General features: G+C 68.8%; 36 protein-coding genes and 6 pseudogenes. 33 read left to right on the forward strand and 9 right to left on the reverse strand.

Annotated elements, in window-relative coordinates:
* The 12 genes from VN520_RS34860 to VN520_RS34915 all read left to right on the forward strand — a co-directional run.
* On the forward strand, positions 1-2,836 hold a 2,836-nt coding region (locus tag VN520_RS34860), incomplete at its 5' end, for an amino acid adenylation domain-containing protein (protein WP_325750957.1).
* Positions 2,833-8,388 carry a non-ribosomal peptide synthetase gene (locus VN520_RS34865; protein ID WP_325750958.1) on the forward strand — a complete coding sequence of 1,852 codons (5,556 nt, stop codon included), beginning with the start codon at positions 2,833-2,835 and terminating at the stop codon, positions 8,386-8,388. The genes VN520_RS34860 and VN520_RS34865, both read left to right, overlap by 4 nt.
* Entirely contained in the window at positions 8,385-9,539 is a 1,155-nt protein-coding gene (locus VN520_RS34870; protein ID WP_325750959.1) for a saccharopine dehydrogenase NADP-binding domain-containing protein, read from the forward strand. Before VN520_RS34865 ends, VN520_RS34870 begins: the two co-directional genes overlap by 4 nt.
* Positions 9,536-11,599, forward strand: a complete 2,064-nt coding sequence (locus VN520_RS34875; RefSeq protein ID WP_325750960.1) for a Gfo/Idh/MocA family oxidoreductase — start codon at positions 9,536-9,538, stop codon at positions 11,597-11,599. Before VN520_RS34870 ends, VN520_RS34875 begins: the two co-directional genes overlap by 4 nt.
* 7 nt (positions 11,600-11,606) lie before the next feature.
* Positions 11,607-12,860: a cytochrome P450 gene (locus tag VN520_RS34880; RefSeq protein ID WP_325750961.1), complete on the forward strand. Its 1,254-nt coding sequence runs from the start codon at positions 11,607-11,609 to the stop codon at positions 12,858-12,860.
* A 20-nt stretch (positions 12,861-12,880) separates the two neighbouring features.
* Complete coding sequence (locus tag VN520_RS34885; RefSeq protein ID WP_325750990.1) at positions 12,881-13,726, forward strand: thioesterase II family protein; 846 nt, start codon at positions 12,881-12,883, stop codon at positions 13,724-13,726.
* A 52-nt stretch (positions 13,727-13,778) separates the two neighbouring features.
* Positions 13,779-14,507, forward strand: a complete 729-nt coding sequence (locus VN520_RS34890) for a class I SAM-dependent methyltransferase (RefSeq protein WP_325750962.1) — start codon at positions 13,779-13,781, stop codon at positions 14,505-14,507.
* The gene (locus tag VN520_RS34895; protein ID WP_325750963.1) at positions 14,504-16,375 is read left to right on the forward strand and encodes an ABC transporter ATP-binding protein; all 1,872 of its coding nucleotides are present in this window, start codon (positions 14,504-14,506) and stop codon (positions 16,373-16,375) included. Before VN520_RS34890 ends, VN520_RS34895 begins: the two co-directional genes overlap by 4 nt.
* Positions 16,372-18,129 (forward strand): ABC transporter ATP-binding protein, encoded by a 1,758-nt coding sequence (locus VN520_RS34900; protein ID WP_325750964.1) that lies wholly within the window; start codon positions 16,372-16,374, stop codon positions 18,127-18,129. The genes VN520_RS34895 and VN520_RS34900 overlap by 4 nt, the downstream gene beginning before the upstream one ends.
* Positions 18,130-18,193: 64 nt before the next feature.
* Complete coding sequence (locus VN520_RS34905) at positions 18,194-19,600, forward strand: salicylate synthase (RefSeq protein ID WP_325750965.1); 1,407 nt, start codon at positions 18,194-18,196, stop codon at positions 19,598-19,600.
* 153 nt (positions 19,601-19,753) lie between these two features.
* Complete coding sequence (locus tag VN520_RS34910) at positions 19,754-20,428, forward strand: class I SAM-dependent methyltransferase (RefSeq protein WP_325750966.1); 675 nt, start codon at positions 19,754-19,756, stop codon at positions 20,426-20,428.
* 165 nt (positions 20,429-20,593) lie between these two features.
* Positions 20,594-20,929 carry a metalloregulator ArsR/SmtB family transcription factor gene (locus tag VN520_RS34915; RefSeq protein ID WP_325750967.1) on the forward strand — a complete coding sequence of 112 codons (336 nt, stop codon included), beginning with the start codon at positions 20,594-20,596 and terminating at the stop codon, positions 20,927-20,929.
* A gap of 27 nt (positions 20,930-20,956) precedes the next feature.
* On the opposite strand, the gene VN520_RS34920 is transcribed toward VN520_RS34915, so the two are convergent.
* Entirely contained in the window at positions 20,957-21,682 is a 726-nt protein-coding gene (locus VN520_RS34920) for a cation diffusion facilitator family transporter (protein WP_325750968.1), read from the reverse strand.
* A gap of 2 nt (positions 21,683-21,684) precedes the next feature.
* A pseudogene (locus tag VN520_RS34925) lies at positions 21,685-21,843 on the reverse strand (helix-turn-helix domain-containing protein); the annotation flags it as partial.
* Positions 21,844-22,165: 322 nt separating this feature from the next.
* Between VN520_RS34925 and VN520_RS34930 the strand changes: the two are divergent.
* Entirely contained in the window at positions 22,166-22,477 is a 312-nt protein-coding gene (locus VN520_RS34930) for a hypothetical protein (RefSeq protein WP_325750991.1), read from the forward strand.
* Between the two features lie 117 nt (positions 22,478-22,594).
* Here VN520_RS34930 and rpsR read toward each other — a convergent pair whose 3' ends face one another.
* On the reverse strand, positions 22,595-22,789 hold the full coding sequence (gene rpsR, locus VN520_RS34935; RefSeq protein ID WP_325750969.1) for a 30S ribosomal protein S18: 195 nt from the start codon (positions 22,787-22,789) through the stop codon (positions 22,595-22,597).
* Between rpsR and VN520_RS34940 the strand changes: the two are divergent.
* The 7 genes and pseudogenes from VN520_RS34940 to VN520_RS34970 all read left to right on the forward strand — a co-directional run.
* A pseudogene (locus VN520_RS34940) lies at positions 22,757-23,644 on the forward strand (IS701 family transposase); the annotation flags it as partial. The gene rpsR and the pseudogene VN520_RS34940 sit on opposite strands and share 33 nt — an antisense overlap.
* 182 nt (positions 23,645-23,826) lie before the next feature.
* The gene (locus VN520_RS34945; RefSeq protein ID WP_414720044.1) at positions 23,827-24,264 is read left to right on the forward strand and encodes a hypothetical protein; all 438 of its coding nucleotides are present in this window, start codon (positions 23,827-23,829) and stop codon (positions 24,262-24,264) included.
* A gap of 364 nt (positions 24,265-24,628) precedes the next feature.
* Positions 24,629-24,877 carry a hypothetical protein gene (locus VN520_RS34950; protein ID WP_325750971.1) on the forward strand — a complete coding sequence of 83 codons (249 nt, stop codon included), beginning with the start codon at positions 24,629-24,631 and terminating at the stop codon, positions 24,875-24,877.
* Between the two features lie 812 nt (positions 24,878-25,689).
* Complete coding sequence (locus tag VN520_RS34955; protein ID WP_325750972.1) at positions 25,690-26,541, forward strand: AraC family transcriptional regulator; 852 nt, start codon at positions 25,690-25,692, stop codon at positions 26,539-26,541.
* 41 nt (positions 26,542-26,582) lie between these two features.
* Positions 26,583-26,822, forward strand: a pseudogene (locus tag VN520_RS34960) (oxidoreductase); the annotation flags it as partial.
* Positions 26,823-27,265, forward strand: a pseudogene (locus tag VN520_RS34965) (transposase); the annotation flags it as partial.
* A gap of 309 nt (positions 27,266-27,574) precedes the next feature.
* Positions 27,575-28,777, forward strand: a complete 1,203-nt coding sequence (locus VN520_RS34970) for a cytochrome P450 (RefSeq protein ID WP_325750992.1) — start codon at positions 27,575-27,577, stop codon at positions 28,775-28,777.
* A 72-nt stretch (positions 28,778-28,849) separates the two neighbouring features.
* On the opposite strand, the gene VN520_RS34975 is transcribed toward VN520_RS34970, so the two are convergent.
* The 6 genes from VN520_RS34975 to VN520_RS35000 form a co-directional block, all read right to left on the reverse strand.
* Positions 28,850-29,062, reverse strand: coding sequence for a hypothetical protein (locus VN520_RS34975; protein ID WP_325750973.1), 213 nt, complete (start codon positions 29,060-29,062; stop codon positions 28,850-28,852).
* Positions 29,063-29,066: 4 nt separating this feature from the next.
* On the reverse strand, positions 29,067-29,747 hold the full coding sequence (locus tag VN520_RS34980) for a ScbR family autoregulator-binding transcription factor (RefSeq protein ID WP_325750993.1): 681 nt from the start codon (positions 29,745-29,747) through the stop codon (positions 29,067-29,069).
* A gap of 191 nt (positions 29,748-29,938) precedes the next feature.
* Positions 29,939-33,328, reverse strand: coding sequence for a thioester reductase domain-containing protein (locus VN520_RS34985; protein WP_325750974.1), 3,390 nt, complete (start codon positions 33,326-33,328; stop codon positions 29,939-29,941).
* Positions 33,325-33,720, reverse strand: coding sequence for a phosphopantetheine-binding protein (locus tag VN520_RS34990; RefSeq protein WP_325750975.1), 396 nt, complete (start codon positions 33,718-33,720; stop codon positions 33,325-33,327). Before VN520_RS34990 ends, VN520_RS34985 begins: the two co-directional genes overlap by 4 nt.
* Before the next feature lie 268 nt (positions 33,721-33,988).
* On the reverse strand, positions 33,989-35,881 hold the full coding sequence (locus tag VN520_RS34995) for a non-ribosomal peptide synthetase (RefSeq protein WP_325750976.1): 1,893 nt from the start codon (positions 35,879-35,881) through the stop codon (positions 33,989-33,991).
* A complete protein-coding gene (locus VN520_RS35000; RefSeq protein ID WP_325750977.1) occupies positions 35,881-36,108 on the reverse strand; it encodes a phosphopantetheine-binding protein in 228 nt (75 codons plus the stop codon). Before VN520_RS35000 ends, VN520_RS34995 begins: the two co-directional genes overlap by 1 nt.
* A 386-nt stretch (positions 36,109-36,494) precedes the next feature.
* On the opposite strand from VN520_RS35000, the gene VN520_RS35005 reads away from it, so the two are divergent.
* From VN520_RS35005 to VN520_RS35065, 13 genes and pseudogenes are all read left to right on the forward strand, one after another.
* Positions 36,495-37,259 (forward strand): cytochrome P450, encoded by a 765-nt coding sequence (locus tag VN520_RS35005; protein WP_325750978.1) that lies wholly within the window; start codon positions 36,495-36,497, stop codon positions 37,257-37,259.
* 526 nt (positions 37,260-37,785) lie between these two features.
* A pseudogene (locus VN520_RS39775) lies at positions 37,786-38,172 on the forward strand (IS701 family transposase); the annotation flags it as partial.
* A 378-nt stretch (positions 38,173-38,550) separates the two neighbouring features.
* Entirely contained in the window at positions 38,551-39,669 is a 1,119-nt protein-coding gene (gene vioD / locus VN520_RS35015; RefSeq protein ID WP_325750980.1) for a capreomycidine synthase, read from the forward strand.
* 23 nt (positions 39,670-39,692) lie between these two features.
* Positions 39,693-40,724, forward strand: a complete 1,032-nt coding sequence (gntD, locus tag VN520_RS35020; RefSeq protein ID WP_325750981.1) for a guanitoxin biosynthesis L-enduracididine beta-hydroxylase GntD — start codon at positions 39,693-39,695, stop codon at positions 40,722-40,724.
* A gap of 89 nt (positions 40,725-40,813) precedes the next feature.
* Positions 40,814-43,993: an amino acid adenylation domain-containing protein gene (locus VN520_RS35025; protein WP_325750982.1), complete on the forward strand. Its 3,180-nt coding sequence runs from the start codon at positions 40,814-40,816 to the stop codon at positions 43,991-43,993.
* A 269-nt stretch (positions 43,994-44,262) separates the two neighbouring features.
* Positions 44,263-45,618, forward strand: a complete 1,356-nt coding sequence (locus VN520_RS35030; protein ID WP_325750983.1) for a condensation domain-containing protein — start codon at positions 44,263-44,265, stop codon at positions 45,616-45,618.
* Between the two features lie 46 nt (positions 45,619-45,664).
* Positions 45,665-45,874, forward strand: a complete 210-nt coding sequence (locus VN520_RS35035) for an MbtH family protein (RefSeq protein WP_325750984.1) — start codon at positions 45,665-45,667, stop codon at positions 45,872-45,874.
* A gap of 100 nt (positions 45,875-45,974) precedes the next feature.
* Positions 45,975-47,315 carry an MFS transporter gene (locus VN520_RS35040; RefSeq protein ID WP_325750985.1) on the forward strand — a complete coding sequence of 447 codons (1,341 nt, stop codon included), beginning with the start codon at positions 45,975-45,977 and terminating at the stop codon, positions 47,313-47,315.
* A gap of 65 nt (positions 47,316-47,380) precedes the next feature.
* A complete protein-coding gene (locus tag VN520_RS35045; protein ID WP_325750986.1) occupies positions 47,381-48,586 on the forward strand; it encodes an alanine--glyoxylate aminotransferase family protein in 1,206 nt (401 codons plus the stop codon).
* Positions 48,583-50,412 carry a non-ribosomal peptide synthetase gene (locus VN520_RS35050; protein ID WP_325750987.1) on the forward strand — a complete coding sequence of 610 codons (1,830 nt, stop codon included), beginning with the start codon at positions 48,583-48,585 and terminating at the stop codon, positions 50,410-50,412. Before VN520_RS35045 ends, VN520_RS35050 begins: the two co-directional genes overlap by 4 nt.
* A 113-nt stretch (positions 50,413-50,525) precedes the next feature.
* Complete coding sequence (locus tag VN520_RS35055) at positions 50,526-51,326, forward strand: NAD(P)-dependent oxidoreductase (protein ID WP_325750988.1); 801 nt, start codon at positions 50,526-50,528, stop codon at positions 51,324-51,326.
* Between the two features lie 77 nt (positions 51,327-51,403).
* Entirely contained in the window at positions 51,404-54,565 is a 3,162-nt protein-coding gene (locus VN520_RS35060) for an amino acid adenylation domain-containing protein (protein ID WP_325750989.1), read from the forward strand.
* A gap of 578 nt (positions 54,566-55,143) precedes the next feature.
* Positions 55,144-55,579 (forward strand): annotated as a pseudogene (locus tag VN520_RS35065) (hypothetical protein); the annotation flags it as partial.

The raw sequence follows: 55,579 nt of genomic DNA on the forward strand, positions 1-55,579 counted from the left end.
CACCCCACGCACGCGTATCGGCGTCGGACTGGACTACCTGGTCCTCGATGCCCTCTCCATCACCACGCTCTACGCCGAACTCAACGCGCTCTACGCCGACCCCGAGCACGATCTGCCGCCCGTCGACGTCTCCTTCCGCGATTACCTGACCGGGCTGCCCGCCGACCCGGGTGCGGCCGAGCGGGCCCGTGCCCACTGGCAGGCGCGGCTGTCCGAACTGCCGCCTCCGCCCCCGCTGCCCCTCGACCGGGACCCCGCGACCCTCGACACGCCCGTCTTCACCCGGCGCCGGCTGAGTCTGCCCGCCGAGGACTGGCAGACCGTCAAGCGGGACGCGGCCCGGCACGGACTCACCCCGTCCACCGTCCTGCTGGCCCTCTACGCGGAAGTCCTGGCCGTCTGGAGCGGCACCGACGCGCTGACCGTCACGCTCACCCTCTTCAACCGCCGCGACGTCCACCCCCACATCCACCGCGTACTGGGCGACTTCACCTCGCTCTCCCTGGCCGGGTACCGACGCGACGGCGCGACCTGGCTGGCGGCGGCCGCCGCACTGCAATGTCGCCAGGCGGAGGATTTGGACCACCTGAACGTCCCGATCGCCTGGCTGCTGCGCGAGTTCGGCCGTCGTACGGGCACCGTCGACGCCGCCGCGCCCGTGGTGTTCACCAGCGCCATCGGTGTCGGCGACGCGACGCTGGCCGGCACGGGCACGGGCCTCCCCGCCAAGGTCTGGGGCATCTCGCAGTCCCCGCAGGTGTGCCTGGACAACCAGGTCACCGAGGAGTCCGGGAGCCTGGTCGTCACCTGGGACGCCGTCGAGGAGCTGTTCCCCGAGGGTGTGCTGGACGCGATGTTCGACGCCTACGGAATGCTGCTGCGGTACGCCGTCGCCGGTGACTGGGACGCGCCGCTGCCCGACCTGGTGCCCGCCTCCCACCGTGAACGGCGTGACGCGGCCGCACGCGAGGCAGCCCTGGAGCCGGTGGCCCCGCGTCCGCTGCACGAGGCGTTCTTCGCCCACGCCGAGGCCACTCCTGACCGCACCGCCCTCGTCACGACGGCCGGGGAGGAGGTGACCTACGGAACCCTCGCCGACCAGGCACTGCGCACGGCCGCCGCACTCGGTGACGCGGGCGTGATCCCGGGCGAACTCGTCGCGGTCACCGTGCCCAAGGGACCGGAGCAGGTCGCCGCGGTCCTCGGCGTCCTCGCGGCCGGTGCCGCCTACGTACCGCTGAGCCTCGAACAACCCCCCGCGCGGTTGGACCGGGTGCACGCCACCGCCGGGTTCCGCGCCGTGGTGGGCGACTGGCCCACCCGGGGAAGGGCGGCTCCCCGCACCCTGTCCGTCACGGCCACGGGGGGCCACGAGCCGCTGCCCGCCCCCTGGAAGGTGCGTGCCGAAGCACTCGCCTACGTCATCTTCACCTCCGGTTCCACCGGCGAGCCCAAGGGTGTCCAGATCACCCACGCGGCCGCCTGGAACACGATCGCGGATATCAACACCCGGCACGGCGTCGGCGCGGACGACCGCGTGTTCGCCCTGTCGGCGCTGGACTTCGACCTCTCCGTGTACGACGTCTTCGGGCTGCTCGGCGCCGGCGGCTCCCTCCTGCTGCCCACCGAGGACCAGCGCCGGGAACCGGCCCGCTGGCCGAGCCTGCTCGACCGGTTCCAAGTGACCGTCTGGAACACCGTCCCGGCACTGCTCGACCTGCTCCTCGACGCCGACGAGCAGGAGACGCCCCAGGTGTCGGAGCGCGCCCGCCTCGCAAGGCTGCGGACGGCACTGGTATCCGGCGACTGGATCGGCCTCGACCTGCCCGGCCGACTGCGCGAACGCACCGCGGGGCGCTGCGCCTTCGTCGCCATGGGCGGCGCGACCGAGGCCGCCATCTGGTCCAACACATTCACCGTCGGGGAACCGGACCCCCGGTGGATCTCGATCCCCTACGGACGTCCGCTGACCGGGCAGCACTACCGCGTGGTCGACCGGCACGGGCGGGACTGCCCCGACTGGACGCCCGGCGAACTGTGGATCGGCGGCGAGGGACTGGCCGTCGGTTACCTTGCCGACCCGGCGCGCACCGCCGAGAAGTTCGTCGAACAGGACGGGCGGCGTTGGTACCGGACGGGTGACCTGGGCCGGTTCCGGGGAGACGGGCTGATCGAGTTCCTCGGCCGCCTCGACAGCCAGTTGAAGATCGCCGGCCATCGCATCGAGGCCGGCGAGATCGAGGCCGCGCTGGAGTCCCACCCGGCCGTCGCCCGGGCCGCCGTCGTGGCCGTGGGGGAGCGCACTGCCAAGCGCCTGGCCGCCTTCGCCGTACCGAATGAGCCGACGCCGCCCGCGGAGCCCTTCGGGACTGTGGAGGCGGAGGCGACCGTGCGGGACGCGGACCTCCCCGAGAGCCTCTTCGCCCTGCTGGCCGAGCGAGTGCCCGGCTACGCGATCCCCTCCCGCATCCAGTTGCTGCCCACCCTGCCGCTCACCGCGAACGGCAAGGTCGACCGGGGCGCCCTGGCCGCCATGGCGGGACCCGACACCGCGACGGCCGAGGCCGAACCGCCGCTCGATGACACCGAAACGGCCATCGCCGGCCTCTGGAGCGAATACCTGCCGCACTGGACACCGGCCCGCAACGCCAACTTCTTCACCGCGGGCGGCGACAGCCTCACCGCGCTGCGCTTGCTCACCGCGATCGAGCGCCGCCTCGGGGCCGCCGTGCCCGTCCGGCGCTTCTTCGCCGCACCGACCGTCGCCGCGCTCGCCGCGGACGTCACACGAACGCTCGCGGCCCACGCGACCGCCTATGAGACCGGAGAGCTGTGAACATCGCTGAACTGCTGGCCCGTTACGCCGACGACGGCGTGGTGCTGTGGGCCCAGGACGGACAACTGCGCTTCCGCGCCCCCCAGGGCCGGCTCACGGACACGCACCGGACAGAACTGCGCACCCACAAGGAAGCCATCCTGCACCACCTGGAGGCGGAGGAACCGGCGCTGCGCGCCGACCCGGAGCGCCGCCACGAGCCGTTCCCGCTGACGGACATCCAAGCCGCCTACCTCATCGGCCGCACCGACGCCTACGCCTACGGCGGTGTCGGCTGCCACGCCTACGTCGAACTGGAATACCCCGACCTGGACGTGGAGCACGTCACCGCCGTGTGGCGGGAACTGGTCCAGCGGCACGACATGCTCCGCGCCGTCATCCACCACGACGGCTACCAGCAGGTTCTGGCCGACGTGCCCGCCCTCGGCATCGAGGCCGACGACCTGACCGGCCTGCCGCCGGCCGACGCCGACGCGGAGGTGGAGCGCACCCGTGCGCGGCTGTCCGCCCGCGAGACGCCCACCGACCAGTGGCCGCTCTTCGAGGTGCACGTGAGCCGGGCCGCCGATCGGGCCGTGCTCCACCTCGCCTTCGACATGCTGGTCGTCGACCACGCCAGCCTGCGCATCCTGCTCGCCGAGTTCCAGCGAAGCCACGGCGGCCGGCCCCTCTCCGAGGCGCCGCGGATCACCTTCCGTGACTACGTCCTGGCCCGCCGTGCCCTCGCCGACACCGACGGCCACGCCCGCGACCGCGCCTACTGGACCGAACGGCTCGACACCCTGCCGCCCGCGCCCGAACTGCCCCTCGCAGAGACCTGGGAGGCGGGCGTCAGCGACCTGCGGGAGACGGCTCACCCCACGGCTCCGGCCGAGCCGGGGACCTTCCGCCGGCTGGAGGTCCTGCTGCCCGCCGCCGAACACAACCGCCTCACCGAGCGGGCCGCGCGGCGCGGGCTCACCCTGTCCACGGCGCTGCTCACCGCCTACGCCGAGACGGTCGGCCGCTGGTCGCGCACCCACCGGTTCACGCTCAACGTGCCGACGGTGGACCGGCCCGACCTGCACGAGGACATCGGCCGCCTCGTCGGCGACTTCACCTCGCTCGAACTGCTCGCCGTGGACCTGGGCGCCCCGGCCGCCTTCGCCGAACGGACCCGGTCGCTCGGGGAGCAGCTCCTGGAAGACCTCGCGCACCCCCTGTTCACGGGCTCGGAGGTACTCGCCGAGCTGTCCCGCCGGGCCGGATCCCCGGTGCTGATGCCGGTCGTCTTCACCAGCGCCCTGGGGACCGGCGCCACCTCCGAGGGCATACCCCCCGAGGTGACGTACGCCGTCACCCGGACGCCGCAGGTCTGGCTCGACTGCCAGGTCATGCACCGCGGCGACACGCTGAGCCTGTCCTGGGACATCCGCGAGGGCGCCCTCACCCACGGTGTGGCCGACGCGATGTTCGAGGCGTACACGGGCCTCGTACGGGCCCTCGCGGCCGAGGGCGAGGCCGGTGACGCCGCCTGGGACACCGCGGCCAGTATCACGCTGCCCGAGGAACAGGCCGTGCGGCGGAACGCCGTCAACGCGACCGAGGGACCGCTGCCGGACTCCCTGCTCCACGAACCGGTCCTCGCACAGGCCCAGGTCACGCCGGACGCGATCGCGGTCCGCACTCCCGAACTGACCCTCACCTACCGGCAACTCATCGCCCGCGCCACCGCCGTTGCCGAGGCGCTGACGGCGTCCGGACTGCGGGCCGGGGAGCCCGTGGCCATCTGGGCGGACAAGGGCTGGGAGCAGGTCGTCGCGGTCTTCGGCACGCTGATGGCGGGCGGCGCCTACCTCCCCGTGGACACGGCCCAACCGCCGGCCCGCCGGGACACGATCATCGCGGACGCGGGTGTCCGCACGGTCCTCACCCAGTCCTGGCTCGCCGAGATCGACGACCTCCCGGAAGGCGTCACGCCCGTCGCCGTCGACCTCCTGCCCCAGGACGCGCAGGCGACGCCGGATGCGAGCGGAACCCCGCGCGGCCCGGACGATCTGGCGTACGTCATCTACACCTCGGGCTCCACCGGTACGCCCAAGGGCGTGATGATCAGCCACCGAGCCGCCCTGAACACCGTCGAGGACGTCAACCGCCGCTTCGGCGTCACCGCACGCGACCGCGTCCTCGGCATCGCGGGACTCGGCTTCGACCTGTCCGTCTACGACCTGTTCGGGCCCCTCGCCGTGGGCGCATCCCTTGTCCTGCCCGCCGCCGACCGGCGCGGCGACCCGTCCCACTGGGCCGAACTCGTCCGTGACTTCGGAGTCACCGTGTGGAACTCGGTCCCCGGCCAGCTTCACATGCTGTGCGACTGGCTGCGCTCCGAGCCTCCCGCCGACGACGCCTCACTCCGACTCGCGCTGATATCCGGCGACTGGATACCCGTCGCCCTCCCGGACCAGGCGCGTGAGCTGCTCCCCGGTCTTGAGATCATCTCCCTCGGCGGTGCCACCGAAGGCTCCATCTGGTCCATCGCCCACGCCATCGACGCGGTGGACACGGCCCGGCCGAGCATCCCCTACGGCAAACCCCTGACCAACCAGACGTTCGCCGTGTTCGACCAGCATCTGCGACCCCGCCCCGAATGGGTGCCGGGCGAGCTGTACATCGGCGGCGCAGGCGTCGCCCTGGGCTACTTCGGCGACGAGAGCCGCACGGCGGAGCGGTTCCTCACCGACCCCGCCACCGGACAGCGGCTCTACCGCACCGGTGACCTCGGGCGGTACCTCCCCGACGGCACCATCGAATTCCTGGGCCGCGAGGACGCCCAGATCAAGATCCGTGGCTACCGGGTCGAACTCGCCGAAGTGGAGGCCGCCGTACAGGCCCACCCGGAGGTCGCGGCGGGTGCCGTCATCGTGGACGACTCGGCGGCGGGCGGCCGGCGCCTGGCCGCGTTCGTGGAGACGGCCCGCAAGGACGGCGTACCCGGCGCGGACGCCGACCGTGCCGGTGGGCCGACGCCCCGGACACAGGCGCGCGCCGCTGCCGCCGACGCCGTACGGGAAGCCTCCGCCGCCGTCGACGCCGCACGGCTCATCGAGTTCCTGGCCGCCCTCGACGAGGTGGCCCTTGTGGAGATGACTCGCGTCCTCGACACCTCCGGAGTGTTCGCCGACGGCGCGTCGCGCACCGCGGAGGAGGTGGGCACGGCGCTGCGTGCCACCCCCCGCCACCGGCACATCGTGCGGCGCTGGCTGCGCGCGCTGGCGGTACGCGACCGGCTCACCCACCGGGAGTCCGACGACACGTACACCGGACTCGTCCCCGTCTCCGCTTCCGACGCGGAGTACGGCTGGCAGCGGGCCGCGGAGCTGGAGCACGAGATCGGCTGGAGCACGGAGCTGCTCACCGTCATGCGCACCTGTGCCGAACGGCTGCCCGAGCTCGTCTCCGGGGAGACGGGCATCCGGGAGCTGCTCTTTCCCGGTGCGGCGACCGAGGCGGCCGACGCCGCCTACCGCGACAACCTCGCCATCCGGCACCTCAACCGCGCCGTGGTCGCCGCGCTGCGCGAGATCGCCGCGGGCCACACCGGCGAGGAGCGGCTGCGTGTCCTGGAGGTCGGCGGCGGCGTCGGCGGTACCACCGGCGAACTGGTGCCCGTCCTCGCCGAGTACGGCGTCGACTACCTGTTCACGGACGCGTCCGCGTTCTTCCTGAACGAGGCCCGCGAGCGCTTCACCGACCACACGTGGGTCCGCTACCAGCGCTTCGACGTCGACGAGGACCCGCGCGCCCAGCACCTGCCGCCCAACACCTTCGACGTGGTGATCTGTGCCAACACCCTGCACGCAGCCGCCGACGCGGACGCGGCCGTGGGCCGCCTGCGGGAACTGCTCGTGCCCGGTGGACAGCTGGTGTTCGTGGAGAACACCCGGGACGAGAACCTGCCGCTGCTGATCTCCATGGAGTTCCTGGAGGTCTCGGGCCGGACGTGGACCGACGTGCGCGAGCACACCGGCCAGTCCTTCCTCACCCACACCCAGTGGCGCCACCTCCTCGACGCGCACGCCGCGTCCGAGGTCGTTTCACTGCCCGACCCCCAGGACGCGCTGGCCGCGACCGGCCAGGAGGTCTTCCTCGCCACCTTGAAGGACGACCGGCACCACGTCCCGGTGGGCGAACTGGCCCGCACGGCGGCGACCCGGCTCCCGGAGTACATGCTCCCGTCGGTGTGGCAGGTCGTCGACACCCTGCCCCGCACGGCCAACGGCAAGACCGACCGCGCCCGCCTGCGGAGCTGGCTGCCCCGCGAGAGCACCCCGGTCGTCGTGAACGAGAAGCCCAAGGACGACCTGGAGCGCGGCCTCGCCGACCTCTGGTCCGAACTCCTCGCGGTCGGCAGCGTCACCCGCAACGACGACTTCTTCGACCTCGGCGGCGACTCACTCCTCGTGGCCCGCATGGTGAGCCGACTGCGTGAACGCGTGCCGCAGGCCGCCGACCTGGAGTGGGAGGTCGTGCTGCGCCACATGCTGCGTCGCCCGACGGTCGCCGGTCTCGCCGCGTTCCTGCGCTCCCTGGCCGGCCCCGAGGACGCGCCGGCCGCCGACGCGGTCCGTACGGACCCCGTGGTCCATCTGCACGGCGCCCGGTCCGACGACGAACCCACGACCGTGCTCGTGCACGCCGGCACCGCGACGATCATGCCCTATCGCGCACTGATCACCGAGATCCGCCGCCGCTCGCCGGGCCTCGCCGAAGTCGTGGGCGTGGAGGTACCGGACCTCAGCGGCTTCCTCGCCGCCCCGCCGCAGGGACTCATCGAGCAGATGGCTGCCGACTACGCCCGCGCCCTGACGGCCGACGGCCGCAGCCGCTTCCACGTCGTGGGCTACTGCCTGGGCGGCCTGATCGCCACCGAGGTGGCCCGCAACCTCGCCGAGTCCGGCGCGGAGGTGGAGAGCCTCACCGTCATCAGCAGCCACAGCCCGCGCTTCCGGCTCGACGACGAACTGCTCGCCGAATACTCCTTCGCCGTCATGATGGGCATCGACCCCGCCGACCTCGGCTTCCCGGACGACCAGTACCGGGTGGCCGCCGCGGCCGACGCGGTCCTGGCGGCCAGCCCCGGTGTCCTGCCCGACGGCGGACTCGCCGCGCTGCCCGGCGAGTTCGCGGACGTCGCGGGACGTTTCCGACAACTGGCCGACATCCCCCGTGCCACCCGCATCGCCCGGATGTGCGAGGCGGTGCCCGCGTCGGCCGGCACCTACGAACCCGACCACATGAACCGGCTCTTCCTCGCCTTCCGGCAGAGCGTCTTCGCCATCACCCGCTACGACGCCGAACCCTACGCGGGAGACATCACCTTCCTGCGCCACGACGGCGCCTACCCCTTCCCCGGCAGCAAGGACGCCGTCACCACCTACTGGGAGGAACTCACCCTGGGCGACCTGGACATCGTCGACATCGGCGGCGACCACTACAGCTGCCTGTCCGTCGAGCACGCGCCCGGCATCCTCAAGACCCTCGCCGAGCTGACCCAGGGGGCGATCACCCGATGACCAAGCCTGTGATCGGGGTCCTGGGCGCCTCCGGCGCGGTCGGCCGGGCCGCCGTACGCGAACTGCGCGCCCTCGGCCACACCGGGCTCCGCCTGGGCGGCCGAACCCCCTCCGCCCTGTACGCGGTCGCCGAGGAGGCCCCGGCCGGACACGACGAGACGGTCTGGGCCGACGCCACCGCACCGGACGGCCTGCGCGCCTTCACCGAGGGCTGCGACATCGTCCTCAACTGCGTCGGACCCACCTACCGGCTCCGCGCCACGGTGGCCTTCGCGGCACTCGACGCCGGCGCGCACTGCGTCGACGTCGCCGGGGACGACCCGGCCGCCGAGGACCTCCTCAAGGGCGGCGACCCGGTCCGCGACGCCCGCACCGTCGTCCTGTCCGCAGGCGCCCTGCCCGGCCTGTCCAGCCTTCTGCCCCGCTGGCTCGCGATGCGGGGCGGCCTGGACAGCGCCACCGCGCTGACCGCCCACTGTGGCGGCCTGGAGACCTGTTCGCCGACGGTCGCCCACGATCTGATGCTGTCCCTCAGCTCGGGAGGCGCGGACGGCGCGGCCTACGGCGAGGCCCTCGCCGCCGTCCGCGGCGGCCGGCGCGTGTCGCGTGCCCTGCGCACCGACGAGGACACCGTGCACGAGGCGTTTCCCGGCAGGGTCGCCGTACAGCCCTATCTCAGCGGCGAGAGCGAACGCTTCGCCACCGTGCTGGGCCTCGACCGGCTCGACTGGTACAACGTCCACCCCGGCCCCGCCGTACGCGCGCTGCTCAACCTCCTGCCGGGCCGTCTCGCGGCCGGGGAGGATCCGGACGGACTGGCCGAGCGGCTGATCCTCGCCGCCGACCTCGACCTGGCCGGACGCAGACCGTACTACGTCATGGACTTCGAGCTGTCGGGCACGACCGCGGGAACGCCCGCCACCGCGGGCGTGACCCTGCGCACGGCCAGCAGTTACCGGCTCACCGCCGCCGTGGGCGCGCTCGCGGTGGACGCGGTGCTGCGGGGCGGGGTGAGCGCGGGTGTGCACTTCGCGTGCGACGTGCTGGACCCGGACACCGTGGTGGGGCACCTGCGCTCCCACGGGGTGGCCGACCTCCGGCTCACCGGAACGGCTGCCGAGGCCGAGCAGGTCGAGGAGGGCGCCTTGTGAGCACCGCGAAACCCCTGCGTGTCCTGGTCTGCGGCACCAACTTCGGCCGCTTCTACGCCGAGGCGGTACGTCGGCGCCCCGGGTACACCCTGGCGGGCATCCTGAGCGCGGGGTCGGCGGCCTCCCGGGCCTACGCCGAGAGCCTGGGCGTCCCCTTCCACACCGACGCCGACGGCCTTCCCGCCGACATCGACGCGGCCTGCGTGGCGGTGAGTTCGTCCATCTCGGGCGGCCAGGGCACCGATCTGGCGCGGGCACTGATGGACCGGGGCATCCACGTCCTCCAGGAGCACCCGGTTCATCTCACCGAGTTGACCGGCAACCTCAAGCACGCACGCAGCCGCGGCGTGCAGTACCGGCTCAACACCCATTACCCGCACGTGGCCCCGGTCCGCTCCTTCGTCGAGGCGGCCCGGCGACTCGTCGCACGCCAGCGGCCCCTGTTCCTGGACGCCGCCACCCCGGTCCACCTGATGCACCCCTTGGTGGACATCCTCGGACAGGCCATGGGCACTCTGCGTCCCTGGCGTTTCGGGGACCCGGCGCCGCTGCCCGCCGAGATCGGGCCGCAGCCCTTGCGCTCTCTGCACGGAGTGTTCGCCGGCGCGCCCCTCACCCTGCGGGTGCACCACCAACTCGACCCGTCCGACCGGGACAACCACGCCCTGCACTGGCACCGGATCTCCCTCGGCACCGAGGGCGGAGTGCTCACCCTGGCCGACACCCACGGCCCCGTCCTGTGGAGCCCCCGACTGCACATCGGGCGGGACGCCGACCGCCGCTTCGTCCTGGACGGACCGGGCACCGGCCGTCTGGGACTCGGGAGCACGGCGGTGGTCGGCAACACGGGTTCCTTCCGCACGGTCTTCTCCGACCTGTGGCCGGAAGCGATCGGCAGCGCGCTCGACGGGCTGCGCGAAGCGATCGAGGGAGGCGGCGACGCCCTGCGCGCAGGCCAATACGACCTGGCCGTGTGCCGTATCTGGAGCGACCTCGCGGCCCGGCTGGGACCCCCCGAGATCGTCCGGCCGGCCACCCCCCGGCCACTCGCGGTGAGTGACATCTTCCCCGCGCCGGAACGGTTCCCGCACGACACCGGTACGCCCCGCCCCGAACCCACCCCGCCGCCCGGTGACGCGAGCTCCGGCCCTGCGGAACCGGTGCCGGCCCGCCCGGCGGACACCGCCGCGTACTCCCCGTCCGCCGAGTTCTTCGACCTGGTGGCCGCCGAGCACACCGCGACCGCGAGCGCCCCGGCCGTCGCCGCCCTCCTCGCCGACGCCGACCTCAGCACCGGGCCGGTGGTGGACATCGGCGCCGGCACCGGTCTGGTGACCGAGGCCGTCGCCCGGGCCCGGCCGGACGCGGAGATCATTGCCTGCGAACCATCCGTCGGCATGCGGGCCGTGCTCACCAGCCGGGTCTTCAGCGATGAGGACCTGCGGCCCCGGGTGACCGTCACCGCGGACGCCGCGCCGGGCCTCGACCTTCCCGACCGGATCAGCGTCGTACTGCTCTGCGGAGTCCTGGGCCATCTCGACGCCGAAGGGCGGGCCAGGCTGTGGCGGCGGGTGACCCGGCGGCTGGCGCCCGGCGGACTCGTGATCGTCGAACTCATGCAGTTCGAGGAGCCGACGGCCCTTCCCGAAACCCGGCTCGCCACCGCCACGGCCGGACGCCACCGCTACGAGTGGTCGTTCGGCGGCGCACCCGACGAGGCGGAGGACGGCGTGATGCGCCTGCACTCCACGTGGCGGGTCTACCGGGACGGCGCCCCGCAGGCGGAACGTGAGGTGCACGACTCCTATCGCTGGGAGCCCTTCGGACTGAAGGACGTGCTCGCCGAGTCCGGCATGACCGCACGCACCCTCCCCACCCGCCCCGGAGCACCCCCACTGGCCGTCCTCACCCGGGGCCCGGACACACCCGGCCCGGCCGCCGCACCACCCCTGCCGCACGCCCGGACCGCACCCGACGCCCAGGGCACCCCTGGCAGCCCGGCCCTTGCGGACGGCCCGCGCACCGACATCCCCCTCGTCTCCTCCTCCACCGACGGCTAGGACCTCCATGAGAACCCCCGAGACGCCCACCCCCGACCGGACCCGCACGGATGCCGGGCCGAACCCCGAGGCCCCGCCCCGCGACTTTCCCATGCAGCGCGGCTGCCCGTTCGCCGCACCCACGGAGTACGAAGCGCTGCGCACCCACGACCCGGTCGCCCGCGTCACCCTGCCGACGAACAAGGAAGCGTGGGTGGTCACCCGCTACGACGACGTACGCGAACTGCTCTCGGACCCCCGGGTCAGCGCCGATATCCGCCGGCCCAACTTCCCCGCCCTCGGCGCGGGCGAACAGGAGGCCGGGGCGAGGTTCCGCCCGTTCATCCGCACCGATGCTCCCGAGCACACCAAGTACCGGCGCATGCTCCTGCCGGTGTTCACCGTGCGTCGGGTCCGCGCGATGCGGCCCGCCGTGCAGGCCCGCGTCGACGAGATCCTGGACGCCATGCTCGCCGGCGGCGGTCCCGTGGACTTCGTCTCCGCGTACGCCAACGCCGTCTCCACCTCGGTGATCTGCGAGCTGCTCGGCATCCCCCGCGAGAACCTGGAGTTCTTCCGGGACGTCACCCGCATCTCCGGCTCCCGTAACAGCACCGCCGAACAGGTCTCCGAAGCGCTCGGCGGCCTCTTCGGCCTGCTCGCCGAACTGGTCGGCAAGCGGCGCGAAGAACCCCGCGACGACCTGATCTCCAAGCTCGTCACCGAGCATCTCGTCCCCGGCCACGTGACCATGGACCAGCTCCTGTCCACGCTCGGCATCACCATCAACGCCGGCCGCGAGACCACCACCAGCATGATCGCCCTGAGCACACTGCTCCTCCTGGACCGGCCGGAGCTGACGGACGAACTCCGCCGCGACGCCTCCCTGATGCCCGCCGCCGTCGACGAACTCCTGCGCGTCCTGTCCGTCGCCGACTCCATCCCCCTGCGCGTGGCCGCCGAGGACATCGACCTGTCCGGCCGGACGATCCCCGCCGACGACGGCGTCATCGCCCTTCTGGCCGGCGCCAACCACGACCCCGAGCAGTTCGACGACCCGGAGCGGGTCGACTTCCACCGCACCGACAACCACCACGTCGCCTTCGGCTACGGCGTCCACCAGTGCGTCGGACAGCACCTCGCCCGGCTGGAACTGGAGGTCGCCCTGGAGACCCTGATCCGTCGCGTCCCCACCCTCCGCCTCGCGGGGGACCGGGACGACGTCGCCGTCAAGCACGACTCGGCCACCTTCGGCCTCGAAGAACTGAGGGTCACCTGGTGACCGCGTCCCCGGCACCCCACATGTCCGGCCGGCACTCGGCGCGGCATCCCGTGCAGCCCTCCGTCCGCGCCGCGCGCGCCGACAGCCCGTGGATCCGGCGGTGGAGCGGTGCCGCCGCACCCCGGTACACCCTGATCTGCCTGCCGCACGCGGGTGGCAGCGCGGGCTTCTACCGGCCCTGGGCGGCGCTCGCGCCCCCCGAGGTCGAACTCCTCGCCATCCAGTACCCCGGCCGCGAGGACCGCTTCGAAGACCCGGAGGCGGCCGACATGGCTGACCTGGTGGGAGCCGTGGCGGACGCCGTCACGCCGCTGCTCGACCGGCCGTACGCACTCTTCGGGCACAGCATGGGCTCCGCCGTGGCCTGGGAACTCGCCCACGAGCTGCAAAGGCGCCGCATCCCGGGCCCGCGCCGCCTGTTCGCGTCCGGCCGGGCCGCCCCCAACGCCGCGGTCACCGGGCAGCTGCACCGCCAGGACGACGACACCCTGGGCGCCGAGCTGGCCCGACTGGGCGGCACCAGCCGAGAGGTCCTGGACGACCCCGGACTGCGCTCCCTGGTCCTGACGGCCGTGCGCCACGACTACCGGATCATCGAGACGTACCACCCGCCGGAGCGGCCGCCGCTGTCCTGTCCTCTGCATGTCCTGACCGGGAGCACAGACCCGGAACTCGGCGCGGAACGCACCCGTGAACGGGCGGGCGGCTGGGCGGACCTCACCACCGCGCGCACCGAGGTACGCGTCTTCCCCGGCGACCACTTCTACCTCACCCCGCGTCGCCGCGAGGTCGTCTCCACCGTCCTGCGCAGGCTGGACCCCTCCCTGACCACCGGAGGCGCGCACACCTGGCCGAGCACCCCGTGAGCCGCCGTCCCGCCGTGTCCGCCCGCCCGGCCACCCACGACCGGAGACCATCATGATCGACTACTACTCGACCTCGGCCGAGTTCTACGAACTGGTCGCCACCCGGCACACCGCCAGCAGCGGCCCCCCTCTCGCCGGCGTCCTTTCCGGTCTGGACGTGTCCCACGGACCCGTCCTGGAGATCGGCGCGGGCACCGGCCGCGTCACCGAGGTGATCGCCGCCTCCCTGCCGGACGCGGAGATCCTGGCGGCCGAGCCGTCGGCGACCATGCGCGCCATGCTCACCTCCCGGGTCGCCCGCGACCCGGACCTGCGCCGGCGCGTGACCGTCGTCGACGGATCGGCCCAGGACCTCGAGCTGCCCGAACGCCTCTCCGCCGTCGTCATCTTCGGCGTAGCCGGCCACCTCACCGCCCCCGAACGCGTGACGCTGTGGAAGCGGCTCGCGGAGCGCCTGCCCGACGGGGCGCCCATCGTCGTCGAACTGATGGGGGTCTCCTCGCCCCGCGTCATCCCACCCGTGATGTCCCTCAAGGAGACCATCGGACGCCAGACCTACGAGTGGTGGATCGGCGGTGAACCCACCGAGGGCGACGGCATGCGGTTCACCACCACCTGGAAGGTCCTGCGTGACGGCCGCCCCGTGCGCGAGGTCGCCGACAGCTATGAATGGCACACCTTCGACGTCGCCCGGCTGGCCCGCGAGGCCGGCATGACCAGCCGCCGCATCACCGAGGCGGGCGGCCGGCCCATTCCCGAAATCGGAGTACTCGTCAAGTGAAGTCACAACCGCCCGCGCCCGGCCCGGCCCCGGCAGCCGAGGACGTCGCCGCCGGCACGGGCAGCTCCGCCACCCCACCGTCCCCGCTGCGCAGGCTCGCCGAGCCCGTCCGCGGCCGACTGGCCCTCGCTGTCGGTCTCCAGGCCGTCGCAGCCCTCGCCGGAGTGGTCCCGTTCATCGCCGTCTCCCGCATCGCCGAACGCCTCACCGAGGGTTCCCCGGCCGACGGCGACGCCCTCTGGCCGCTGGTGGCGCTGGCCTGCTCGGCCGGCTTCGTCGCCCTGGTGTGCGGCACGGCGGCCGGCGCCCTCGCCCACCTCGCCGACAACGACCTCCAGCTCACCCTCCGTCGCCGGCTCGCCCGGCACATCGGGCGGCTGCCGCTCGGCCGGCTCACCGACCGTGGCACCGGCGAGGTCAAGCAGGCTGTGCAGGACGACGTGAGCGCACTGCACACCCTGTTCGCCCACACCCTCCTCGACGTCGTCTCCGTCCTCACCGCCCCGCTGCTCGCCCTCGCCTACCTGTTCACCGTCGACTGGCGCCTGGCCCTGATCAGCGTGGTCCCCCTGCTGCTCGGCGTGTTCCTGTTCAGCCGGGCCATGGCGGGCGCGGCGGCGCAGATGGCCGAGTTCGGCGCCGCGGTGGGCCGGATTTCCACCGCCGCCGTGGAGTTCGCGTCCGGTATCGCCGTCTTCAAGAGCTTCGGGCGAGGCCGCAAGGCCCACGAGCGCTTCGTCCGTGCCACCGAGGGCTTTGCCGACTTCTTCTCCGACTGGGTCCGGTCCACCCTCGCCACCTCCACCGCCGCGATCCTGGTGGTCACCCCGGCCGTGGTCCTGCTGCTCCTGGCCGTACCCGGCGCGGTGTTCGTCACCCAGGACTGGATGACCGGGGCCGAACTCGTCCCCTTCCTCCTGCTCGGCCCAGCGGTCGCCGCCCCCATGGGCGTGGTCGGCCCCCGCATCCAGCAGATCCGGGCCGGCCAGGCAGCCGCCGTACGCGTCACCGGACTCCTGGACGCCTCCACCCTCCCCGAGCCCACGGCCCCCGCCCTCCCCGACGGCCACCACGTCAGTCTGCGCGGTGTGTCCTTCTCCTACGACGGGAACACCGACGTCCTCAACGGCGTCGACCTCGACCTCGCCCCCGGCACCGTCACCGCGCTCGTCGGTCCCTCCGGCTCCGGCAAGTCCACCCTGGCCTCGCTGCTGCCCCGCTTCCACGACGTCACGGCCGGCACGGTGACCCTCGGCGGCGCCGACCTCCGTGACATCCCCGCCACCGAGCTGTACCGCCGGGTCGGCTTCGTTCTCCAGGACGTACGGCTGCTGCGGGCGAGCGTCGCCGACAACATCCGGCTCGGCCGCCCCGAAGCCACCGACGAGGAAGTCGAACGGTGCGCCCGCGCCGCCCGCATCCACGACCGGATCACGGCCCTGCCCGACGGCTACGCCACCGAACTCGGCACGACAGCCACCCTCTCCGGCGGCGAGGCACAACGCCTCTCCATCGCCAGGGCACTGCTCGCCGACGCCCCCGTCCTCGTCCTCGACGAGGCGACCGCGTACGCCGACCCGCACTCCGAGGCACTGATCCAGGACGGCCTGTCGGCCCTCGCGGCCGGGCGCACCCTGCTCGTCATCGCCCACCGGCTGTCGACGATCCGCTCCGCCGACCGGATCGTGGTCCTGGAGGACGGACGCGTCACCGAACAGGGCCGCCACGACGACCTGCTGGCCGCCGGTGGCCGCTACGCCGCACTGTGGGACGCCCAGCGAAGCGCGGGCCCGGACGGCGTCGACGGCATACCTGACCAGCGGCCCACCCGCACGGGGTCCGACATCCGAGAGGGAAGCGCCCGATGATCCGTCAGCTCTACCGCGTACTGGGACCGGAGGGCTCCCGGCCTCTGAACCGGCTGCTGCTCCTCCAATCGGGCGCGGCCGTACTCCAGGGCGTCGCCTTCGCCCTTCTGGTGCCCGTCCTCAAGGCTCTGCTCGGGTCCGACCCAGCCGACGTCTGGCCGTGGCTGGCGGCGTTCGCCGGCTGCGTGGCCGCCTACGCGGCACTCCAGGGCGCCGCTCTCAGCGGCGGGTTCACCGTCGGCTCCCAGCTCTCCCGGGTGCTGCACCGGCGGCTGGCCGACCAGGCGCTGCGCCTGCCGCTGGGCTGGTTCACCGCCGGCCGGACCGCCGAGTTCAGCCGTCTCGCCGGACAGAACGTCATCCAGGTGATGAGCACGCCGGCCCACCTGCTCCGCCCCTTCATCAGCTCCGTGCTCACCCCGGTGACCTTGGTGGCCGCCACCTTCTTCTTCGACGTCCGCACCGCCCTGGTGCTCCTGGTCTGCGCGCCCGTGCTGTTCGCCGTCCAGCAGGCCAGCGCTTCGGTGATGCGCCGGCTCGACCTCGGCCGCGACGCCGCGATCGGCGAATCCGCCGACCGGGTGCTGGAGTACACCCGCAACCAGCCGGTACTGCGCGCGTTCGGCCGGACCGCCGAGGGGTACGGAGCGCTGGAAGACGCCCTGGAGGCCGAGGCGCGCGCCGACCGGCGGCTCATCGCGCGCGGCCTGCCCGGCCTGGTCTCCTTCACCTTCGCCACCCGGCTCGTGTTCGCCCTGCTCCTCGCACTCGGGGTCTCCTGGCAGCTCGACGGATCGCTCACCGTGCCCACCCTGCTGGCACTCCTGGTCCTGTTGGTCCGGCTCATCGACAGCGTGTCGTCTGCCGCCGAGGCGGGTGCGGGGATGCGCATCGCCCGCAACACCCTGGAACGCCTCGGCGCCATCCTCGACGAACCCCCGTTCCCTCAGCCCGCCGAGCCGAGGACACCCCGCGACGCAAGCGTGGAGTTCACCGGCGTCAGCTTCCGCTACGACGACGGAACGGCCGACGAAACTTCGGCACGGCCGGTCCTGAACGACGTGACCTTCCACCTGCCCAAGCGCAGCATGACCGCCCTGGTGGGGCCCTCCGGCGCCGGCAAGACCACGGTCGCCGCGCTGATCGCCCGCTTCCGGGACACCACGGAGGGCACCGTTCGCATCGGCGGCGTCGACGTCCGAGAGATCGCCGCCGACGACCTGGCCGCCCACATCTCCCTCGTCTTCCAGGACGTCTACCTCTTCGACGGCACCATCGAGGAGAACGTCAGGATCGCGGCCCCGGACGCCGCCCCCGGCGCACTGGCCGAGGCCGCGGCCCTGTCAGGGCTCGACCGGGTGATCGCGGAGCTGCCCGACGGCTGGGACACCAAGGTGGGAGAGGGAGGCGCGCGGCTGTCCGGCGGACAGCGCCAGCGCGTGTCCATCGCCCGCGCACTGCTGAAGGACGCTCCGATCCTCGTCCTCGACGAGGCCACCGCCGCACTCGACCAGGAGAACGAGGCACTGTTCGCCGAGGCCGTGCGCACACTGGCCGACCGCAAGACGCTGCTGGTCATCGCACACCGGCTCAGCACCGTCGTGCACGCGGACCAGATCCTGGTCCTGGAGGACGGCGAGATCACCGAACGGGGCACGCACGACGACCTGGTCACGGCGGGCGGAACCTACGCGTCCTTCTGGCAGCGCCGGACACGGGCCCACGGCTGGCGGCTGGAGGCAACACGGTCATGACCCCGCACCCGGCACCAGCGACCCACCGGACACAGCCGCAGCATCATAGGGAAGGCACGACACGATGAGCACCGGCCTGAGGAACACCTGGGACGCATGGGCGGATTCTGTCCCGCCCCTCGCGCGCTCACGCACCCTGGAGCCCTGCCACGACCCCGCGGCCACCGCCACCCGCCTTGCCCGAGCCGCTCTCGCCGACCAGTACATGGTCTACGAGGCAGCGGGCGGCGTCTGGCACTTCGCGGCGGGATCCGCCGTGAACCTCACCGCGCACGCGACCGGCATCGTGGCGCGGGCCGCGGGGCGGACTTGGACCGCCCACACCGACGGCAGGCCACTTGCGGTGTTCGCCGACGCGCTGAACGCCCTGTCCGCATCGCACGGCGCGTCGGCCGGCGGACGTCACTTCTACGGCTGGGCCGCCTTCGAACTAGCCCACCTCCTCCACGCCGACCCCGCGGCCACCGGCGACAGTCCTCTGCTGCACGCACTGATCCCGTCCGTCGAGGTGACCCTCGCCGGCGACCGGACCGTGGTCCGCGCGGAGGACGAGGCGTGGCTCCGCAAGGTCGCCGACCTGCTGGCGGAGCCAACGACCCCGCAACTCCCACCCGACGGCACCACTCCCGAGGCGACCGAGCGCATCATCTCGTCCGGCACCGCCGCCTACGGCAGCGCGGTGTCCCGCACGGTCGAGGACATCCGCGCCGGGCTCCTGGAGAAAGCCGTCGTCTCCCGGAGGGTTCCCCTGCCCGCCGGACCACCCGTGGACTTCCCCGCGACCTACCTCGCGGGCCGCCGGGCCAACACACCCGCCCGCTCCTACCTGCTGGACCTCGGCAGCTACCGGGCAGCCGGGTTCAGCCCGGAGACCGTCCTGGAGGTCGAAGAGAACGGCCGCGTCAGCACCCAGCCCCTCGCCGGCACCCGCGCACACGGGACGGACCCGGCGGAGAACGACCGCCTGCGCACGCAACTGCTCACCGACCCCAAGGAGATACACGAGCACGCCGTGTCCGTACGCCTGGCCTGGGACGAGATGGCCTCGGTGTGCCGGCCCGATTCCGTCGCGGTCGAGGAGTTCATGGCGATCCGGTCGCGCGGGTCGGTGCAGCACCTCGCCTCCCGGGTGACGGGTCGACTGCGGCCCGACGCCGGACCGTGGGACGCCTTCGCCTCCCTCTTCCCGGCGATCACCGCCACCGGCGTCCCCAAGCGCTCCGCCCTCCAGGCCCTGGCCCGCCACGAGGAGGGACCCCGCGGCCTGTACGGCGGCGCGGTCTTCCGGGGGAGCACCGACGGCGCCCTCGACGCGGCTCTCGTCCTGCGCACCCTCATCGGCGAGGGTGGCGAGACGTGGCTGCGCGCGGGCGCGGGAGTCACCGCCCAGTCCAGCCCTGAACGCGAGATCGAGGAGACGTGCGAGAAGCTCCGCAGCGTCGCCCCGCACCTGAGGTACGCCTCGGACTGACCGCCCCGCGTGGTTCCGGCCTCCTGCCGGGCGGCCGGGAATGGACCCACCTTGCCGAAACGGCAAAGGATCTGAAGGTGCGACGGGCCTTCAGGAGACAGTGGCGATACCCGCCTCACCCTTCAGGAGGCGGATCGATCGACGGGAGTGGTCATGGCACAGCAACCTCAAGGACCCACGGCGGACGAACTCGCCGCCCGCACGCCCGGCGAGTTCTGGGAAAGCCTCTACCGTGAACGAGCCGACGAGGGTGCCATCTGGGCGACCGGGGTGAACCCGGTGCTGGCGGAGGTCGCGGGCGGGCTCCCGCCGGGGACCGCGCTCGATCTCGCGTGCGGGACCGGCGGAGACAGCCTGTGGCTCGCCACCCGCGGATGGCGGGTGACGGCGGTCGACATCTCGCGGACCGCCGTGGACCGGCTCGCCGACGTCGCCCGTGCGCGGGAACTCGACGAGCTCGTCTCGACCGAGTGCCATGATCTGGCGCGGACCTTTCCGGTGGGGGCGTTCGACCTGGTCTCGGCGCAGTACTTCCACACACCGTACGACCTTCCCCGCGGCGCCGTCCTGCGCACCGCGGCGGAGTCGCTGCGACCGGGCGGACGGCTCCTCGTCGTCGACCATGCCTCCGTCGCCCCCTGGTCCTGGAACCAGGACCAGGCCACACGTTTCCCCACCCCGGACGAGGTCCACGCCGGGATCGGCCTGCCCACCGCCGGATGGACCGTCGAACGGGCCGACGCGCAAGACCGCCGGGCGACCGGTCCGGGCGGGCAGACCGCCACCGTCACGGACCACATCCTGCTCATCCGCCGCGCGACCGGCTGAGCCCCGGAACCGGCCACGGCCGTACGGGACGCCGCCGCAGGCTTCCCGACAGCCGCCCGGGAGGCGGCTGCCGCGTCGCTGTCTCCCACATCGTGCAGCCGCGACGCCTGGAAGCGAGCAACCGCTGGAGAGTCTGTGCGACAAGACCGTGTGTACGCTCAAGAGATGCTGACCATCGCCGCCGACATCGAGGTGCTGGCCAGGTTCGGCCGCGCGCTCGCCGATCCGATCCGCTGCCGTGTCCTGCTGCTCCTGCGGGAAGCGCCCTCGTATCCCGCCGATCTGGCGGAAGCCCTGGGTGTGTCCCGGACCCGGCTGTCGAACCATCTCGCGTGCCTGCGGGACTGCGGCCTCGTCGTGACCGTGCCGGACGGGCGCCGTACACGGTACGAGATCGCCGACGAGCGCCTCGGCCACGCCCTCGACAATCTGCGCACCGCCGTGGTCGCGGTCGAGACCGACCGCACCTGTGGGAACACCGAAGCCGAGGGCCGCCGCTGACGGCTGCGCGGCCGTAGGGCGGACCGTCTACCTGCAGCAGCCGCACCCGGGCGGGCAGTCGCCACACCCAGTCTCCGTCCCGACGCCTGCGGAGGGCACCACAGCGGCGGTGGGCACGCAGCAGCCCTTGCCCCGCCAGGCGTCCCGGCCTTCCTTGACGGCGACACCGGCGATGGCGAGGGCGGCGATGGGATCGGCCCAGGACCATCCGAGGGTGGCGTTGAGCACCAGGCCGCCCAGAAGCACGGCGGACAGGTAGGTGCACAGGAGGGTCTGTCTGGAGTCAGCGACGGCCGAGGCGGAGCCGAGTTCGCGGCCGGCCCTGCGCTGGGCCGCGGACAGGAACGGCATGACCGCGAGTGACAGGGCGGCGATGACGATGCCGGGAACGGAGCGTTCGGCTTCCCCGGTACCGGTCAGGGTGCGGACCGCGTCGAAGGCGACGTAGGCGGCGAGCATGAAGAAGGAGGCTGCGATGACCCGCAGGGTGTGTCGCTCGCGGGCTTCACGCACTGCGTGGTCGGAGGCGGAGAACTGCCAGGCGACGGCCGCTGCGGAGGACACTTCGACAACCGAGTCGAGGCCGAAGCCGATCAGGGCGGTCGAGGCGGCGATGGTCCCGGCGGTGATCGCGACGACCGCCTCGATGACGTTGTAGATGATGGTGGTGGCGACCAGCAACCGTATGCGACGGGTGAGCGCTTCCTGTCGCCCGGACGAGGGGCCGACGAACATGGATACGTTGGCGGTCATGGTCAGCAGCACCCCTTCTCGCAGGCGTCCGCGCACGTCCGGTCGTACCGTGTACGGCGCCCGTCCAGCACGGTCACGACGAGGCCGCAGTCCCGCAGGACCGCGAGATGGTTCGACAGCCGAGCCCGGAAGACACTGAGAGCATCGTCGAGGACGGCCGGTGGCCGGACCTGGCCGGCCCTCGATGTCGAAGGCAACGGTCAGCACGTCATGAGAGTACATGACATCCTGAATTCAGGTAACTGTGGATCAAGTTGACGGTTGCGGTGACCGTCGCTCGGGTGTCGGTGCGCGGGCGACCGTGCATACTGAAATCGAAGCAGTGCATTTTTCGATATCGCAGCGAAAATCATTCTCGATAGCGCGCCGTGTCATTATCCGATTCGTCGATGTGTGTTCTCCGTGGTGGCCTTTATTGTCAGGGTGAAGCCGCGAAGAGCACTGGAGGACGCCGCGAATGGGCAGTGGACCGAATTCAAGGAGATGAGTGCAGTGGCGACACCCTTGCAACATCAGCCGCATCCCGGGCACAGCCATACGCACGGCGAGAGCTGCGGCCACGTGGCAGTGCCTCACGGCGATCACATCGACTACGTGCACGACGGGCATCTGCACCGTGAGCACGACAGTCACGCGGATGAGTGCGAGATCGGCGGGCACCGTCAGCACGCAGAGCATGCTCACGTGCATGGCGAGGGCTGTGGGCACGTGGCGGTGCCCCACGATGATCACATCGACTACGTGCACGACGGCCACCGTCATGCGGCTCACGAAGGACACTGGGACGACCACTGACTGCTTGGTGCAGACTCCCGTTCCCAGAAATTAGAAATGCATCCCGGCGTCCGGGGTGCATTTCGGGTACTTCCGCAGCCCAGGGAAAGGGCCCGGCGGGGGATGGCTGCTCGTTTCTCACCGGCTTGAGTATGGCAGCAGCGCCATCTCACGAGCGTTCTTGATCGCCCTGGCGATCTGCCGTTGCTGCTGGGCCGTGACGCGGGTGACGCGGCGGCTGCGGATCTTGCTGCGGTCGGAGATGAACTTCCGCAGCAGATCGGTGCCCTTGTAGTCGATGTGATCGCCCGTCGGCTCTACCTGCCCGAGCACTCCTGGTCCGGTGATCCCGAACGCCGCACCACGGCCGGGATGCCCGAGACGGTGCGGTTCACCACCAAGCCCCGTCTGGCCTCGGAGATGATCGCCGCGGCGCTGAACGCCGGCATCAACGTCTCCTGGGTGACCGGCGACGAAGCCTACGGCCAGGACCCCCGGCTCCGCGCCGCCCTGGAAACACGCGGTACCGGCTACGTGATGGCCGTCGCCTGCTTGATGCGGGTGCGGATCAACCACGGCCGCACACCCATCCGCGCGGACACCGTCGCCGGCCGCCTGCCCGCTACGGCCTGGCAGCCCTACAGGGCCGGAAACGGTGCGAAAGGCCCGCGGTACTACGACTGGGCCTGGATCCACATCGGCACAGACAGCCACCGGCACCTGCTCATCCGACGCAACCGGACCACCGGCGAACTCGCCTTCTACCTGTGCTGGTCACCAACCGACGTGCCCCTGTCCGAACTGGTCCGCGTCGCCGGTATCCGCTGGAGCGTCGAGGAGTGCTTCCAGGCAGCCAAGGGCCAGGTCGGACTCGACCATTACCAGGTCCGCAACTGGACCGCCTGGCACCGGCACATCACCCTCGCCATGCTTGCCCTGGCCTCCTTGACCGCCCTCGCCGCCGACGCGGCCCCCGAACGGCCCCATGACGCACACCACCCCGTCCCCAGCCACGATCCGATCACGCTGACCGTCCCGGAGATCCGACACCTACTCGCCGCGGTCCTCGGCCCACCAGCCGCGACCGTGACCAGACTGCTGCACCGGTCCAACCGGCGTCGGCGCCACCAGGCAACAGCCCGGCACAGCCACTACCGACGACGAGCCGCCGACGAACCCGCTGGATAGATCACGAAACCGCACTGGAGTACTAGAACTCTCTTTGATCGGGGCTGCTCGGCCCGCGGGCTCTGTCCCTCTTGCGAGCTACGCGGAAGTGTCCACCGCGTGGTGACGATTCGAGGGCGGCGGATCCATAGCGTTGCGCACAGCCGCGGCGCTCCGGCTGCGGATTCGGCGGAGGAGTTCTGGTGAGACTGGTATGGCAGCTTGTGGCCGTCACAGCCATCGCCCTCATCGGCGGTCAGGGGATCGCCGCGGTGCATGAGGGCAACCCCTGGCTCACGCTCGTCCTCGGCGTCCTGACGGCTGTGCTCGCAGTGTTCGTTTACGGGTGGGTGGTACGCCGGACCGAGCGCCGCCCGGCCACGGAGGTGGCCGGGAGGGGGGCCGGGGCCGCGCTCGGCGTGGGGACGCTGATCGGCTTGGCGGTGTTCGGGCTTGTCATCCGGCAACTGGCCACCAACGGGTACTACGAGGTCAACGGCTGGGGCTCGACGACCGGAGCGGTAGGGCTCGTCGGTTTCATGGCCGCCGCCGTGGCGAAGGCGACCAAGACTTCTGCGTTCACGTTGTGGCGTCCTCAGGCGGTAGGGGAGCGGCAGTTCTGGCGTTCGGTACCGACGTGAGGCGGATCCCCCCCGCTTGTCTGCGCCCACGGCCACGGCTCATGCCCTTCGTCTCGTGGTCTTCCGCACCCTTCAGCACCATGGAGATCTAGATGCGTTCGCGCCTTGTCGCCCGTTCCGCCCGCCTGGCCCTCGCCGCGGACGCCGCGCTGGCCCTCACCGGCGCCGTGACGGCCGCCGCCACGGCCGTCAGCCGCAGCACCACCGCACCGGCCTGCGTAACCGACGACCTGACCTTCACGGTCACCGAGGAGACGCAGGCGGGCGGCTGCCTCTTCCTCACCGCCAAGGCCAAGCCCGGTGTCTCCTGCACCCTGGGGGGCGTCTTCCCCTCCGCGTCCTTCGGCTCCTCCCCGACAGTGCCGTGTCGCCCGCCGAGCACGCTGTCAGCGAGAGCATCATCCTCGAAGGCTCCACCACCGCTTACGCCGGCATCAACCCCAAGATCACCAACGACGACTTCGGCTGGGAATCCGACCAGCTCCACCTCTCCGTCGCCGGCGACGAAGTCAACTCCATCACCCTCGACCTCCCCAACACCGTCCTGGTCGACCAGCCGATCGCCACCAACTGGCACGCCGACCCCGCCGACGCAGTCCCCTTCTCCATCTGACGCACTTCTCCGGCCGATCAGCTGACCTTCTTCACCAGCTGACCTGCTTCTCCGGTCGGCCTCCGCCCGGGGGCGCCTGCGCACAGAGAAGCCGTTGGGGACTCCCGCCCCACGGACCCTCACCGGTGGTCTGTCGGGAGTCGGCGTATGGATGCCTACCGCTCGATGCGTCAGCCCGTACACCGGCCTCCCTTCACCTCACACGCGCACCAACTCCCGGTCCTCGTCGGAGCCCTTCGGCCCGCCCTTGCCGTCCTGGGACGGAGGGCGATCATCGTTCGGTGTGGGGTTTTCCGATCTTGAGTCGGTCGATGGGGTCCGAGACGGCCGTTCCGGCGGATGCGCTGGAGTATGTCGCGGGGAATGACGGTGCCGCGTTCGTATGTGCCGGCGAGGAACTCTTCGAGGTTCGGTTCGGTGTCGATGTCGTCGGCGGAGGTGATGGCGGGTGAGGAACGTCCGCACCGGCTGGCGACGCGGGGTGAGAACCGGCGAGCAGAGAGCCTCCCGTACGAGGCGGCGGTGAACGCCGAAATAGATCGTGAAGGACAGACGTGAACAAGTGGTTGGATGAGTTCAAGAGACGTCGGCAAACACCGCCGTCCTGTTAAGCGCACGGCGGATCGCCCTGCCGTGAAGCCCCTCCCTCTGCTGCCGTTCCGCGAGTGCCATCCAGAGTGGGCACTAGCTCCAATGACATGTCGCCGACCGTTGCATGACACAGAGGGTAATTTTTTCCGGCCCGGTTCAAGCCATGACGAACCTGGCGCCTGTTGTTCCTCGTTTCCCCGACTCACGCAAGGTAAAACTACGTGACCATTACGTGGCTGGACCAACCCTCTCAGAAATTCGTTGTGGAAGAACATGTCGCTGGACACGACAGCGGCACCTGGACATACCAATTGTCGGACCAGTGGTTCGGCATCGTCACGCCAATACGAGGTGTGTGTCAAATTGAACGTCGAGACGATCACGGTTGGCGGCGAACCACGCTCACGCCTGGAGAGGTCTGCCGGGTCGCGCCCAACAACCTGATCCGGCTCAGCAGGACATCGCCCAGACGTCTCCCATTCGAAGTCGTTTATATCCAGCTTTCCGTAGAATTCCTTCAGCGAGCACTGGAAACACACAGCACCGCTCCTGTCCGTGATGTTTCGGAATTACAGACACTGCGCGCCTTCGATCCACATGTTGCATCCATGGCGCAAACTCTACTTCACGCCCGAAAGACAGGTGCAGGAGAGCGCTATGCCCTGAGCGCAGCCCACTACCTGGCCGAATACCTGCTCCATCCATTCAGTTCCGCATCGCCGGGAACGGGAGGTTTCAGCCCGGAACAAATGCTCACACTGCGGGCCTACATGGAGATGCGCTTGTCCGAGAACATCACACTCGACCAGTTGGCCAGAGAAGCACGTCTCAGCCGGTACCACTTCCTGCGCCGATTCTCTGTCACCACGGGAAAGACGCCCATGCGGTACTTGACCGGGTTACGCATCGACGCTGCCCGCCATTTGCTCACAGCGGGCAGCGACCCCATATCCCAGGTCGGCAGGCTCTGTGGTTTTCCGAATCCGGAGAACTTCGCGCGGGTGTTCAGGAAGCACATGGGCTGCTCACCCTCGGAGTACCGGCAGCGAGGGCAGTGTCCGCCCTCTCCTTGAACGCCGACATGTGACGACGGGCCATGACCCCAGCGAACACGGTGGTGGAGACAACTGGTCACCAGCAGTCACCGATCGTGTGGGACGACATCGACTTCGCCTTCCGCCCCTACGATCCGTGGCTCGCCTACGCACAGTCCGAGACCGCCAACGTCCTGTTCGCGGTGGAGGCGACCCGCCGCTGGGCCGACGACAACATCACCGCCAACGCCCTGATGCGGGGCGCCATTTACACGAACCTGCAGCGGCACACCGCAGGCCGAGGTAGCAGACGCGTCCCCGTGCTGGTCAGCGTCTGTGCCTGGCGCGCGTTGCCGCCATGCTTCGGGATATCGAAGTCGACGGCCCATCGCAGGTTCGGGATCTGGTAGCGGGCCGGCGTGTGGGGCCGACTGCACGGGGAGATCGTGCACCGGCTCTACGACGCCAGCCTGCTCGACCTGTCGCGCGCTGTTCTCGACTCCGCCCACGTGCGCGCTGAAAAGGGGGCGAACACACAGGTCCGAGCCCCGTGGACCGGGGCAAGCCGGGCTCCAAGATGAACGTCCTGTCGGACGCGAAGGGACTGCCCCTGGTCGTCGGTGTCTCCGCGGCCAACGTCCACGACAGTCTCGCGCTGAAGCCCATGGTCGCCGGTCACCAAACGAGGCACGACCCACACCGCGGCCGGTACTCCACCATGCCCCAGCGGCAGTGCTTCCGCCCCTATGCCCGGCCGACGCTGACGCTCGTCCAGATGCGGCAACAACACCTGGAACTTCGCAGCCAGGGCGGCCTCGATCCCCTCCCGTACCAGAACAAATAGTCCTACAGCCGGAAGGTACGACTTGTTGCCCGGCGAGCCCTTGACGACCGCACCCCACCGAAGAAGCGAGGCTAAATTCGAAGAAGACCCAGAACAGGCTGTTGTCGATTATTGCCCGATGCTCGATCAATATTGCTGCGTCATCTGCCGTCGTCGATTCGGCTGTTAAGGTCACGGAGTGCGATGCCGGGCAACTCCGTGACAGCGAAGGTGATTTCCTTGGTGGAAATGCGAGCAGGGTTCGACTATGACAGCCATGACCCGGCGATAGCGGTGGATCCGTTTTCGACCTATGCGAAACTCCGCGAATCCTGCCCGGTGCAGTGGAGCCGGGCCTGGGACGGCTATTGGGTCGCGACCGGCCACCGTGAGGTCTCCTCGGCGGCCCGCGATGCCCGGACTTTCCAAACCGCGCAGGACAGGGCGGACGGTACGGTGCAGGGGGTGACCATTCCCTCACTCGGGCAGAGCAACCGGATGATACCGCTGGAACTCGACTCGCCGGAGTGCCTGAAGTACCGCAAGCTGCTCTCCGTGTTCTATTCCCCGAAGCGGGTCGCCGCGCGCGCCGGCGAGGTCCGGCAGTTGGCGGCGGCTTGTATCGACGAGGTGATCGAGCGCGGCGAGTGTGACATCGTTCTGGCGATGACCGAGAAGCTGCCCAGTATTCTGACCATGCGGGACATCGGGCTGCCGGAGGAGCGGTGGTTCGACATTGACTCCTTGCTCTACCGGGCGCTCTTCGCCGCTCCGCACGATCCGTCGACAGCCCGCGAATGCGCGCAACTGATCTGCCTGGAGCTGGTGGAAGCACTCGACGCGCAACGGGACGGCGACAAGCGGGGGCTGCTCGGGCACCTGGCGACCTGTGAGGTCGACGGAGCACCGGTACCGGACGATGACATCGTCTCGATGATGTATTTGCTGTTGCTCGGCATCCATCCGACGTCAAGCCTGACCGCGATCGCGCTCCGTACCCTCGCCCAGCAACCCGAGCTGCGGTCCCGGCTGATGTCCGACCGCTCGATGATCCGCACCGCCGTGGACGAGTTCCTGCGGTGGGTCTCGCCCGTTCAAAGCACGGGCCGGATTGCCGCCGAGGACGTCGAACTCGGCGGGCAGCACATCACCCGGGGCGAGCAGGTGTTGCTCGGGTGGGCCGCGGCGAACCGCGACGATTCCGTCTTCCCGCACTCGGACCGGATCGACCTGAACCGCGACACCGGCCGCCACCTCGCTTTCGGTGCCGGCCAGCACTATTGCGTGGGCGCGGCCATGGTACGAGAGATGTTCACGGCGATGCTGGAGGAGGTGTTCGACCGGATACCGGACTACACCGTCGCCGATGACGCGGAGATCGAATGGTTTCCGGATCTGACCCCCGTATACGGGATCAAGGCTCTGCCGATACGGTTCGCGCCCGGCCGATAAGCCGGGCGGTGTTCATGACCGAGGAGTCGTCCAGGAAGCCGACGATGGGGATCTCCGTCGCGAAGGCACTGTTCAGCCCTTCAGGATCTGCAGCAGCTGGGCGCCACCCCGGCTGGCGAGCAGCACCCCGGCCATCCCTACCAGGTGCTGCAGCAACTGACTGCGGCGCTGTTTCCTTGCTGTCCAGGCAACCTCGCCGTACTCCGAAAACACCATGCCGGTAACCCAGTTGGAGGACGACGGCATATACGACGACTCAGCCGCGTCCTCCGGTCCGCTCACCATGACGTCACTGGGGGATAGGGGGGCCGACGGCTATAGGGCGACCGTGACAGTGGAGGTCAGCTCCGACTGAGCGTTCAGGGCGCGGAGTCGTGCAGACGTTTCGCGGGTGGTAGGGGGAGGCGTCCAGCTTGGCGAGGACGCAGATGGTGGCGGCGTTCGGCAGGATCAACCGGTAGAGCCGCGCTGTCTCCTCGGACAGGCCCGGGCTCTCCGGCCGCGCCTCGGTCACCAGCCGCACTCCGGTCCAGGCACCCACGACCAGCCGTGCGATCTCCGCGGGGACCGCGTGCGGCAGCAGCTCGCCGCGCTTCTCGGCCTCCACGAGCAGGTCCTCGAACAGGCAGATCCAGTCCGGCCAGCGCGTGCCGCACATGCTGCGTGTCTTGGGGTGGACGGACAGCCGGACGGCCGCACGCAGCATCGGTTCCTGGGGCATCCGGTGTGCGAGCAGGAGCCCGAGGTCGACCCATTCCTGGAGCTTGTGCGTCTGCGGAACGAGCCCCTCGCGGGTCACGGCCTGGTCGAGCACGCCGCGCGCCATCGCTTCCTTGGTCGGGAAGTGGAAGTACAGGGCGCCTCGGGTCAGCCCGGTCCGTTCGACGAGTGCGGCGATGGTGGCGGCTTCGTACCCGACCTCGATGAACAGGCGCGCCATGGCTTCCGGGATGGCCTCACGCGTACGGATCGCACGCTCCTGACGCGCCGCTCGGCCGCCCCCGGTCTCTCTCGGCCCTGTCTGAACATCGAACCGTCGACCATGGGCCCACCGAAGGTTCGGTACGGCACCAAGCCCTTCCGGCCGTTCCGGGGGCTGTACTGCGGGACGCGGAGCCGGGGCCGGGGGGATGGCCCCGGCTCCGCGTCCCGGGCGGCACGTCAATGGTTGACGTGGCCGCCGTCCATGGGGCGCCCCGCTGTCATCAGGTACTTCAGGTCCCGGGCGTACTTGGTGACGAGGTCGCGCGTGAGGCTCGGGATGTCCCCGTGCCCGGCGATGGCGCCGGCCCGGACGGCGGCGCGGAACCGGTCGGAGGGGATGACGGATCCGGGTACCGGGTCCTCGGGCTCCTTGAAGCCGTGCCGGATGGGAAGCGCCGCGTACTGCCGTTGTGCCTCGGGCAGGGCGCGCATCGCCGCCTCGAACCGCAGGTACCACTCGGCGTAGTCGTCCACCCGCTCGATGGCGTGGCCGTCCTGCGCGAGCCAGTCGACGATGGCGTCGAGGGAGACGCCGTCGTCGTTGGGGTTCACAAGGCTGAACGTCCGGTAGCCGGACGGGACTTCAGAGGTGCCGCAGCCCCCCAGCGCCACCACGGCGGCGGCGGTGAAGTCGACCGGCAGGCCGTCGTAGTGGGCGCGTTCGCCGTCCGCACGGTAGAAGCTGCGCGGCGCGACCCCGGTGGCGAGCACGCTGAACAGGAGGCGGCTGAACACATCGGTGACGTTGAACTGCCCGCCGTACCGGGTGTGCGCGAGGACCATGCTGGACCGGAAGGTCGTGACCGGCAGTCCGCACAGGTCGTGCGCCTCCCGCAGCAGCACTTCACCGGCCCATTTACTGGTCGCGTACCCGTTGGCGTAGCCATCGTCGACGTTCAGGACCGGTATGGCGACGCGGACGTCGGTGTCCTCGTCGAGGGCCGGACGGCAGGAGTCGGCGACCCCGACGCTGGAGATGTAGGTGATCGGCTTCGTCCGGCGGGTGAGGGCCAGCCGGACGAGTTCGGCGGTGCCGACGACGTTGGCGTCGAAGAGGTGCGGGTACGGCAGGAGGTGGTTCACCACCGCACCGGCGTGGACGATCAGGTCGACCTCGTCGGCCAGCCGGTCCCAGGCCGCCTCGTCCAGGCCGAGCCGCGGTTCCGCCATGTCACCCGCCACGACTTCGAGATGGACCGCGGCCAGTTCCTCGTACGTCCGCACCAGCTCCGGGTCGCCGCTGTCGAAGGCCGCGTCCAGCCGCTGCCGGGCCGCGGGGGCGTCCTTGCCGCGCACCAGGGCGATCAGCCGGCCGCCGGCGGGCGCCAGGGTGCGCAGCCATTCCAGGGCGAGGAAGCGGCCGAGGTAGCCGTTCGCGCCGGTCAGCAGCACGGTGCGCGGCTCCCGCTCGGCGCGGGGCAGCGCGGGGGCGTCGGCGAGGAGGTCTGCGTCGAGGAACTTGTCAAGGGTGAGGTCCTGCGCGTGGACCTCGGTCACGCCCTCGCCGTGCACCGAGGCGAAGGCGGGCCGCCGCACGGCCGTGACCCGGCCAGAAAGGCGCCCGGCGCCCTCGCCTCCTTCCTTGAACTCCACGATGCGGATCGTCATCTCCTTGAGCGTGACCGGTTCCAGGAACAGCTGGATCGGTACGTCGATGTCCAGCTCGTCGCGGAGTCGTCCGGCCAGATGCACGGACGTCAGCGAGTCGCCGCCCGCCTCGAGGTACGTCTTCTCCAGACCGGCGGGTCCGTCGAGATCCAGCGCCTCGAACACCAACTCGGCGACCCTGTCCTCCAGTTCGCTCCCCAGTGTCGGCGCCGTACCTTCGGCCGGCGCCTGAGCGCCCGGGCCGCGCAGCGTCAGGGCACCGTAGCTCTCGCCGGCGAACGGGTACGACGGGAGCCGTACCCGGCGCACCTCGCCGTCGAGCGTCGGCCAGGTCACCTCCTCGCCGCGCAGCCACGCCTCCCCCGACGGTTCCCGCACCGGATCCGGGTGGCCCTCGGCCAGTGCCATGAGCTTGTCCGACGCGTCCTGCACGCCGGCGGCGACCACGTAGGCACGCACGGGCATCCCGACCCGGCCGGTGCGCAGGGTGTGCGCGACATCGGCGAGGGCGGGGGCGTCGGCCTCGTGCAGACGTGCCGCCAACCGCGACGCCACGAGAGCGAGTTGATGCTCGGTGCGGGCCGAAACCGGCAGGACCGTCGGGCGGGCGTCGGCCTTCGCGCGCGGCTCGCGTGCCGGTGCCTCCTGCACCACCACGTGCACGTTCGTGCCGCCCATGCCGACCGACGTCACGCCGGCCAGCCGGGGCAGGCCCGGCCTGCGCGGCCAGTGTCGGGTCTCGGTCACCAGCCGCAGCGGCGAGTCCTGCAGGGCGGCGACCGGGCTCGTGACGTTCACCGTCGGGGCCAGGGTGGCGTGCTCCAGCATCAGGACCGTCTTGATCAGCGCCGCCACACCGGCCGCCGTGTCGGCGTGCCCGATGTTCGACTTCACCGAACCGAGCGCGATGCCTGCGCCGCCGTCGAGGCCGGCTCGGGCGGTGAACGCCGCGCTCGCCGCCGCCAGCTCGATCCGGTCTCCCAGCTCGGTCCCGGTCCCGTGCGCCTCCACGTACTGCGCCACCGACGGCTCCAGCCCCGCCGCTTTCCACGCCTCGGCGATCGCGGCCGTCTGCCGGTCCACGCCCGGAGCGGTGAAGCCGACCTTGTCGGCCCCGTCGTTGGTGACGGCCGTGCCCCGGATCACCGCGCGCACCGGGTCACCGTCGGCGAGCGCGTCCTCCAGCCGCCGCAGCACCAGCACGCCCACCCCGCTGCCCGGCACCGTGCCGGCCGCCTTCTCGTCGAAGGGGCGGCAGAGGCCGTCGGGGGAGGAGGTCCCGCCCTGGTAGTAGACATAACCCTCCTTGCGCACGGTGCCGATGGCGACGCCGCCCGCGAGTGCGGTGTCGCACTCGCCGAGCAACAGGGCCTGGACGGCAAGATGGACCGCCGTCAGCGAGGTCGAACAGGCCGTCTGGACCATCATGCTCGGCCCGTCCAGGCCGAGCCGGTAGGAGATCCAGGGCGCCAGGAACTCGCGGTCGGTGAGGATACGCATCTGGATCGCGCCGATCGACGCGGCGAGCGCCGGGTCCGTCTCGGCGGCCAGCGCGTGGTCCGTCGAGCTGCCGCCCATGTAGACGCCGGTGCGGGGCGGTGCGTTCAGCGGGGCGTACCCGGCGTCCTCCAGCGCCGACCAGGCGGTCTCCAGGAGCACCCGGTGCTGCGGGTCCAAGGCGGCCGCCTCGGTGCGGTTGAAGCCGAAGAGCTCGGCCTCGAAGCGGTCCGCGTCAGCGAGATGCCCCTGCACCGGGACGAACGCGGGATTGCGCAGCTCGGCCGGGTCCGCCCCGTCGGCGAGCAGTTCCTTCTCGGTGAACTCGGACAGCGAGCAGACGCCGTCGCGCAGGTTGGCCCAGTAGGCGTCGAGGTCGGGGGCGCCGGGGAAGCGTCCGCTCATCCCCACGACGGCCACCGCTTGCTCAAGGTCGTGCTGTGCGGCTTCCTCGGTCGTCATCGCGTCGTGCCCTTCCTGGAACGGAGTTTGTGCGGGGCGGCCCGGCGGTCGCCGCCGCGCCGGGCCGCCTCCTGCTCGGCCGTCTGGTCGAGACGGGCAGCCACGGCGGCCGCCGTCGGGTGCCGGAACAGGTTGGTCAGGGTGATGAGGTCCTGGTGCTCCGGGTGTTTCTGGAGCGCCGCGAGGACGGCCGGCAGCCGTAGCGAATTGCCGCCCGAGTCGAAGAAGTTGTCGTGGACGCCGACCCGGTCCAGGGTCAGCTGCTGCTGCCGCACCCGGGCCACGCGCCGCTCGGCCGCGCTGTCCGGGGCGGTGTACGACCGGCTCGGCTCGGGGCGCGAGGAGGGGGGATCGGGCAGCGCCGTATCGTCCACCTTCCCATTCGTCGTCATGGGCATGCGGTCGAGGACAACGATGGCCGACGGTATCAAGTGCGCGGGCACGGTCAAATTCCTATTCTCTCTATTGACCTGCATGAGACGAGTCCTTCCGGCTGGTTTCCTTGACGTTGAGAATTTTCCGGATCAGAGCGTATGGATCCCGGGAAGATTGCCCCCACTCCTTGAACACGGAGGCCGATTTGCCTGGACATGGGAGGCAGATCCCGATGGCCGGCACCGCCAGGCACGAGGTCGTGCCGGAACCAGGTCAACTCCATCGTCACCGCCGTTCCCCTGCCTCCAAGCGCTGGCGCCGTGCTTGCAGCACGCGAGAGCGCCTGGCCGATGCCGCTTGCCCGGCCACAGCCGAATCATCGTCCGAGGGCACGCCGTCACGGATCAGCGTTGCCTGCGCCGCCACCGTGGTGTGCGAGAACAGAGCAACAACCGAGAGCCGCACCCCCGTATGCCGCTCAAGGGCGTTCTGAAGCTCAAAGAGCTTGACCGAGTGGCCGCCCAGATCGAAGAAATTCACTTCGATCGGAACGCCTTTCCGCTTCAGTACCTCGGCCCACGCGGCGGACACTCGTCCAGTCGTGTCGTTCGTGGAGACGGCGGCTACATCCTCTGTCCGGGAGTCCAGACAGGTTTCTGCCAGAGTGCTGAGGCGTTTTCGGTCGATTTTGCCGTTGACAGTCACAGGAAACCGATCGAGCACGTGAATCCAGTTCGGAACCATGGCTTGCGGCAGCCTGCGGGCCACGTGCTCGCGGATTAGGTCTGGAGAAAGGTCAGGAGGCGACAGGACGAACCCGACAAGCTGGGTCCGCTCCGCGTTCGTCACCGCGACGGCGTCGCTGACCCCTGGTGCAGTACGCAGATGAGCCTCGACTGCGCCGAGCTCTATCCGATGGCCACGGATCTTGACTTGTTGATCGCGGCGGCCGAGGAATTCCAACTCACCATCGTCGTTCCACAGGGCGAGGTCCCCCGTGCGGTACATCTTGGCGCCCTCGACGTCGGTGAAAGGGTCGCCGATGAAAGCCTGGGCAGTCGCTTCAGGGCGGCCGAAGTATCCTCGCGCTACCCCTGTGCCGCCGATGAACAACTCGCCGCTTACACCGCGTGGGACCGGCTCCAGCTCCTCATTCAGCAGGTATAGGCGGACACCAGGCACCGGCCCGCCGATGGATATCGGTCCAGGGGCCTCGTAACGGCGGAAGCTAGCCCATACAGTGGCCTCGGTCGGGCCGTACTCATTGACCAGGGCGACTGTGCGGCCGAGCAAGGCGAAATGGCGTTCCATCAATGCCTCAGCCAGCGACTCGCCGGCCACGATCACCGTATCCAGCGCATCCAGCCGCCTGCCCTGCCGTTCCGCCGCGTCCAGCAGTGCGCTGTAGAGGAGCGGTACACAGAGCAGCCGGGTCACCTGCCAGCGTTCCACCAGGTGGGCCAGCCGCTCAGGATCGCGGATTTCATCGGATGCAGCTACGACTAAGCATCCCCCCGCGGTCAAGGTCCCCCACACCCCGGCAACCGAGGAATCGAAGGCCAAGGGGGACACAAGCAAAAAGACTGGAGCGCCGGGATACACCCTGCGGCGTGCCCAAGTGGAAGCGGACAGCTGACTGTGCTCGACCAGGACGCCTTTGGGCTCGCCGGTGCTGCCCGAGGTGTAGAGGAGGTAAGCGGCGTCATTGGGTGTCACCGCGACTGCTGCCGCAGTGGTCTCTTCTTCTTCTCGGGCGTCCTCCGCTCGAATGACCGGGCATGTGAGCGTGGGCAGTCGGGCAGACGTGCCGTCCGCGACGATCACGGCAGACACGCCCGCGTCAGCGAACACATCAGCGATCCGCTGATCAGGGTGGGCCGGGTCTGCCGGGACGTACGCGGCACCGGCGTACAGGATTCCGAGCACGGCGGCAATCATCGCGTTCGAAGGTTCAACGAGCACACCGATTCGCTCGCCTCTGCCCGCACCTGCCGCACAGACAGACGCTGCGATGTGCCTGGCCCAAGCGTCGAGCTCGCCGTAGGTCAGCTCGGTGCCCCTGCTCCGAACGGCGACCCTCAGCGGATCACTGCCGGCTATCCGGGCCACGACCGCGTGGACCGGGCTGAGCTCCTCGTGTGGAGCGTTCGACACAAAGTTTTGTTCTGGCAAGGTCATCAAAATTCCCACACTAATTCTCGGCTGATGCTGCTCGGTTCATGGCGTGCCAACAGGCCAAGGACGACCTCGGCTTGCTGCCCCAGCGTGCGGTCGGCCAGCATCGCCCGGGCGGGGGTCTGAACGCTGAGACGCTGGTCGAGCTGGCGGGTAAGAAATGTGATCAGCAGTGAATCTCCCCCCCGGCTCGAAGAATTCGGAGTCGTCACGGAGATCGGCGTGTCCAAGCAGTTCAGTCCACAACCCGGCTAGCGATGCCAGCGGATCAGGGACTACCGGTATCAACTCGCGAAAACAGACTGCATTCCTACGGACAGGAGCGGTGGGCGAACATGAGTAGTACACGCTCATCGGTCGGTCACTGAACTCCGCTCAGACAGGAGAGGATTCACTCTGGCATCCGTTCACCCCAGCGTCAATGCCGCAAGAAGGGCCGGCGAGGCGGCGCGCAATATATGTCCAGAAGAGCGCAATAGCTGTCAACCGTGCTTTGCTGGCGGCGCTTGACGTCAGCTCGCGGGCATTGCTAGCCTATTTCGATATTCTGTCACCGGAGCGGTGTTTGATTCCCGTATGTTGTTCATAATCCGGCGAGCCACAAAGGAAGGATTCGGTGCGCGAGCAAGAAGATCAAAAATCTCAACCATATCGCGAAGATATGGACGGACTGGAGAGCTGGCAGGGGCTGTTGCATGAGTTCTTTACCCAGTCCAACTCCCAGAACGCACGGATACAGGCACTGAGGGAGTCCTTCGACCGCACTGCCACCGCTCGTCGGAACAGCACGGCCGACGACTTCTTCAGCCAGATGATCAGTCCCCGACTCCGGTCAGCCGACTACACCGAGGACGAAGTCTTCGCCAACCTCCTGCTGCTCATCGACGCGGGGCAGGCGACTACCACACACCTGATCGGGAACGCGGCCCTCGCACTGTTGAACAACGACGAGCAGACTCGGCGGCTGCGCAGAGATCCTGAGCTGATTACGCCCGCCACACACGAACTGATGAGATACGACAGTTCGGTCCAGTTCACCACTCGGAAGGCGCTCGCTGACATCGACCTCGGTGAGCACCTGATCCGAGCTGGCCAGTCGGTGACCCTGGTTCTTGGTTCAGGGAATCGTGACCCCCGCCGCTACACCGACCCTGACATATTGGATGTCTCCCGACCGGCTGCTGACCACCTGTCGTTCGGGCACGGCATCCACTACTGCCTGGGCGCCTCACTAGCTCTCACCGAGATCGACGTCGCGCTGCGGGCGCTGCTGTGTCGGACCACCAACTGGAAGTGCGAGGTGGCGCAGCCCGAGTGGCTCGAAAGCATAAACTTCCGCTTCCTTGCATCCCTTCCGGTCGCTTTTGAGGCAATCGCCTGAATGTGGCATTCGTCTCGGCCGGAGGGGAGCTCCTTGGGACATGATGTCGGCGCATTACCGCTGCCGGAGCAGCAGCTCACGTTGGTCCGGAGTTGTGAGCCGGGCGACAGCGGGCCGACCCGTAACGCCGTCGGACGGTTGACCTGCGGGCTGCCTCTGAGAAGAGAGCATTCTCTCCGCGCCCTCTCCGCCGTTCTTGCCGCGCACCCGGTGTTGCGCAGTTCGTTCGAGTTGCCGGCCGAGCCGGCCCCTGAGCAGGTGTTCCACCGTGAGGTGGTGTGCAGCCCGGCATCGTCGACCTTCGCATGATCGCGGACGCCGACGCCCGGGGCGCGTTCTTGAGGATGCCGTGCAGCAACTGGCGGACCACCCGTTCGACCTCGGTCGGGCACCGTTGCTGCGCACAGCGGCTTTCCAACTGGACGACGGCGGTCGTTCGTCAAATCCGGCGATGGTGTGGTTTGGCGGCAGGTCAGGCTGGTCGTAGGTCGGTGGTAGGAGTCAACTGGCTTGGTGGTGGCTGACGTTGACCGCTCGCCGTCCGTGTCCGCCTGCGCGGGGCCGTTGGAGGAGTGCGCGGCCCGGTTCGGTGACCTCTTCTTCAGCCTGGCCCAGCGGCGGGGATTTCGTGAGTACCTGACCGGGCTGCCGGCGCCGCGGGAGCGGGACCGGGCGATCACCTGCTTGGAAGGGGCGGAGCCGGTCGCCGGCGCGGGGATGCCCGGGAGTGCAGTTCTTCTTGTCCGAGTCGCCCTGGGAGGCCGAGCAGGTCAACGACCGGCGGCTTGAACTGCCGCGCAAGCAGCCTACAACTGCACGCACAGCCGTATACGCCCGCCCACCATTCGCCCGCGGCCGGTCCGACCCGGCCTTCCGCACCAAGCCGCAACCGTCCGCCACCCTCGCGGCCCGGGCCGACAGCCCTGCGGTGCCGCCCTGACCTGCAACACCACTTGAAGAACGGTGGTGTCTGGAGCGTGCCTCTCACCACGCTACGGAAGCCCTCTTTTTCCTCGATGCCGGTGATCGGCAGATGGGGCACCCGACTCATCGACGCATGGGCAGCAACACAGATCCCGCAGCGGGCAATATCTGTCAACTGCCCAGATCGGAGAGGACATACATTGCTCCACAGAAGACCTCACACCCTCGATCCGGGAGTTTGAGGAATCACAGTCATTGGACCAGAAACGCGAGATCAGCATCTCTGGCGGACTGAATCTACTTACCTCTTGTGATCTCTGTATGGGGTCGCGGTTCTGGGGTCGCTCGGATAAGGTTCTGGAGAACGATGAATTTTGACGGGGCATTGCTCGAAGACTGGATGCGCGACCACTACCATGACGCTGCGATAGACATAGGGTCGAGTGGGGTTCTTGACTACTCGTTCGAACAGGTGCGACAACTCGCCGGCATCGAGCCCGGTGATTTGGACCAGATCGTTTTCCGGGACAGTCCGTGCCTGGGCCGGGACGACCTGCGCGAGGCTGTCGCCTCGCGCTGGGGGGACGGTGACGCGCGCAGGGTGATGCTTACGCACGGCGGCAGCGAGGCTATCTACGTCGCGCTCCAGACCCTCCTTGAGCCAGGTGACCAAGTCGTCGCCCTGCACCCGGCTTACCACTCGCACGTATCCGTCGCAGAGTCCATGGGGTGCGAAGTTCTGCGCTGGCGGCTGCGCGAGGAGGACAAATTCCGGCCTGACGTGGAGGAACTTGCGAGGCTCGTCACTGCGCGCACAAAGGTTATTGTGGTCAACTTTCCGCACAACCCGACCGGCGCGACGCTCGACCCTGCTGGTTTCCGTCGCCTGCTTGAGATTGCTGACAATGTTGGTGCCTATCTCCTGTGGGACGGCGCTTTCACGGACCTGGTCTACGATGAAGCACCGCTGCCGGACCCCGGACTGACCTATCCGCGCGCTGTGTCGATCGGAACCTTTTCAAAAGCTTTTGGTCTACCCGGCATGCGTTTCGGATGGTGCATGGCCGACCCGGAGCTTCTGCGGGCGATGACCAACCTGCGCGACCGCATCACCCTCAGCCTCTCTCCGCTGATCGAGTTCATTGCGCTGCGCGTCGTGCGCCGTGCAGAAGCCTTCATCGCTCCCAAGCTGAAGAACGCCACAGAGAACCGGCGTCTGTTGGCCGACTGGGCCGCGCGGCACGAGGATCGTGTCGACCTCCCGCTGCCCCTCGGCGGAGTGACAGCATTCCCGCAACTGCGCCCGTGGCGGGACACGACCGAGCTTTGCCGTCGGCTGGGAGAGACCAGCAACATACTGCTCGTCCCCGGCCGGGCATTCGACCACCCGTGCCGCGTCCGGCTCGGTTTTGGCGGCGATCGCAGCCAGCTGAGCAAGGGTCTGGACATTTTGGGCGCTGAGTTCGCCGCGAGCGCCCAACCGTGAGGCAGAAAGGAACGCTGAAGAACATGCAGAGCATTGAACTGTCGGACATTGAGTTGAAGACAGTCAACGAATTACTGGCCTCGATCACGGCGAATTTCCACTCGGTCAGTGACCCGGAGTTCGTCCGGCAGTGCTCGGTGTACGCACACGAACTGCCGCAGCGGCTGCGGGCTGAGTTGAACGCGTTCCGCCTGGAGGCTTCCGGGGGAGTGCTGTCCATCCGCGGCTTCCGGATTGACGACGTTGCTGTCGGGCCCACTCCCGAGCACTGGCGTACCCACGTCGGCCGGGCGTCCACGCTCCCCGCGGAGGTGTACTTCATGCTCTGCGCATCCCTGCTGGGCGACCCCATCGCCTGGGCGACGCAGCAGGACGGCCGGATCATGCACGACATCTTTCCGATCAAGGGTCACGAAAATGAGCAGCTTGGCTCGGGCAGCGAAGAACTGCTGACCTGGCACACCGAGGAGGCGTTCCACCCGCTGCGGGCCGACTACCTCGGCCTGGCCTGTCTACGCAACAACGACCGGGTGGCAACGACCTTCGCCTCGGTCGACGACCTCGAGCTCACCGTTGAGATCAGGGACTTGCTCTGTCAGGAGCGGTACCCGATCAAGCCCGACCGCTCGCATCTGCCCCACCACGGCGAAGAAAGCCGGGAGATGTCGAAGCGCGAGCGAGAGCTGCTCTCGCGCAGCTATGAATGGATCATGGCCAAGGGCAGTAAGCCCGACCGAGTCGCAATCCTCTTCGGCGACCGCGAAGCACCCTATCTACGCATCGATCCATTCTTCATGGAGGACGCATACGCAGTCCCGGACAGCGCCCGCGCAATGAAGGCCATCGTCGCGGAGGTCGATCGCAACATACGAGATTACGTGCTCGAACCAGGTGAACTGCTCTTCCTGGACAACTACAAGATCGTGCACGGCAGGGTGCCGTTCACTGCCCGCTTCGACGGCACGGACCGCTGGCTCAAGAGGCTGAACGTGGCGCGCGACCTGCGGAAGTCGCGCGATCGCAGAATCAGCCACGACGCGCGAGTGATCCATTGACGATCTACAGCGCCTCGGCCCTCGCGGCCGGACGGACCCTACCCGGAAACGACTGGGAGACGTCAGTGTCGACTACCCAAGACTCTGCGATGCAACCGAAAGACGGCCAGGACCGCCGCGTTGACATGGATTTCCCCCTTTCCCTGGCACAGGAGCGGATCTGGGTCTCCGAGCAGCTCGCCGATGCGGACTCGCACTACGGGACCCCGGTTGTGTTCGCCCTGCGCGGCGAGCTGGACCCCGGGCTGCTTGAAGTGGCTCTGACTCATATCGTGGAACGGCACGAAGTGCTGCACTCTGTGGTGTCCATCGCGTCTGGCTCGCCCCGGTTCGTCGTCGTCCCCGCACGCTCCGTAAGACTCGATCCACAGGATGTGGCCTCGGAGCAGGAGATGACTGAGCGGGTGAGCGCCGCGACGGCAGTTCCGTTCGACCTCTTGCATGGGCCGCTCGTGCGGTTCGGCTTGTACCGCCTTGGTTCCGCGGATCACCGCCTGCTGGTGGACATACATCACCTGATCTTCGACGGAGTTTCGGCCGGCGTGTTCGTCCAGGAACTTGCCGAACTTCTTGCCGCGGGGGCCGAGGGCCGCACACCTGAGCTCCCCGTGCTGCCTTTCGCCTACGGGCAGTACGCCGTTGCGCAACGTCGCTCGCTCGACGAGGGCCTGTTGGCCAGTCAGGTCGAGCACTGGTGTACCCAGCTCAGGGACGCGTCCTTCGCACTTGAACTGCCCACCGATTACCAGCGCCCCTCACGCGTGAGCTTCCATGGCGCCAGCCACTCCTTTACATTTCCGGCTTCGCTGGGCGTCGAGATCGCGGAGGCGGCCCGCCGCTGGAGCGTCACCCCCTACGTGGTCATGCTCGCCGGCTGGGCTGCCGTTCTCGGCCGTTACTCAGGCCAAGAGGACCTGCTGGTGGGCACCCCCATGGCCGGCCGGACCGAGCCGGGCACCGAGGAATTGATCGGCATGTTCGTCAATGTCCTGGCCCTCCGGGTACGCCCAGAGCGAGATCAGGCCTTCCACGGCCTGGTCAACCAGACACGCCGGGCTTCCATCGAAGGTCTCGCCTATCAGGAAGCGCCGATCGAGAAGGTCATCGAGCGACTTCGTCCGCCACGCGACCCGAGCCGCAATCCGCTGTTCCAGACGGCATTCATCTACGACGAGGCGCTTGAGGAGTCCATACACGCCGCGGGACTGACGATCGAGGGCGCCGCACCGCCACCGCGCACCGTCAGCAAACTTGACCTGAGTATCGAGGTCGTTGAGCGGGACGGCCGGCTCGAAGCGGAAATCGAGTACGCGACCGACCTGTTCGCGCCGGAGACGATCCGCCGCATCGCAACGCACTACACCACCTTCCTCGCCAACGCGGTCCGCTCGCCGAACCGACCGCTGTGCGAGATTCCACTGGTCTCAAAGGAAGAGCACGCTCTGTTGGTAACGCAGCAGAGCGGAGACGGCGCATCATACGATCCCGTCGTCCTCCCCTCGCTCTTCGAGGCCCAGGTCGCGCGGCGCCCCGACGCATGCGCGGTCTCCTACGGCGAATTGCGGTGGAGCTACCGACAACTCAACGAGCGGGCCAACCGGCTTGCCAGAGCTCTGATTGCCCGTGGAATGGGACCCGAGAAGCTGGTGGGGGTCGCGTTGCCCAGCGGCCCGCTCCTCGTCCTGGCCATCCTCGCGATCAGCAAGGCGGGTGCCGCGTTCCTACCGCTCGACCCGGCCTATCCGACCAAGCGAATCGAGTACATCGTCGGCGACGCGCGTCCCGCGCTGCTGCTGACCGATGCCGCCGGCGCCACGGCCCAGCCCTGGACGACGCCGATCCTGGTCCTCGACGAACAGCAGACCGGGCGTGACACGGGCGCGGACGCGTCGAACCTCTCCGACGCACAGCGGTCGCACCCACTCACCCTCGCGCACCCGGCATACGTCATTTACACCTCCGGTTCGACCGGGACACCGAAGGGCGTGACGGTCACGCACGAGGGTCTCGCTGGGCTGTCCGGCGCGCAGATCGAGGCATTCGGCGTACGGTCCGACAGCAGGGTCCTGCAATTCGCCAGTCCAAGTTTCGACGCCTCCGTCTCGGAGCTCTGTATGGCCCTGCTCAGCGGCGCTACGGCGGTGTTTGTCCCGGGTCTTCACGACTTCGTCGGGGGCTCGTTCGAAGCAGCGCTTGTCCGAGAGGCCGTGACGCACGTAACCCTGCCGCCCTCGGTACTCGCCTCGCTTTCCCCCGACGAGGATCTGCCCGCGGATCTGACCATCGTGGTAGCCGGGGAAAGCCTGACCGCCGACCTCGCCGCACGCTGGTCCGGGCGTTGCAGTATGTTCAACGCTTACGGACCCACCGAGGCCACGGTGTGCGCAACGCTGATCGGCCCGCTGACGGGGAACGAGGGGAACGAACCGCCCCCCATCGGCCGGCCGATCGCCGGCACCCAGATCTTTGTTCTGGACGAGAGCCTGCGGCCGCTGCCGGTGGGCGTGGCGGGCGAGCTGTACCTTGGCGGCGCTGGGCTGGCCCGCGGATATCTCAGCCGACCCGACCTCACTGCGGCCAGGTTCGTTGCCTGTCCCTTCGGTCCGGCCGGGGGGCGGATGTATCGCACCGGAGATCGGGCCCGCCGGCGTGACGACGGGAATCTTGAGTTCGTCGGGCGCCGGGACGACCAGGTCAAGATGAACGGCTTCCGGATCGAGCTCGGCGAGATCGAGAACGTGATCGCAGCGCACCCAGATGTGGAACAGACCGCCGTGGTGGTACGCGAAGACAGACCGGGGCTGCGGCAAATCGTCGCCTACGTAGTGGCCCAGGCGCCCAACGAGGAGATCCTCGCCCACGCTGCGTCACAGCTGCCCGGTTACATGCTCCCGTCTGCCGTGGTGTGCTTGCAGCACCTGCCGTTGACCACGAGCGGCAAGGTGGACCGGCGTAACCTGCCTGCTCCGGATGATCGGACATCCGTCACCGATCGCAGTCCGGGAACCGCGCGCGAGCAGCAACTGTGCAGGCTGATCAGCGAGGTGCTGGACCTCGCTGCGGTCGGCGTGGACGAGAGCTTCTTCGAACTCGGCGGCCAGTCTCTGCACGCGGTGCGTCTGCTGAGCCGGATCCGCAGTGTCATGGGTGTAGAGATCGGTATCAAGGCCCTGTTCCAGGCGCCTACCGCGGCGTTGCTCGCGGCGCAGATCGACTCTGGTCAGATCGCCGTCATCACCCGGCCGGCACTCCTCCCGAGGGTCCGCTGACCCACGGCGGGCGCCGGATGACTTCCGCGTGGGCGGCTGGGACCGCACAGAGCAGTAGGGATCTCAATGACTGTGTCAAGCCGTATGCGTGACCGATCGGACCGAGGGGCGAACGTCGCCTGTCGGGTCACCAGCGATGCCCGTAGCGCTCAATCAGCTGTCGGAGCGTCCCGGAGGACCGGGCGATCCTTCCTCCTGAGCCATCAAGGGCAAAGCGCCATCAGCCACATCCGATCCTCCCGTACCGCCAACATTATTTGGGACCAGTCATGATCCCTCTGTCGTTCGGGCAGCTCGGACTGTGGTTCATCCATCAGATGAATCCGGGCAGCGCGATGTACACCCTGCAGCTCGCTTCGCGGCTGACGGGGCAGCTGGACAGCACGGCCCTGGAGGAGGCATTGCGAGACGTCGTGCAGCGACATGAATCGCTGCGCACGGTAATCCGGGACCGTGAGGGCATGCCGCACCAGGTTGTCCTAGATATCTCGGAATGCGAGGTGAGACTGGAGTACGAGGAGCTTGCCGAGGAAGAGCTGCATCAGACGATGCACGAGTCCTCGGAACACCCGTTCGACCTTGTGTGCGACCTGCCCCTTCGGGCATGGCTGTTCGCACTAGGGCCGCAGGAGCACGTGCTGCTCATCTCGATGCACCACATCGTCAGTGATGGCTGGTCGTTGGGGCCGCTCACCCGAGACCTCGCCCGGGCCTACGAGGCGCGGCGCCGTGGTGCCGAGCCGAATATGCCGCCGCTGCCTGTCCAGTACGCCGACTACACGCTCTGGCAGAGGCAGTTGCTGGGCCGCGAGGAGGATCCGGACAGCCTGGCATCGAGACAGCTCGCGCACTGGCGTTCGGTGCTCGACGGCATGCCCCAGGAACTGCGGTTGCCGGCGGATCACCCGCGCCGACCGATGTCCGACTTCGCCGGGGGCACGATCGAGTTCACCCTCGACGCCGATCTGCATAAGGCACTGGTCGAGGTCGCCCGCACCGAAAAAGCGACCATGTTCATGGTATTGCAGACCGGGTTTGCGGCGCTGCTGAGCAAGCTCGGTGCGGGCACCGACATTCCGATCGGCTCACCCGTGGCTGGCCGCATGGATGATGCGCTGACCGATCTCATCGGGTACTTCGTCAATATGCTGGTATTCCGCGTTGACGTATCCGGCGACCCGAGACTGCGAGACCTGGTCAAGCGGGTCCAGACCGTCGCCCTTGATGCCTACGGCAACCAGGACATCCCCTTCGATCGCCTGGTCACGGCACTCAATCCTGCCCGCTCGCGGACCCGGCACCCGCTTTTCCAGGTCATGCTCACCCTGGAGAGCGACGCCGACGCCGGGCTCAAGTTCGACGGATTGACCGACGTGCCTTTGGAGATCGACGGCGGCAGCTCCATGTTCGACTTGGCGTTGAGCCTGCGGGAGAACTTCGGCCCGGACAAGGAGCCGGCTGGGATGGATGTGTTCCTGGAGTACCAGCTCGACATGTTCGAACGGGAGACCGCACAGCACGTGGCCGACGGTTACCGGCAGATGCTGGCCGCTCTTGCCGCGGACCCGGATACGCCGATCAGCGCAGTCGCCTTGCCCATGAATTCGGCACGCATATCGAGTTGAGCGGCCGCTGACGAATGAAGACAACTTACCTAGGAGAGTGAAAGCAGTGGCGAATCCATTCGAGGATCAGGACGCCGTGTACCTGGTGCTGGTCAATGCTGAGGGACAACACTCGCTGTGGCCCGCCGCCATCACTGTGCCCAAGGGCTGGACCGTAGTACACGGCGAAGCTGGGCGAGAGGACTGCCTGGAGTACGTGAAACGGAACTGGACGGACATGCGGCCCAGGTCCCTGGCCGAGGCAACAATCTCTTGAGGGCCCCTTGGTGTGGCACCGCCGCCCGACCGGACCCAAAGAAACCATCACCTAGTCCTCGTGCCGGGACCTGAAACCAGCACGCGCGGAAAGAGGCGCAATGAGCGATGTAGTGGTCTCCGGCGAACGAGAACGTCGAGGCAAACGCAGAAGGCTGCTGACTGACCGACACTTCGCCTGCTTATTGGCCGCCCGGCTGGGCTCCAGCATGGCCAACGGCTTCCTGCCAGTTGCGGAGAGCTTCGGTATCCTCCACACCACTGGTTCTGCGAGTGACCTCGGCCTTGTCCTCGGAGTTCAGGCGGCGGTTTCGCTCGTCCTGTCGCTGTTTGCCGGCGTCGCGGCGGACCGCTTTCCGCGTGCCGCGTTGCTCATTGCTTCGTCGATCGTACGCCTGGTCGCGGCGGCGACCTTGGCCATAGGACTACTCACGCATACTGCGACCCTCGGCTGGTTCTTCGCTCTGGCAGTCATATACGGCGGCGCTGACGCGCTATTCGGTCCGGCCAGCATGGCGATCATGCCGGACGTCGTTGCGAAAGAGGACCTGGACGAGGCCAATGCGTTGGTCGGCACTTTTTCCTCGCTGGCTTGGACGGTGGCCCCTGCGGCGGCAGGAATGGTCGTGGCGGTGTACGGTTCGGGAGCCGCTTTCCTGGTGGAGAGCGTGCTGATGCTTTTCGTTACTCTTTGCCTCATATTCGCCAGGATCCCCGCTGGGAGCGAAGCCGAGCCGGATCGCAAGAGCGGGACGCTCGCGCAGCTGGGGGAAGGATGGCGTGAGTTTCGAATGCGCCCCTGGCTATGGCTGCTTACCTTGCAGTGGACGTTGTTCTCGCTGGTCCTGCTGGCTCCCCTCGCGGTCCTCGGCCCGCTGGTGGCCGACACCTATCTGGGCGGTCCCGCAGCTTGGGGTGTCATCGGCACCTGCATGACCATCGGCGTGGTCTGCGCGCAGTTCACCGCCGGGCGGATCAAGCCGAAGCGGCCTGTGGTCTTCATAGCGTGGCTGCCACCGCTGATCGTCTTCGAAACGTTGGCCCTCGGCTCTGGCGTGCCGACGGCGGTGGTGGCGGGTGCCGCACTGCTCTCCGGCTGCGCGATCGGCCTGCAAGGGGTGTTCTTCCAGACCCTCATGCAGCGAGCCGTACCGAGCGCCGTACTCGGCCGGGTGGCTGCCTTCGATTTGATGGCCTCGGAGATCGCCCAGCCGGTCGGCTTCGCCGTAGCAGGCCCACTGGGCATCCTGTTCGGCCTACGCCCGGTCCTGGTGGGCTGTGCTGTGGTCGCAGTGGTGGGCACGGCACTGTTCGCCCTTGCCCTGACCAGGGTTGAGCAACCAGAACTACAGGTGCAGGACGAGCCGGACGATGCCGGGCTCCGCAGGCGCGCCATCGAACCGCACATGCCAGCCGGCGGCAGTGAGGCGTCGGTCAGCTGAGCGGTATTCGACCGCAGACGAGCCTTGACGAAGCCGGACCACCACGGCACGAAGGAATCAGGAAGATGATTTATAAGGACAGATTGGCCATACCCGGTCCGACCCCGCTGCCTCCCGCGGTCATCGCGGCGGCGACGCATCCAATGGTCGACGAGCGTACCGTGGACTTCGCACGCATATTCACACGAATCATCGACGGGCTCAGGCAAGTGCTTGGTACTGCGGGGGACGTGCTGGTCTTCTCGTCAAGCACCACCGGTGCGTTCGAGAGCGCGGTGCAAAACCTCTTCAGTCCAGGGGAAAAGGTACTCGTGGTGAACAACGGTGCCTTTGGAAGGCGCTGGGTGGCGCTATGCCGCGCTTATGGCCTGGAGACCGTCGTGCTCGACGTCGAGTGGGGTTGCGAGCCGGACCCTGCAGTTGTCGAAGCCTGCCTGGAGGCCGACTCGCAAATCGTCGCGGCGATCGTCGTACACTGCGAGACCTCCACAGGCGTCGTCACGGACCTCGAGGCCATCGGGCGCGCGACCCGCAGTGTGCTGACGGTAGTGGACTCGGCCTCCGGGGTCGGCGGCTGCGAAATGCAGGCCGACGCATGGGGGTTGGACGTCGTGGTCGGCGGGACTCAGAAGGCGCTGATGGCGCCTCCGGGGGTCTCTTTCGTCTCGGTCGGTGAGCGCGCCTGGCGCCGGCACGCCAAGGCCAGGCATCTGCGGTACTACTTCGACTGGACGATCACGCGTGACAGCCTGAACCACTCCATCCCGCGTACCCCCTGGACGCCGGCGGTCGGAGTGCTGCTCCAGCTGTCTGCGGCGCTCGAACAGGTACTCGCTGAAGGCATGGAGCGGCGCGACCGGCGGCATTCGGAGCTCGGCCGGATGGCCAGAGCGGGCTTGCGCGGCCTCGGACTCCGGCTGCTGACCCCAGAAGCGGCGCGCAACGGCATCGTAACGGCCGCGTTCACACCGCCCGGAATAGGCGCGGGACCTCTCGTCGATGCGGTAGTCGAGCACACAGGCGTCCAACTGGCCACCGGCAACGGAGAACTGGCCGATCAAGTGGTACGGGTCGGTCACTGCGGCCACACCGACCCGCTCGACCTGGTTACCGCGCTGGCCGCGCTTGAGACCGGGCTGGCGGCCCTTGGCGCCCCGGTGCTGCCGGGCAGTGGCGTCACACCCATCGTGAAGCTGATGGCAGAGCAGGTTGACGCAGCTGCGAGCCCCTTGACGTCGACGTCGCCTAACCCAGAGGAGTCTGCTGCGTGAACGCCGCCGTTCAATCAGCACGTAACGATGCGCCGAAGCTCATCCCGCACCTGCTTGAGCAGCATTCAAGGGTGACGCCGCACGCTTGCGCCACCGAGGACGCACAGCGGGCGCTGACCTACGCCGAACTCGCCGCCGAAGCCGAGCACATGGCGGCGCGCCTGGCGGAGGCGGGAGTGCTTCCCGGCGATCACGTCGGCGTGATGATGCGTCACTCCGTTGACCTGCTTGTCGCGATTCTCGGCGTGCTGCGTGCGAGAGCGGCCTACGTGCCTGTCGACCCGGACTACCCCGACCAGCGCAAGAGTTTCCTCGCGGCAGACTCCGGTATCAAGATTCTCATCGTGGACGGAGCGCAGGAGGGGCCAACCAACCTGCCCGTCACGGTGCTTGCGCCGGACCGGGGCCGCTTGCCTCCCCGTCCGGGCGCCCCCGCAGCCGCGCCGGACGATCTGGCCTGCGTGATCTACACCTCAGGTTCCACCGGAGCGCCCAAAGGCGTCATGATCACCCATCTCGGCCTGGCGAATCTCGCAGCCGCCGCGAGTGCCGAGTTCGGCATGGGACCGCGTGATCGCTACCTGATGCTGGCCGCCGCCGCATTCTCCGCCTCACTCGAGGAGCTGTTCCCCCCACTCGTACAGGGCGGGACATGCGTGTTCCCGACCGACCGGGCTGCGCTCTCCCCGGTGGAGGCCCTGCTCGACTTCCTCACCGCGCACGACGTCACGCTGCTGGAGATGCAGACCGCGCCCTGGCACCTGCTGGTTCGCCACCTCGTGGACACCGGCGGGGCACTGCCCCCATCGCTGCGCCTGGTCGTCATGGGAGGAGACCGCGCCATGCCCGAAGCCGTCCAGCAGTGGAACCGCTTCCGCCTTCCGCTGGTGCACGTCTACGGGCCGACCGAGACCACTGCGACCGCGGCATACTGGAGCGTGCCGCCCGGACAAGCACCCAAGGACGGGGTGTTGTCCATAGGCGATGCCATCGCCGGAACCCGAATGTTCGTCGTCGACGAGCGGCTCGAACTTGTTCCCGCAGATGCCGAGGGCGAGCTGCTCATTGGTGGTGACTCGCTGGCACGCGGTTACCTGGGCAAACCCGACGTCACCGCGGAGCGGTTCGTCGCCGACCGCTACTCGGGGATCCCGGGGGCCAGGTTGTATCGCACCGGCGATCGGGTACGCCGTCTTCCCGACGGTCGGCTGCAATTCCTTGGACGCGTCGACCAACAAGTCAAGGTGCGTGGATATCGCGTCGAACCAAGCGAGATCGAGGCTGCGCTCGACCGGCACCCAGCGGTGCGTCAAGCCCTGGTCACGACTGGTCGAGACGCCTCGGGTGAGCAGCGTCTGATCGGCTACGTGACTGCTGACCGGGACACCGTGAGCGGCGGTGAGCTGCGTTCCTTCCTCACCGACGAACTGCCGGCCTACATGATCCCTTCAGCGCTGATCCGGCTGAACGATTTCCCGCTGACGACGCATCGGAAGATCGACCACGCGATGCTTCCACAGCCGCCGAAGCGTCGGCCCGACTTGCCCACCGAGTTCGTGCCGCCGACAGGTGAAATCGAGCGGCGCGTCGGCGCCGCCGCGGCGGAGCTACTGGGACTCGACGAGATCGGTGTGCTCGATAACCTGCTTGACCTGGGTGGGGATTCGCTGTTCATGTTGCGGCTGATCAGCTGGATCCACAAACACTTGGGCATCAGCCTCGGTTTCCGTGAAGTCTTCGACGCGTATTCGGTACGCGGAGTGGCAGCGCTGGCCGACGCGAAGGCGGACGTCACGGCGGTGGGTAAGCCGGGCGGTGGCTGGTGACCATGCTTCCCGACCTACCAGTGGCAGTGCTTCCGGAACCGGAGCCCGCCGGTCTCATGACAGCGCTGCATGCTTCAGGCGTTCGACTAGCTCCGTTAGCCCGGGCTCAGGGCTTGATCTGGACCGGCGAGCAGCCCTCGGTGCTGGCAGCTGCACTGGAGTGCGCGCCGTCGGTGCGCTGGGTTCAGCTGGCGAGCACCGGCGTCGAAAGCTACCTGCCGCTCATGGATCAGAAGATCCGCTGGAGCCGGGCCGTGGGCGTCCAGTCCGAGCTGGTAGCTGAACACGCCCTCATGCTCGCGCTGACCGTGCTGCGTCAGGGCACTGCCTCCGTGAGGGCCGGCGCGTGGCTGCCTCGCCCCGCCATCGGGCTGACGGACGCCGAGGTCCTTGTGGTGGGCGGCGGCGGCATTGCCCGGGCACTGCTCGCACTGCTGCGCCCGTTCAGGGTCCGCGCCAAGGTGGTATGCCGCGGCGGCGCCCCGATGGCGGGCGCCGAGGTCGGCACGCCCGATCGCCTCGACGAATGGTTTCCCGAGGCCCGTGTGGTCTTCCTCGCGGCGCCACTGACCGCGGAAACGGCCGGTCTGATCGACGCAGTCAGACTCAGGTCCATGCGTCGGGACGCGTGCCTGGTGAACGTGGCGCGCGGCGGGCTCGTCATCACAGATGACCTCGTTCGTGCGCTGACCTCCGGGTGGATTGCCGGCGCGGGCCTGGACGTCACCGACCCCGAGCCGCTTCCTCCGGAGCACCCGCTGTGGTCCCTTCCCACCTGTGTGATCACCGCGCACTGTGCGGGCGATCTGGATTACGCACTCGGACCCTTCGTCGACCTGGTCCGGCGCAACATTCGGCGACTGGCGAACGGCCTTGAGCCGATCGGCCTGGTCGACCGGGAACTCGGTTACTAGCCGACTGTCAGGAAGAGCGGGACATGATGACCGAGTCAACCACTACTCCGAAGACCACGCACCCGACCGGAGCACCCATGGGCAACCGACAGATCGAGAGGATCTCCCTCCTGCAGGAGCAGATCTGGATTGCTGAACAACTCGCTCCGGGCCGCAGCGTTTACGGAATACCGATGGTGATCCGACTGCGTGGCGCGTTGGACACGGAGCTCGCCGAGCGCTGCGTGACCGAGATCGTGAGTCGGCATGAGGTGCTGCGCTCGCGGGTGGGCGAGGAGAACGGTGAAATTTACCTGATCACAGATCCGCCGCAGCCCTTCGCGCTGCCTGTGTTCGACTTTCGCTCCCGGCCCGACGAATGGCGTGTGTTCGTCGAGACCGCCGCTCGCGAGCCCTTCGACCTTGTGCACGGTCCGCTGTTGCGGGCTGCTGCGCTACGTCTTGAGGATGACGCCTACGTGTTTTTCCTCAACATGCACCACATCGTTGCGGACGGTTGGTCGCTGCGTCTGTTCTGGACCGAGTTCGCCGCGCTCTACGCCGCATGGCACGCGGGCGGTGAGCCCGATCTGCCTGACCTCACCATGCAGTACCACGACTTCGCCGCCGAACAGCGGCGCATCACCGAGGACGGCGGGTACAGCAACGTGCTCGACGCGTGGGCTCGGGAATTGGCCGGTGCGACGACGATCCTCGCGCTGCCGGTCGATCACAGTTCAGGAGCGTCCCGGGACTACCGGGGGGATGCGTTCACGACAGTGGTGCCAGAGCAACTGCGGGCCGATACCTACGTCTGCGCCAAGCGGCTCGGGGTCACGCCCTTCGCGATGCTCGGCGGTGTGTGGGGCGTGCTGCTGGCCCGCTGCACCCGTCAGGACGACCTGCTGATCGGAACACCTCTGGCCGGCCGGACCCGGCCCGAGTACCAGTCGCTCATCGGGCTGTTCGCCAACACCGTGCCCTTGCGACTGCGGCTGGACGCGGACGTGTCCTTCGCCTCCCTGGTCCGCGAACTCCAGCTGAGTACTTTCGACGCGCTCTCCTCACAAGACGCGCCTTTCTCCGAGCTTGTCAAACGGGTCGACTCCCAACGGACCTCGCGTGAGACCCCGCTCTTCCAGACGATGTTCTCCTTCGAGCAGTCCACGGAGTTCGAGGCCACGCTGCCGGACTGCGCGGTGACGGAGCTATACGAGTTGTCCAATGGCGGGGCCCGGTTCCGTCTCAGTCTCGGAGCTGTGGACGCGCTGGGGGAGCTGAGCCTTCAGTTCGAATACGACAGTGAGCTGTTCGACCCGGGCACCATCGAGGCAATGGCCGAAAGCTACCTGGCGCTGCTCGGCGAGGCCGTGTCCCACCCCGAGCTCCCACTGGGAGCGCTTCGCACATCGACCGACGCCGCGCCCGATCGGGAGCTCACCGGCCGACCCGTGCCGGGGGACGAGCCGGCCACCCTGCACGCGCTGTTCGAGCGACGGGTCCGACAGAGCCCGGATGCACCGGCGATCGAGCGTGAAGACGGTACTCCAGTCAGTTACGCACAGCTCAACAGCCAGGCCAACCGGCTCGCGCGGCATCTGCGTCAGCTAGGCCTTCGCACGGGCGAGCGGGTGGCGCTCGCCTTGCCCCATGGCTCCTCCTGGCCGTCCGCCGTGCTCGCCGTGCTGAAGGCGGGCGGGGCCTACGTCCCTGTGGCTCCGGACGCGCCCGGCAGCCGCAAGGCCCACGTCCTCACCGAGACCGCGCCCCGCTTGGTGCTCACGGTCATGGACCTTGTCGAGGACTTTGCCGGGGCCCACCACGTACTCGCCCTCGACGATCCGGAGGTTGCTTCCTCGATCGAGGCCCAGACCGATGAAGATCTCGAGGACATCGCCGTGGCAGCCCGTCAGGTCGCCTATGTCCCGTTCACCTCCGGCTCGACGGGAGTGCCCAAGGGCACCCTCGTCACCCATGTCAACCTGACCGCGTTCACCCGTGCCGCGGTGGACACGTTCGATCTGGGCCCGGAAGACAGGATGCTGCAGCTCGCCGCGATGACCTTCGACGTACATGTCGAGGAGCTCTTCCCCACCTGGCTGGCCGGCGGGTGCGTCGTCTTTTTCGATGGCGTGCTCGGCCGGACCAGCCCGGAGGAACTGCTGCACCTCCTCGGAGAGCGCGAGATCACTCTATGTGAGCTCCCCACCGCCTACTGGATCGAAGTAGTGCGCCTGATCGACCCGGCTGTTGTCCCCATTCCGCAAACCTTGCGGCGAGTGCTGGTCGGCGGCGAACGCGCGCCGATCGAGGTCTACCAGCGTTGGTTGGACTTCGGGATTCCGCTCACCAATGTCTATGGGCTCACCGAAACGGCGGTGACCAGCACGACTTACCAGCCCGGTGCTGACTTCGACCGCGAGGCGCTGCCGATCGGACGACCAATGCCGCACGCCGCCGTCTACGTGCTCGACGCTTTGCTCGCACCGGTTGGACGCGGCGTGCCAGGAGAGATCTACCTGGCCGGCCCCGGCATCTCCGACGGCTTGCTCAACCGGCCCGAGCAGACCGCCGAGCGCTTCTTGGCGGACCCCTTTGCGGCCGAGCCGGGCGCACGTATGTATCGCACCGGCGACCAAGGCCGATGGACTACCGAAGGTGACCTCGAATTTCTCGGCCGCGTGGACCGTCAGCTCAAACTGCGCGGCCACCGGGTCGAGCTCGCCGAGATCGAATCGGTGCTCGACGGCCATCCGGACGTGGCGCGCAGCCTGGTCGTGCCTCGGCGCACCGAGGCTGACCCAGCGGCCGAGCTTGAGCTGATCGCGTTCCTGATCGGTGCGTACGCCGACGAGGCAACAGTCGCGGCGTACGTTCGTACCCAGCTTCCCCCACACCTGGTTCCGGCTCAAATCTCAGTAGTGGAACGGTTCCCGCTCACCTCGCACGGCAAGGTTGACCAAGCAGCCTTGCTCGCGCTGCAGAGCCGCGAGCGTGTCGTCCCCGAGGAAGCGCAGGGCAGCGAGCTCGAAGTCAAGGTCGCGGAGGTCTACTGTGAGGTACTCAAAGTACCGACGATCGACCTGCGGACGGACATCTTTGCGCTGGGTTTCCACTCTCTGGCCGCGCTGCGGCTCGTTTCCCGCCTCAAGAGTGTGTTCACGGTGCAAGTCCCGATTGCCGAGTTCTTCGGGGACTCCTCAGTCACCAACGCCGCCCGCCTGATCGTGGCGGCGGGGGCCGACCAACCAGTCGGCTGACTGACCGTGAGTGAGACGACCGCCACCACCACGAGCCGGAGGGCCTTCCGCATGCTCTGACCAGAGGCTTCACAAGCCCAGCTCGAATCAGGCGTGGCGACCCTCACTGCTCGAACATCCCGGTGGACTCGACCTGAGCCGCCGGGGCCGTTGGAAAGGAATTACTGACTTCTTCGGGTTGTTGCCACGTCGTGGGTGAGGCTGAGTCCGGTGCCGGCAAGACAGTCGTCGATTCGTTCCGCTTGTCCCGGCCGAACCGCAGATCTGCGATTCCTTTCACCTGTTTCTGTTCCACATGTTTCGCGATGACTCATCATGTGAAGAGCGCGGTGCTCGGAAGCTGTCGCTCCTGGTTCAAAGTCCCAGAGAAGTCCCAGAGAATCCGTCACACCCCACCCCACCTCGTATTTGTGCAGGTCGGAAGGGGTGTGACGGTGTTTCTTCTGGCGGAAGCACCTCCCGTACGGATAGTCGGCTACCACGACGGTCCTTTCGGCCTGAGCCCCGAGCTACTGGATGAGAGGTTGTTCTGGATGGGGCACCTCTACTCCTGTGCTGAGGGTGGAGCCGGTGGGCTGATGTTCGGACCCGGCTATGCCTGGGCGGAACACCGGGCCTACCAGATGCGTCTGTGGCAGCGGGCCGACTGGCCCGTCTGCACCATCCCGCCCGCTGAGGGGCACCAGCTCCACGTTGTCCACCGCGCCGTTCCTGGCGAGGTGGGGGTGGACTACCTGGTGGACCATTCCGACTGGGAGCAAGCCGAGCTGCTCTCGCGTAACGACGGGCACTTCATGAGCCCCGGACTGTCCTGGCCGGACCTGGTCGCTGCTGCGGACAACGGTCTGCCTGGCGGCACCGTCGCAGACCTCCATGCCCGCTTGTTGCTCCTGCCGCCCGCCTTCGGGGACGCCGCCGCACCGCCGGAGGCCGTCGACCGCCTGGCCGCAGCGTTGCTTGCCCGCCTGGGCTCGCAGTCCGCAGCGCCGCTCGCCACGACCATGCTCGAAGCTC

The sequence above is a fragment of the Streptomyces sp. genome (assembly GCF_035563135.1).
Lineage (GTDB): Bacteria > Actinomycetota > Actinomycetes > Streptomycetales > Streptomycetaceae > Streptomyces.

Bases quoted from the DNA above. Each gene is read 5' to 3' on its own strand.
- VN520_RS34870 (WP_325750959.1), top strand. From the start codon at position 8,385: ATGACCAAGCCTGTGATCGGGGTCCTGGGCGCCTCCGGCGCGGTCGGC.
- VN520_RS34880 (WP_325750961.1), top strand. From the start codon at position 11,607: ATGAGAACCCCCGAGACGCCCACCCCCGACCGGACCCGCACGGATGCC.
- VN520_RS34885 (WP_325750990.1), top strand. From the start codon at position 12,881: ATGTCCGGCCGGCACTCGGCGCGGCATCCCGTGCAGCCCTCCGTCCGC.
- VN520_RS34890 (WP_325750962.1), top strand. From the start codon at position 13,779: ATGATCGACTACTACTCGACCTCGGCCGAGTTCTACGAACTGGTCGCC.
- VN520_RS34900 (WP_325750964.1), top strand. From the start codon at position 16,372: ATGATCCGTCAGCTCTACCGCGTACTGGGACCGGAGGGCTCCCGGCCT.
- VN520_RS34905 (WP_325750965.1), top strand. From the start codon at position 18,194: ATGAGCACCGGCCTGAGGAACACCTGGGACGCATGGGCGGATTCTGTC.
- VN520_RS34910 (WP_325750966.1), top strand. From the start codon at position 19,754: ATGGCACAGCAACCTCAAGGACCCACGGCGGACGAACTCGCCGCCCGC.
- VN520_RS34915 (WP_325750967.1), top strand. From the start codon at position 20,594: ATGCTGACCATCGCCGCCGACATCGAGGTGCTGGCCAGGTTCGGCCGC.
- VN520_RS34920 (WP_325750968.1), bottom strand. From the start codon at position 21,682: ATGACCGCCAACGTATCCATGTTCGTCGGCCCCTCGTCCGGGCGACAG.
- VN520_RS34930 (WP_325750991.1), top strand. From the start codon at position 22,166: ATGAGTGCAGTGGCGACACCCTTGCAACATCAGCCGCATCCCGGGCAC.
- VN520_RS34970 (WP_325750992.1), top strand. From the start codon at position 27,575: ATGCGAGCAGGGTTCGACTATGACAGCCATGACCCGGCGATAGCGGTG.
- VN520_RS34975 (WP_325750973.1), bottom strand. From the start codon at position 29,062: ATGGTGAGCGGACCGGAGGACGCGGCTGAGTCGTCGTATATGCCGTCG.
- VN520_RS34985 (WP_325750974.1), bottom strand. From the start codon at position 33,328: ATGACGACCGAGGAAGCCGCACAGCACGACCTTGAGCAAGCGGTGGCC.
- VN520_RS34990 (WP_325750975.1), bottom strand. From the start codon at position 33,720: ATGACGACGAATGGGAAGGTGGACGATACGGCGCTGCCCGATCCCCCC.
- VN520_RS34995 (WP_325750976.1), bottom strand. From the start codon at position 35,881: ATGACCTTGCCAGAACAAAACTTTGTGTCGAACGCTCCACACGAGGAG.
- vioD (WP_325750980.1), top strand. From the start codon at position 38,551: ATGAATTTTGACGGGGCATTGCTCGAAGACTGGATGCGCGACCACTAC.
- gntD (WP_325750981.1), top strand. From the start codon at position 39,693: ATGCAGAGCATTGAACTGTCGGACATTGAGTTGAAGACAGTCAACGAA.
- VN520_RS35025 (WP_325750982.1), top strand. From the start codon at position 40,814: ATGCAACCGAAAGACGGCCAGGACCGCCGCGTTGACATGGATTTCCCC.
- VN520_RS35030 (WP_325750983.1), top strand. From the start codon at position 44,263: ATGATCCCTCTGTCGTTCGGGCAGCTCGGACTGTGGTTCATCCATCAG.
- VN520_RS35040 (WP_325750985.1), top strand. From the start codon at position 45,975: ATGAGCGATGTAGTGGTCTCCGGCGAACGAGAACGTCGAGGCAAACGC.
- VN520_RS35045 (WP_325750986.1), top strand. From the start codon at position 47,381: ATGATTTATAAGGACAGATTGGCCATACCCGGTCCGACCCCGCTGCCT.
- VN520_RS35060 (WP_325750989.1), top strand. From the start codon at position 51,404: ATGGGCAACCGACAGATCGAGAGGATCTCCCTCCTGCAGGAGCAGATC.